This is a genomic window from Actinomadura violacea (assembly GCF_017573465.1).
Taxonomy (GTDB): domain Bacteria; phylum Actinomycetota; class Actinomycetes; order Streptosporangiales; family Streptosporangiaceae; genus Spirillospora; species Spirillospora violacea.
The window spans coordinates 1-55,969 of sequence record NZ_JAGEPF010000006.1; the positions used below are offsets into that span (position 1 = coordinate 1).

Consider the following 55,969-nt stretch of genomic DNA (forward strand, 5'->3'; position numbering starts at 1 on the left):
CCCGCCGCCCCTCGGCGGGGCGGCGCGCCGACCCCCGCGCTCGCCGCCGCCCCGCCGCGCCCACCGGGGTCACCGTCGGGCCGCTCGTCGGGGCTCCTCGCCGCTCGTGCCCCCGCCTGCCGTGCCGGTGCCGGGGCCGGTGCCGCCGCCGCGTCCGCCGCGGCCGAAGCCCGCGGCCAGGGCCCGGGGCGGCACGCCGACCAGCAGCGCCTGCCCGCCGCGGACCCGCACCTCCGCGCGGCGCGGGCCGCCGGCCAGCTCGCCCGCCGCGCCCGCGAGCCGCCCCGTCAGCTGGTGGATCCGCTGGTTGGCGCTGCCGCGCAGCCCCCGGTCGTCGTCGCGGGACCGCACGTACCGGCCGTCGATCAGGACGTCCACCTCGGCGAGCAGCGCCTCGGCGTCCTCCCGCCCCGCCAGCTCGGACCTGCGGAACCCGGTGAAGCAGATGACCGACACGTCGCGCTGCGCGCGCGCCGCCCGGACCATGGCCGCGAGCCCGTCCGCCTGCGCCATCGGCTCCCCGCCCGACAGCGTGAGGCCGGTGACGTCCGGGTCCGCCAGCAGCTCGTCCGCCAGCTCGTCCGGCGCCGCCCGGCGCGCCTCGCGGAACGGGATCCACTCCGGGGCGAGGCAGCCCCGGCAGCGGAACGGGCAGCCCTGCACCCACACCACCGACCGCAGCCCCGGGCCGAGCGCCCGCGTCCCGACGCACGTCTCCGCCACGTTGATCACCGGTTCCGGCCCTGCCGCCAGTTCGTCAGCGGCCCGAAGATCCGGTCCCGGTGCGACCGGCGCGTGCCGTCGTCCAAGAGGCCCTCGTAGCCGGACGGCCTGAGCCGCGGCTGCGGCGCGACGTCGGGGCCTTCGCCGCCGGCAAGGGGGTTGCCGTACGGGGCGGGGTCGCCGTACGGGGCGGGGCTGCCGTACGGGCCGGGGCTGCCGTACGGGGCCGCGTTGCCGTTCGCGCCGGCATTGCCGTTCGCGCCGCCGCCGTACCGCGGGTCGCCAGGCTGGCCGTTCACCACGCGGACGTTCGACGGCCCGCCACCCGCGAAACCGCCGTTCCCGGACGGCGCCGGACGGCCACCGTCGGGAAAGCCGCCATTGCCGGGGGCGGCGCCCCCGTGAACCGGCGGGTCGAACGCGACGCCGCCCGGGTTCGCGGGCGGCATCGGCGGGCCGAACGCCATGCCCCCCGGATTCCGCGGCGCCATCGGACGGTCGTAACCCGGCTCCGACCGGACGTACTGGTCGAGGTCGGCGGGGATACGCGCCATCTCGCGACGCTTCCACTCCTCCAACGCGGCCTCGCCGACCTCGCCCTCGGCCATCGCCGTCCGCTGCGCGAGGCTCTCCAGCATCGCGCGGCGCGCGTCGTACACCAGGCCCGCGTACTTGACGTCGTCGGCGGCGCGGACCCGTGCGACGTCCGCGTCGCGCCGCGCGAGGTGCGCGCCGGTCTCCCGGTTCTCCCGCTCGTGCGCCGCGACGAGGTCGTCGTACACGGTCGGCGGCCCGAGGATCTGCAGCATCTTCACCAGCACCGGCAGCAGCTCGATCGCGATGAACATCAGCGTGACGAACAGGTGCGCGGTGCCGATCGTGCCGTTCTTCTGCGACAGCCGGTTGAGGGCCTCCAGCCGCAGCGCCATCCCGTCGGAGTTGCGGGTGTCGGCGGCGTGCTGGGCCTGGAGCGCGGACTGCTGCTTCTTCAGCCGCGTCAGCTCGGCGTTCACGCCTTCGGCGCCGCCCTGCCCGGTCAGCTCGTTCTGCGCGTCCTGCACGCCCTTGGTCTTGAGCTGCGCCATGTAGTTCTTGAGCTGGGTGTCGGCGGTGTCGAAGTCGCGCTTGGTGTCGTCGTAGTCCTGGATGCGCTTGCGGGCCTCGGGGCCGAGGCCGGCGCGGCCCGTCCCGCACTTGCCGAGCTGCTCGCAGGTCAGCTTCTCGCGCCGCTGCTCGAGCTGCTTCTGCAGCTCGTCGCGCTTGTCCTGGAGCTGCTTGAGGGTGGGGTCGGCGTCCGGCGTGGCGGGCAGGCCGCCGGAGGTGACCTGCGCCTCGAGTTGCTGCTTGCGCTTCTCCAGCCAGTCGATGCGCTTGCCGACCTGGTCGCCCGCGGTCTGCGCCTGGTACTTGGACTCCGCCTCGGCGTGCAGGACGTTGACCTCCTGCGAGATCTCCGGCGCGAAGATCTGCAGGACGATCGGCATCGACAGCACGAAGCCGAACAGCAGCGCGAGCAGCAGCCGGGGCAGCGCCAGGAACAGCACGCCGGCCTTGCTGGCGGTGCGGGTCATCGAGGCGACCAGCCAGCGGTCCAGCGACAGGATGCCGAGGAACCAGCCGGCCGTCAGCAGCACGATCACCGGCCACGGCGCCTTCAGCGCGATGTGCAGCGCCGCCGCCATCGACACCCCGGCCAGCGCGGCGGTGAAGATGACGACGCTGCCGAGGCCCTGGAAGCGCGTCTTGTCGGTGGGGGACCGCCGCAGGATGTCGCGGTTGACGCCGGACGCCCACAGCAGCGGGGAGAACCGGGGCCCGTCGCGCCGGGGGGCGGGCGGCGGGGGCGGGGTGCTCGCTTCGGTCATGTGCTGGGCCCTCACTGGACGTTCGGTCGGGGGGACGGGCCCGGTCGGGGAGAGGGGCCCGCGCGAAGGAACAGGGGGGATCCGGTCCGCGGTGGGAGGGGGGTTCGGCCGCAGGAGCGCGCGCAGCCGGCCGGGCGCGCGGCGGCGGAGCACGCCGTCGCGCAGGGGCTCGGCGCGCTCGTCCAGGTCCTCGATGGGGCGGCCGGGTGCGCGGGCGCCGGCGGTGGGGGCGTGCGGCGGCAGGACCCGGGCGCGCGGCCGGGCCGCCCGCGGGCCCCGCTCGCCGGCTCGTTCCCACGCCATTCGCACCTCCGCCGTGGCGTTCGGCCACCACCGGTCCGCCGGACATCCGCCGGACGGCAGGGCGGACCCGCGATGCCACCGGCCTTCAGTTGTGACGCATCCCTTACCGAGAGAGTTCGTCAAATACTGGCAGTTATTGAGAGGACCTTGTGAGTCTCCTGACACACATGGGAGAAGTGACCGCAATTGGCCGTATATGGCCGGTTTCGGAATTCCGCAGGGGTTGCGCACCGGCGCCCCGCGCGCCGGTCCCGGCCGCAGACTGGACGGGCCCAGGCCGTGCGACGGAGAGGAACGGCACGCCCGATGAGACCGCTCCGGCCCACCGACCCCCGGCGGATCGGCCGGCTCGGCAGCGGTGGCAGCGGCCAGGTGTACCTGGCGCGCTCGCCCGGCGGCCGCCCGGTCGCCGTGAAGGTCGTGCACGGGCACCTGGCCGCGAGCGAGCGGTTCCGGACCCGGTTCGCGCGGGAGGCCGCGGCGGCGCGCCGGGTCGGCGGGTTCCACACCGCCCAGGTCGTCGACCTCGCCCCGGACGCGGACCCGCCGTGGCTGGTCACCGCGTACGTGCCGGGACCGTCGCTGCGCGACGCCGTCCAGGAGCACGGCCCGCTGCCGCCCGCGATGCTGACGGCGCTCGGCGCGGGCCTCGCGGAGGGGCCCGCGGCGGTGCACGCCGCGGGGCTGGTGCACCGCGACCTGAAGCCGGGCAACGTCGTCCTCGCGGCGGACGGCCCGCGCATCATCGACTTCGGGATCGCGCACGCGCTGGACGCGTCGGAGCTGACGGCGTCCGGCGCCGTGCTGGGGACGCCCGCGTACATGTCGCCCGAGCAGGCGCGCGCCGAAGCCGTCGGCCCGCTCCACCGAACCTGGCGGGCACGAGCCTTCCAAGCCCTCGCCCGCGCCGCCTAAGCCCGTGGAGAAGTGCCGCCCCTATGTGCCGGTCAAGCGCGCGGGCGGCCATCGGCCCGTGCATGCGCACGGCCCCGGAGTGTGCGGCCCCTATACCCACCTCCCGTCCAAGGCCGGGACCTACCACGTCGCCGCGAGCGCATCGGCCGTGGACGCCGCCCTCCCGCCCGAATGGCCGCCGCGCCGCGTCAGCCGGCGACGGCTGGGACAGCGGCGGGCTCCTCACCGCATGGACGGCCCGCTGGCGCGCCCTCGGCGACGCCCCGCCGGACGACGCGCCGCCCGACGACCTGCCGCCGGGCAACCTGCGGCCCGCGCTGACCAGGTTCGTCGGCCGCGAACGCGAGCTCGCCGAAGGCGCCGCGCTGCTCGCCGCCGGCCGGCTCGTCACCCTGACCGGCGTCGGCGGCGCCGGCAAGACCCGGCTCGCCCTCCGGCTCGTCTGGCCGGCCGAACTCGCCGGCCTCACCGAGCCCGGGATGGCCGCCCGCGCCGTCGCCGTCGCCGCCGCCGCCGCCCTCGGCGTCCAGGTCGACGCCGGCCGCGACCCCCTCGACGCGGTCGCCGAGACGCTCCGCGGCCGCCCCGCGCTGCTCGTCCTCGACAACTGCGAGCACCTGCTCGCCGAGGCCGCCGCGCTGACCCGCGCCCTGCTGCGCGCCGCCCCCGCCCTGCGCGTCCTCGCCACCGCCCGGGAACCGCTCGCCATCGCGGGCGAGCGGCTCCTCGCCGCCGGCCCCCTCCCGCTGCCGGACGGCGACGCCCGCTCCGCCGCCGTCGACCTGTTCACCGACCGCGCCACCGCCGCCGTCCCCGGGTTCCGGCTCACCGACGCCAACCGCGCCGCGGTCGTCCGGGTCTGCCGGATGCTGGAGGGGCTGCCGCTCGCCCTCGAACTCGCCGCGCCCCGGCTGCGCCTGCTCACCCTCGAGCGACGGTGCCCTCGACGGTCGCGACGAGATCGGCGGAGACGGCGCCCTCCGCCGTCGCGGCGAGGGTCTCCGCCTCGACGGGCCCGAGGATGGCCGCGGCCTCCGCGGAGTCCAGCGCGGCGCCCGCCACGTCGGACCCGCCGCCGGTCACGGGGGTCAGCAGGCCCGCGACGAGGCTGGTCAGGCCGACGGCGATGCCCGCCTCGGCGAGCTTGCGCTCCACCTCGGAATGCGCGTGGTCGATCACGCCGGCGAAGTGGTCGCATGCGGTGGCGATCTCCCGGCACAGCTCCGCCAGCCCGCCCAGGAGCGTGCGGCTGTTGCACGATCCGTAGATCCCGCTCCAGTAGTCGGAGATGGCGGGGGACTCCCGGCTGCGGTTGTCGGTGATGCCGTGGACGGTGGTGGACAGCCGCGTTCCGATGCCGTCCACGTCCGTCGCGGCGGTGCGCCAGGCGGAGGCGGCGGCGCGGAGCCTCTCCTGGTGGCCGTTGGGCCAGTACTTCGCGAGGACGTCCGGCAGGAACGAGTCGCCGGGGCCGACCGGGACGGTCGTTGCCCGCCATGCCGGCGGCGTGGTCCAGTGCCACCTGGAGCCGCATCCACGCCGTGCCGACGTCGCCCTGTGCCCGGGCGAACCGGCCGGCGGCGCCGATGACCTGCTCGGGCGTGATGTCGACGGTCGTCATTTCCCACGCCACATGCGCAGGTTGGCGTCCGTGGAGATGCCGAAGTCGCCGTGCGCGTGCCGGATCGCCGCATGGAAGGACGCGATGGCGTCGGCCATGCGCCGGGCGTCGGCCATCCAGCGGTCGTGAGCCTTCTCATAGGTCTCGCTGGCGTCGCCCGTCCACTCCGGAAGAGTGCCGCGCAAGCGGAGTGGCGGGGGTGTTGCGGGGGTGGGGTGGGTGGGGGTCGTATGGGGGTGTGGGCAGGTATTTGCGGGTCGAGGACGACGTGGTCGGGGCGCGGGTGCGCTTGACAATGAGTGGGTACTCACTCAGGCTAGGAATGAGCGCACACTCAGTCAGGGAGGCATCGATGTACCCGGAGCTCAACGGCAAGGTCGTCGTCATCACCGGCGGATCGCGCGGGATCGGCGCGGACACCGCACGGGCGTTCGCCGAGGAGGGCGCGCGGGTCGCGGTGCTCGGGCGGGACCGGGACGCGCTGGACCGCGTCGCGAAGGAGACCGGCGGCATCGGGATCGTCGCGGACGTGACGGACCTCGCCGCGATCGAGGACGCGCGCCGCCGCGTCGAGGCGGAGCTCGGGCCCGCGGACGTGGTCTGCGCGTTCGCGGGCGGCGGGATCGCGCGGCCCGGGCCGACCGCCGCCATGTCGGAGGAGGAGTGGCACTCGGTCGTCGACGGCAACCTCACCGCGACGTTCCTCACGCTGAAGAGCTTCCTGCCGGGCATGCAGGAGCGCCGCGCCGGGGCGATCGTCACGATGTCGTCGTCGGCGGGGCGGATGCCGTCCAACCTGCCGAGCGCGGGGGGACGGGAGATGGGCAACCCGTGGGGCGCGCCGGTCGCCTACGAGGCGGCGAAGGCCGGGATCCAGGCGCTGACCAGGCATGTCGCCGCGGAGGTCGGCGGCGACGGGGTGCGGGTGAACTGCGTCGCGCCGGCGGCGATCCGCACCGAGCGCACCGAGCGGTTCATGCCGCGGGAGGTGCAGGACTTCGTCGCCGCGTCCCACCCGCTCGGCCGCATGGGCGAGGCGCGCGACGTCGCGTCGGCCGCGATGTTCCTGGCCTCGGCGCAGTCGTCGTGGCTCACCGGCCTGACCCTGGACGTCGCCGGCGGCAAGATCATGCTGTGACCCCGGCGGGGGCGCCGGCGCGCGGCGCCCCCGGGGGGAGCGGCGTCAGTCGTCCTCGCCGCCGTCCTGCTTCCCGTCGTCCTTCTTGCCTTCGTCCTGCTTCTTGCCGTCGCCGTCCTTCTTGCCGTGGTCGTCGTGCTCGGCCTTGTTCTTGGTGACCGTGCCGGTGGCGCCGTCGACGAGCAGCTCGTGCTCGGTGCCGTCCTGCCCGGCGACCTCGACCTCCCACGCGGGCTTGTCGCCCTCGTGCTCCAGCTCCACGGAGGTGACCGCGCCGGAGGCGGACTTCAGCGCGGTCGCGGCGGCCTGCTGGGCGGTGACCTTGGTGTTCTTCAGGCCCTGCGCCTCGGCGGCGTCGGACTCCTTGCCGGTCTGGTCGGCGGTGACCTTGGCGTTCGAGGCGTCGATCTTCACCTCGTGCCAGGCGCCGTCGCCCGCGAGGACGTCGATCTCCCAGGCGCCGTCGTCGAGGTCGGCCTCGCCGACGGTGCCGGGGACGGCCTTGAGCGCCGCGCCCATCGCCTGGTCGGCGGTGACGGCGGGGGCCTTCTCGGGACGGTCGCCGTCGCCGTGCCCGCCGCCGGCGGCGAGGGCGGTGCCGGCGGTGCCCGCGGCGACGGCCGCGGCGGCGATGCCGGTGACCAGCAGGCGCTTGCCGGTCATGAACTTGCGCAGATCGGGCTTCATGCTTCTCCCCGTCGGATGGTCTGTCGGACGTCACCCACCATGCGGGTACGAGGCTGAAGGGACCCTGAAGCTTCCTGAAGGGCGCTTCAGGTGCGTTCTGGCAGGCTGGAGGGCATGAAGCTGCTGGTGGTCGAGGACGAGCGGCGGCTCGCGCGGTCCCTGGCCGCCGGGCTGTCCGCCGAGGGGTTCACGGTGGACGTCGCGCACGACGGCGTCACCGGGCTCCACCGGGCGGTGGAGGGGGAGTACGACCTGGTCGTCCTGGACATCATGCTGCCCGGCCTGAACGGCTACCGGGTGTGCGCGGAGCTGCGCGCCGCCGGGTCGGAGGTGCCGATCCTGATGCTGACGGCCAAGGACGGCGAGTACGACGAGGCGGAGGGGCTGGACACCGGCGCCGACGACTATCTGACCAAGCCGTTCTCGTACGTGGTGCTGCTGGCCCGGATCCGCGCGCTGCTGCGCCGCCGGACGCGCGGCGGCGCGCCGGAGATCGTGCTCGGGGACCTGCGGGTGGATCCGGCGTCCCGGACGGTCCGGCGCGGCGAGGAGGAGGTCGAGCTGACCGCGAAGGAGTTCGCCGTGCTGGAGCACCTGGCGGTCAACGCGGGCCGGGTGGTGCCGAAGACGGAGATCATCGAGAACGTGTGGGACTTCGCCTTCGACGGCGATCCGAACATCGTCGAGGTGTACGTCAGCGCGCTGCGCCGCAAGCTGGACGCGCCGTTCGGGCGCCGGTCGATCGCGACGGTGCGGGGCGCGGGCTACCGGCTGAGCACCGACGGCGGCTGACGTGCCGCGGGGAAGAAGGCCGTTCGCGTCCGTGCGGTCGCGGGCGGCGCTGGCGGCGACGGCGGTGGTCGCGGTCGCGCTGGTCGCGGCGGGGCTGACGGTGCTGCTGACGCTGCGGGGCAGCCTGGCGAGGCAGTCGGACCTGCAGGCGGAGATCATCGCGCGGGAGGTCGCGGCGCAGGTGGCGGTGGGGACGCCGGTGGCGCGGCTGGACCTGCCGGACTCTGAGGACCATCCGGTGCAGGTGGTGGACGAGCACGGCCGGGTCCTCGCGGTCACCAAGGACCTGGACGCGATCAGCGGCACGGGGTCGCGGTCGGTGACCCCGTCGGGGGCGCGCACCGGCAAGGACGACGACCACGGCGGCGACGACGATCCGCGCCGCGGCGAGGTCTCGACGGACGTCCGGTACAGCGGCGGCCGCGCGACCGTCGATCATGACGCGGCCGACTACCGGTTCGCGGCGGTGGAGGCGACGCCGCCGGCGGGCGGGACGGTCGTCGTGTACGCGGGGGCGCGGCTCGCGACGCAGGCCGTCGGGTCGGTGACCCAGGCGATGCTGCTGGGGCTGCCGCTGCTGCTGGTGGTGGTCGGCGGGGTGACGTGGCTGGTGACGCGGCGCGCGCTGCGTCCGGTGGAGGCGATCCGGGCGGAGATGGCGGCGATCACGTCGGCGGGCGACCTCGCGCGGCGGGTGCCGGTGCCGGGGTCGCGGGACGAGGTGGCGGGGCTGGCGGAGACGACGAACCAGACGCTCGGCGCGCTGGAGCGGTCGGTGGAGCGGCAGCGCCGGTTCGTCGCGGACGCCTCGCACGAGCTGCGCAGTCCGCTGGCGTCGCTGCGCACGCAGTTGGAGGTCGCCGCGGCGCACCCGCATCTGCTGGACGTGGACGGTGCCGTCCAGGACGTCGTGCGGCTGCAGGATCTGGCCGCCGGCCTGCTGCTTCTGGCCCGGCTGGACGCGGGGGAGCGGCCCCGGCACGACCGGGTGGATCTCGGTGAACTGGTCCGCGAGGAGGTGGCGCACCGCGCCGCGACCGGCCGGGTGCCGGTCGAGGTGTCGGGGACCGGCGCGTTCGAGGTGCTCGGCAGCGCCGCGCAGCTCGACCGGGTGCTGGTCAACCTGCTGGACAACGCGCAGCGGCACGCGGCGTCCGCGGTGCGGGTCGGGCTCGCCGCGGCCGGCGGGCGGGTGACGCTGCGGGTGACCGACGACGGCCCCGGCGTCCCGCCCGCCGACCGGGAGCGGATCTTCGAGCGGTTCGTCCGGCTGGACGACGCGCGCGCCCGCGACGAGGGCGGCGCAGGCCTCGGCCTCGCCATCGCCCGCGGCGTCGCCCGCGCGCACGGGGGCGACCTGACCGCGGGCGAGGCGCCCGGCGGCGGCTCCGCGTTCGAGCTGTGGCTGCCCGCCGGCTAGCTATATGGCGAGGTTGAGGGCGAGGACGAACGCCAGCCCGCAGACCGAGATCACCGTCTCCATCAGCGACCACGACTTGATCGTCTGCCCGACGCTCAGCCCGAAGTACTCCTTGACCAGCCAGAACCCGGCGTCGTTGACGTGCGAGAAGAACAGCGAGCCGCTGCCGACGGCGAGCACCAGCAGCGAGGTGTCGCCGGTGCTCAGCCCGGTGACGAGCGGCGCGAGGATGCCGGACGCGGTGACGGTCGCGACGGTCGCCGAGCCGGTCGCGAGCCGGATCAGCACGGCGACGAGCCAGCCGAGGACGAGCACGGACACGCCGCTGCCGTCCACCCAGTCCGCGATGGTCTTGCCGATGCCGGTGTCGACGAGCGTCTGCTTGAAGCCGCCGCCCGCCGCGACGATCAGCAGCACGCCCGCGATCGGCGGCAGCGACCTCTCCAGCGTCGTGGTGATCGTCCGGCGGTCCATGCCGGCGCCGCGGCCGAGCGTGAACATCGCGACGATCACCGCGATGAGCAGCGCGATCAGCGGCGTGCCGAGGTTGTCCAGGACGGTGTAGAGCTCGGAGCCCTCGTCCAGCACGATGTCGGCGAACGCCTTGAGCAGCATCAGCACGACCGGCAGCAGCACGGTCGCGAGCGTGAGCGCGAACGAGGGGCGGCGCTTGCCCTCCTCGTCCTCCTCCTGGTCGGTGGTGAACAGCTCGGGCGGCTGGACGTCGACCCAGCGCGCGGCGAACCGGGCGAGCAGCGGGCCGGCGATCGCGACGGTCGGGACGGCGACGAGCACGCCGAGGCCGAGGGTGACGCCGAGGTCGGCGTGCAGCGCGTCGATCGCGACGAGCGGCCCGGGGTGCGGCGGGACGAGCCCGTGCATCGCCGACAGCCCGGCGAGCGCGGGGACGCCGACCGCGATGATCGACTGCCCGGACCGGCGCGCCACCAGGTAGATCACCGGCATCAGCAGCACGAGCCCGATCTCGAAGAACATCGGCAGCCCGATCAGCGCGCCGACCAGCGCCATCGCCCAGGGCAGCGCGCGCCGCCCGGACCGTCCGACGATGGTGTCGACGATCTGGTCGGCGCCGCCGGAGTCGGCGAGCAGCTTGCCGAACATCGCGCCGAGCGCGATCAGCGCGCCCACGCCGGACGCGGTGTCGCCGAAGCCCTTGCCGAAGCTCTTCACGGTGTCGGCCATCGGCAGCCCGGCGATGGCCCCGACCAGCAGCGAGCCGAGGGTGAGGCTGAGGAAGGGGTGCACCTTCAGCCAGGTGATCAGTACGACGATCAGCGCGATGCCGGCCAGCGCGGCGGGCACGAGCCGCCCGCTGGACGCGTGCGGCGCCGCGGCCAGCACGATCGAGTGCATGTGCGGTCATCCTCCTCGGTGGCGGGCTGGGGGACCCCTGGGGGTGGGGGACGGGGTGCCACCTCCGCCGAGTGCACCTCATTAACCAGCCGTTATCAAGAGGTCGAGTCGAAAAAACATACCTTTGACATCTGGGTGTGCCTGCATCGAAGCAATCGTGTGATGATTGACGCCATGGGGCGAGACAACCGGGCCGGGTTGCACGGCAGCGTCGTCGACCGGCTCGGCGTGCAGATCACCGCGGGCGACGTCGCGGCCGGCGAGGTGCTGCGGATCGAGCAGCTGGAGGCCCGGTTCGGGGTCTCCCGCTCGGTCGTCCGCGAGGCGATCAGGGTGCTGGAGTCGATGGGGATGGTGACCAGCCGCCGCCGCGTCGGCATCACGGTCGCGCCCCGCGGCGGCTGGAACCTGTTCGACCCGCAGATCATCGCCTGGCGGCTGGACGGCCCCGGCCGCGACGAGCAGCTCCGCGAGCTCGGCGAGCTGCGCCGCGGCCTCGAACCGGTCGCCGCCCACCTGGCGGCGCTGCGCGCCACGCCCGCGCAGTGCGGCACGCTGACCGGCGCCGTCATGCAGATGGCGGTGCACGGCAAGTCCGGCGACCTGGAGTCCTACCTGGAGGCCGACGTCCAGTTCCACCGGACGCTGCTGGAGGCGTCCGGCAACGACATGATGGGCGCGCTCAGCGGGGTCGTCGCCGCCGTCCTCGCGGGCCGCACCCACCACGACCTGATGCCCGCGCACCCGGAGCCGGTGGCGATCCGCTGGCACGCGGAGGTGGCCCAGGCCGTCCAGGCGGGCGACGCCGCGGCCGCCGAGCGGGCGATGCGCGACATTGTCGACGAGGCGACCCGCGCCATGCTCGGCCCGCCGGACGTGCTCGACCCCTCCGACACGCTCGACCCCTCCGGCGCCTGACCGGCGCCCCCGCGGCCGATACTGGGATCATGACTCTTCCGCTGAGCCCGGACGAACTGCTGACCACCACCCGGACCGTGCGCAAGCGCCTCGACCTGGCCCGTCCCGTGCCGATGGACCTCGTCCGCGAGTGCCTGGAGATCGCCGTGCAGGCGCCGAGCGGGAGCAACCGGCAGGGCTGGCACTGGCTCGTCGTCACCGACACCGAGAAGCGCAAGGCGATCGGCGAGTACTACCGGCGCTCGTTCGCCGCGTACGCCGCGTCCGGCGGCACGTCCGCCGGTCAGTACCAGGACGACCCGGACCGTGCGGAGGTGCAGCGCCGGGTCGGCGACAGCGCCTCCTACCTGGCCGAACGCATGGGAGACGTGCCGGTGCTGGTGATCCCGTGCCTCCGGCTGCACGGCGGGAAGCTGCCGGACGGCAACCAGGCGGGGCTGTGGGGGTCGCTGCTCCCGGCGGTGTGGAACTACGCGCTGGCGGCGCGGGCGCGGGGCCTCGGCACCGCGTGGACGACGCTGCACCTGGCGTACGAGCAGGAGGTCGCGGACGTGCTCGGCCTGCCGGCGGACGTGCGGCAGGGCGCGCTCGTCCCGACCGCGTACTACACGGGCGACACGTTCCGCCCGGCGCCGCGCGTCCCGCTGGACGAGATCCTGCACGTCGACGGCTGGTGATCCGGCGCCCCGCGCGGGGCGAGCACCGGCGATCCCCCTCGGCCCGCCGGGAGTCTCGCCCCGCGGGTCGCGGGGCGCGTCGGAGCGGCGGCGGACGGACGCGCCGGACCCGCCGGAGGCGCCGCGCCGCCGGCGGTGTCAGCGGGCGGCGAGCCCGGCCGGGTCGCGGTCGCGCCTGCGGACGTCGGCGAAGATCGCCTCGGAGATGGCGGTGGCGGCCCGCTCGGGGTCGGCGGCCGGGCAGAACGGCTGGAACCAGCGGGCGACCGGGCGGCCGTCGCGGTCGCGGCGCGGCCGCTGCCAGTGCCAGTACAGGTCGCCGTCGGCGGCGGGCTCCCCGCCGGGCGGCGTCAGCAGCCAGACGGTGCGGCCGACGTACGGTTCGACCTGCACGCACTGCGCGGAGACGGCCATCACCGACGGCGCGCTCTCGTGCGGCGCGCGCCGCCCGGGGCCGTCCCACGGGCCGGAGGCGCGCAGGCCGAGGGCGTCGAGGCGGTTCATGAGCCGGCGGGCGTAGTCCACCAGGTCACCGGGGCCGCCGTCGCCGGGAGCGGTGTCGTCAGGGCCGGGAGCGGTGTCGTCGGGGCCGGTGCCGGGGGTGCCGCCGGGAGCGCCCGCGCGGCCGGTCGTCCCGGGCGGCGGGGGCTCGGCGAGGGTGGAGATCGTCATGCGGGCTCCCGGGACCGGTGGCGGTGTCTGACAGCCAGGTCGGGCGACGCTGACTCCCTGCGAAAGACGTTCCTACGCGTGCAGCAGTGTGTCAAGCGCTTCATGTCAATTTACATGGCGCAGGTCGCGGAATGATCATTTGCGCCGGATGAGGGCCGCGCGGCAAAAGCTGCATTATGCGGGTTGCATGGTGTGATGGCCGCGGTGTAGACACGGAGCATGACTCCCGGTGACGACGGGCCGGTGCTGTCGGGATGGCTGCTCGGCAACGCCCTCGCGAATGCCCGCAAGGCGTCCGGTGAGTCGGTGGCGTCCATCGCGCGGGATCTCGGCGTGCATCCGCAGACCGTGCGGCGATGGGAGAACGCCGAGGTCACACCCAGCGTTCTCGTTCTGCGCGGGCTCTGCACGCATTACGGAGTCGCGCCCGACAAACAGGACGAACTGGAAGAATTGCGTGAACGGGCGAGCCGGCCGGGCTGGTGGAACGGCAGCGGCGACTGGCCCGACGCCACGGCCGAACTGCTCGGCATGGAGATGGCGGCCGTCCGAATTCGCGCTTGGGACCTGACCGCAATTCCCGGGCTCTTGCAGACGCCCGAGTACGCCCGGCAGGTCATCCAGGCCGTCGACCCCAGCGTCTCGCCGCCCCGCGTCGACTCCGGCGTCGAGCTGCGGATGGGCCGCCAGGCCGAGGTGTTCGGCGGCGCCGTCCGCGAGGCCGTCTTCATGATCGACGAGAGCGCGCTGGCCCGGATGCCCGGCGGCCCCGCGCTGCGCCGCGCCCAGATCGCCCGGCTGCTGGTCCCGCCGCCCGCGGTGACCATCCAGGTGATGCCGTTCAGCGCCGGGCCGCACCCGGCGCTCGGCTCCTTCATGGCGTTCGACTTCGACTCCGAGGTCATCAGCGCGGGGGTGTTCGTCGAGGGCTCGGTGACCGGCCGCAGCCGTGTCGAGACCGGCGCGGCCGTCGCCCGCTACGAGCAGGTCTGGGCCTGGCTCCAGGCGAAGGCGCTGACCCCGAAACAGACGACGGAATTCCTCGAGAAGATGATGGAAGGGATAGCCCCGCAATGAAGAACCGTGATCTTATTGCTCCCGGAACCTGGCGGAAATCGTCGCGGTCGAACGCCGCGCAGGACGCGTGCGTGGAGATCGGCGGCGGCGAACGGGTCATCGGAGTCCGCGACACCAAGGACCGCGACGGCGGGACCCTGGTGTTCGGCGGCGAGACCTGGCGCGAATTCGCCGCGCAGGTGAAGGCGGGCCGTTTCGACCTGTGAGCGCCTGAAGGCGGACGAAGGGCGGCCGGTGGCCCTGCGCCGGGCGCCCTTCCCCCCTTTCCCCCGACCTCTGCCCAAGGAAGACGATGGACGATCACCCCCACCCCAAGGGCGCATTGAAGAGCGGACCCGGCGTCGCCTCCGCGGGCCGCATTTACGACTACTTCCTCAACGGCCGGCATCACACCCCGGCGGACGAGACCGCCGCCCGAAAACTCCAGGAGAAAGTCCCGGAACTGCACTACATGGCGCAGGCCAACCGCATTTTCCTGCAGCGCGCGGCGGCCGTCATCGCGCGCGCTGGCGTCGACCAGTTCATCGACCTCGGCTCCGGCATCCCGACCGCGTGGAACACCCACGAGGTCGTCCAGGTCGTCCACCCGCGCGCGAAGGTCGTCTACGTCGACAACGACCCCGTCGTCCTGGACATGTCGCGGGACATGCTGCGCCGCAACGGCGAGACCGACGTCGCCTACGTCGACGCCGACATCGCCGACCCGAAGTCGGTCATCGAGGACCCCGAGGTGCGGCGACTCATCGACTTCTCCCGGCCCGTCGGCTACATGCACGTCGCCATCTGGCACTTCGTGAACCCCGAGCAGGACCCCTGGTCGCTGCTGCGCCAGTACCTCGACGCGGTGCCGTCCGGCAGCTACCTCGCCCTCTCGCACGTCACCGCCGACGGGCAGCGGCCCGACAAGATCGAGCGGTTCAACGAGGTCTACAAGAACGTCACCGCGCGGCTGAACTTCCGGACGTTCGAGGAGATCGACCGGTTCTTCGACGGCTGGGAGTACCTCCCGCCGCACGAGGACGCCCCGGCCGGGCTGTCCTACGTCGACATCTGGGGCAGCAAGAACCCCGCCGAGGCCGACCCGTCGCACACCTGGATCCCCGCCGGCGTGGCCCGCAAGCCCTGACCGGCAAGGCCGCCCGGGCCGCGCGCCGGATCCGGCGGCGTCCGGTCAGAGGCCGAGTGACGCGGTCAGAGACCGAACGACACGGGCAGCACCATCAGCAGCGCGGGCAGCACGACGGCGGCGCCGACGGACCAGCCGAGCAGCCAGCGGAACACCCGCTTGTGGTCGCCGTCGTCCACGTTCGCCAGCACGAGGCCGCCGCCGAGGTGCAGCGGGCTGATCGCGACGCCGCCGATGGTGCCGCACACGGCGATGAGCAGCGCGGTGAACTGCGCGGACGTCTGGTGCGGCAGCACGGCGGCGGTCAGCGGCACCACGACGCCGAGCACCGCGACGGTCGAGGACTCCACGGTCGCGAACAGCGCCGCGACGTAGGCGATGGCGAGGGCCGCGACGACCGGCGCGCCGATGCCGCCGAGGTGCCCGGCGATCGTCTTCAGCGTGCCGGCCGCCTCGAGGTCGCCGACGTAGACGAGGATGCCGACCGTCAGCATGACGACGCCCCACGGGATGTCGGCGATCACCCGGCGGCCGTCCGGCCGGAACACCAGGTGCAGGACCAGGCCGACGGCGAACGCCGCGAACACGATGTTCAGGTCGAGGACGAGCACCGCCAGGACGAAGACGCCGAGGCCGGCGAGCGAACCGATCTCGTAGGGGGTGATGCGGGACGCCCCCTGCACGGCCTCGGCCGGACGGCCGCCCGCGCCGGTGCCGGCGGTGCTCCCGGCGGCGTCCCCTTCCGTGCGGCCGCGGCGGATCAGCGGCAGACCGCCGAGCGCGAAGAAGAAGACCGCGGTGCTCAGCACGTCGAATCCGGCGAGCCCGAGGAACAGCAGGTTCTCCGAGTAGTGCACCCCCGACTTCGCGGCGAGGTCCTTGACGATCGCGGCCCACGGGGACATCGGGGAGAAGCCGCCGGCGCCCGCGCCGTGCGCCGCGACGATCGCCATGAGCACCGGGTCGATGTTCCGGTTGCGGGCCACCCGCATCGCGACCGGCAGGACGATCGCGACGGTGGCGCTCGGCAGCGTGCCGATGCCGCTGAGGACGGCGCCGACCGCGAACAGGCTCCACGGCAGGACCCAGTCGCGGCCGCCGGAGACCCGGACGATGCCGTGCACCACCCGGTCGAACGCGCCGCTGCGCTGGGCGTGCCCGAACATGTACATGACGCCGACGATCAGCGCGACGATGCCGGCGGGGAAGCCGGCGAGGATCTGCTCCTTGGGGATGCCCGCGATCCCGCCGAGCAGGAACGCGGCGGGCATCGCGACGAGGCCCACGTTGACGTCGCGCCAGATGGCGAGCGCGAACACGGCCACCAGCAGGACCAGCGACAGGATCTCGGGACCGGACATGGTCAGCTCTCCCGGGGGTGGAGTTCGGCGAGGATCTCGGCGGTGTGCTCGCCGAGGGCGGGCGCGGGGCGGCGGAAGGTGGCGAGGCCGGCCCCGAACCGGGTCGGGAACCGGATCTGCGGCCGCCCGCCCGCGGCGTGGACGAGGCCGCGGGCGGCGACGTGCGGGTCGCCGAGCAGCTCGTCCGGCGTGCTGACGACGGGCGCCCAGGGCAGGTCGAGGCCGGTGAGGACGCGGTCCCACCAGGCGAGGTCGCGCGCGGCGAACGTCCCGGTGAGGATCTCGTGCACCTCGCGGCGGCGGGCGGTGCGGTCGGCGCGCCGGTCGAACGCGGCGGTGTCGAGCGCGGGGAACGCGGGGCCGAGCGCGGTGCGGAACGCGATCCAGAACTTGTCCTCGAACGTCGCGAACGACAGCCGGCGCCCGTCGGCGGTGGTGAAGACGTCGTTGTCGCCCATGACGAGCGCCCCGCCGCCGGGGGCGCCGGTTCCGGACGCGTCGCCGGGGGCGGCGAGCGCGGGGCCGCCGGCCCAGGCGGTGGCGGCGTCGTGCAGCGAGATGTCCAGGTGCTGGCCGGTGCCGGTGCGGCGGGCGCCGGTGACGGCGGCGGCGAGGGACAGCGCCGCGTACATCGCGCCGATGAGGTCGGCGGCGCGGACGCCGGGACGCGTCGCGGCGCCGTGCACGCCGGGCGGGAGCGCGAAGAAGCCGGACAGGCCGAGGAAGTTGAGGTCGTGGCCGGGCCGGCCGGAGTACGGGCCGTCCTGCCCGTAGCCGGTGAGCGAGCACAGCACGATGCGCGGGTTGGCGGCGCGCAGCCGCTGGTAGCCGATGCCGATCCGGTCCAGGACGCCGGGCCGGAAGCTCTCCACGACGGCGTCCGCGCGGGCGGCCAGCCGCAGGAACGTGTCGCGGCCGTCCGCCGTGCGCAGGTCCAGCGCGATCGACCGCTTGTTGCGGTTGGACGCGGCGAACCGGTCCGCGCCGAACGCGCGCAGCGGGTCGCCGCCGGACGGGTCCTCGACCTTGACGACGTCGGCGCCGAGGTCGGCCAGCAGCATCGTGGCGAACGGGCCGGGCAGCAGCCGCGACAGGTCCAGGACGCGCGTCCCGTCCAGCCCGGACCACGCGACGCCGGACCGGGCGGCCCGCGGGTCCGCGGGCGTGTCCTCCGCCATGGGCGCTCCTCTCAGTTAATGAACTACTTGTTCATTAACGTGCAAAGTGCCCGGTAATATACGTCACACCGGCAGGGGTGGCAAGAGGTGCGGCGAGGCGTCCGCAGGGACCGTGAGACCCGGTTCGCGGGCATGCCGAAGCCGGCCCCGCACCGGCGGGACCTGCGGAGACGTCGAAAGCCGCCCGCCGGCGGGCGGCCGGGCGGCCGGGCGGCCGGGCGGCTAGGCGGGCAGGCGGCTAGACGGGCAGGTCGAAGCCGCTGGCCCAGTAGCGGCCGTGGACGGCGAGGTCGAGCAGCATCCGGGTGACCTCCTCGGCGGGCATCGGCGGCACGTCGTGCTCGAGCCACCAGCGCAGCACCGCGATCTGCTCGCCGACCCACGCCCGCGCCAGCAGCTCGGGGTCGATGCGCGGCTCGACGCCGTTGCGCTCGGCGCGGTCGCGGAACTCACCGGTCGTGCGCCGGACGAACGCGTCGGTGAAGTCCCGCAGCGGCCGGCCGTCGCCCTCGCCGCGCAGGATGATCCGGTAGAGGTCGCGCTCGTCGAGGGCGTGCCGGAACAGCTCCAGGACGGGCTTGCCGGTGAACCCGACCGACGACCCGGCGACGACCGGGCTCAGCCGCGCCGACAGCTCGTCCAGCAGCTCGGTCGCGACCTGGGCGAACAGGTCCTCCTTGTCGCGGCAGTGGCTGTAGAAGGTGGCGCGCGCGATGTCGGCGCGGCCGGTGATGTCGTCCACCGTGAGGGCGGCGTAGCCGCGCTCCAGCACGAGGCTCACCAGGGCGTCGCGCAGTGCCCGCCTCGTCCGCCTCGTCCGCCTGTCCTCGGCCATCGCCCGCCTCCCGTCCGGAGCGTCCCAGCATAGGGAACCCTTGACAGTCTCTCAGTTAATGAACAATCTGTACGGAAACAGCCGGTAAGTTCGGCAGACATCGTTCGAGAACTCTTGGGGGCGGTCGATGAACCTCGGCATCTACCTCGCACGCAGCGCCCGGTACTGGCCGGACGAGCGCGCCGTCGTGTGCGGCGAGCACGTGTGGACGTTCCGGGAACTGGAGGCCGAGGCCGACCGGCTCGCCGCCGCGCTCGTCGCGCGCGGGCTGCGGCCCGGCGACGCGGTCGCGAGCCTGGCGTGGAACCGGGGCGAGCTGGTCGTCACCGAGTTCGCGCTCTACAAGGCCGGGCTGACCAGGGCGCCGATCAACGCGCGGCTCGGCCGGTCGGAGATCGGGCACATCCTCGGCTACGCGCCCGTGAAGGCGCTGCTGTTCGACGCGGCGCACCGCGAGGACGCGCTCGCCGCGCTGGAGGCCGCCGGCACCGGCTGCCTGGCCGTCCAGTACGACGGCGACGCGGGCGGCGCCCTCGGCTACCGGGACCTGCTCGCCGAGGGGAACGGCGGGCCCGTCCGCGTCGAGGTCGCCGACACCGACCCGGCCGTCCTGAACTTCACCTCCGGCTCGACCGGCGCGCTGAAGGCGGCGACGCAGACGTTCGGCAACCGGCTCGCGAACATGCGCAAGCAGCTGATGAGCGACGAGTCGCGGCCCCGGCCCGGCAGCCGCTACCTGGCCTGCGGCCCGATCACGCACGCCGCCGGGATGGGCCTGCTCGCCGGGGTGTTCGGCGGCGCGACCGCGCACATCCTGCCCGCGTGGGACGTCGAGGCGTTCCTCGACACCGTCGAGCGGGAGCGGATCACCGCGACGTTCGTCGTCCCGACGATGCTGAACCTGCTGATGGCGCATCCGGGGCTCGCCGAGCGCGACCTGTCCAGCCTGACGAGCCTGCGGATCGGCGGCGCGCCCGTGTCGCCGCGCAGGCTCCGCGAGGCCGTCGCGGTGTTCGGGCCGATCATCGCGCAGGGCTACGGGCTCGGCGAGACGACCAGCGTCGTCGCCGGCCTGAACAGCGCGGAGATCGCGAACGCCGTCGAGAACGACCCGGAGCTGCTCGCATCCTGCGGCCGCGCCGCCTACGACACCGAGATCCGGGTCGTGGACGAGGACGGCGGAGAGCTGCCGCCCCGCGAGGTCGGCGAGATCATCGTCCGCGGCCCGGACTGCGTCACCGAGTACTGGCGGGAGCCGGAGCTGTCGGCGCAGACGTTCCGCGACGGCTGGGTGCACACCGGCGACCTGGCCTGGATGCGCGAGGACGGCTACCTGTTCATCGTCGACCGCAAGAAGGACATGATCATCTCGGGCGGCTTCAACATCTACTCGACCGAGGTCGAGGCGGTGCTGTACGAGCACCCGGGCGTCCGCGAGGTCTGCGTCGTCGGCGTGCCGGACGAGCGGTGGGGCGAGGCCGTCAAGGCGGTCGTCGTGCCGTCCGCGCCCGGCGCCGTCACCGGCGACGAGCTGATCGCGTTCTGCGCCGAGCACCTCGACCGGTTCAAGAAGCCGCGGTCGGTCGACCTCGTCGACGCCCTCCCGCACAACCGCAACGGCAAGGTCGACCGCAAGGCGGTCCGCGCGCCGTTCTGGGCCGGCGCCGACCGGCACGTCAACTGATCGGTCTGGAGACCCCGATGACCTTCTCCCTGCGGCCGTCCTACGACGGCGACCCGGAACTCGCCGCGCTGGTCGGGCGGCTGCGCGGCTACCTCGACGGCGAGCTCGCCGACTACGAGCGCGAGCACGGCGTCGACCGGACGACCCCGATCAGCCGCGCGCTCCTCGAACCGGTGTGGCGGCGCAGCCGCGAACTCGGCTTCTACGGCATCCACCTGGCCCCGGAGTTCGGCGGCCAGGGCCTCACCCACACCCGGCTCGCCGCGCTGAAGGAGGAGGTCGCGGCGGCCGGGCGCGTCCTCGGGCACAGCGTCCTCGGCGAGATGGGCGGGCCGCTGCGCGCCGGCGACGTGTTCCGCACCGCGACCCCGCACCAGCTCGGCACCTACCTGCTGCCGGTCGCGCGGGGCGAGCGCGCCTGCTGCTTCTCGCTCACCGAGGCCGACGCGGGCTCCGACGTCCGCGCGATGAGCACGACGGCGGTCCGGGACGGCGACGGGTACCGGCTGACCGGCCACAAGGTGTTCAGCAGCGCCGGGCCCGTCGCCGACTTCGCCATCGTCATCGCCCGCATGGACGGCACCGAGAAGTCGTTCTCGGCGTTCATCGTCGACCTCGACAGCCCCGGCTGCGAGGTCGTGGACGGCGCGACGCCGATGTCCGGCGAGCACATCGAGAGCGACGTCATCCTGAAGGACTGCCTCGTCCCCGCCGCGAACCTCATCGGCGCCGAGGGCGACGGCATGAAGATCGGCCTCGGCCGCGTCACCGTGAACCGGCTGCTGCACTGCCCGACGCTGCTCGGCATGACGAGGCGCGCGCTCCAGCTCACCCTCGACCGGGCGCGGACCCGCGTCGTCCACGGCGGCCCGCTGATGCAGCTGCAGGCCATCCAGCACAAGCTCGCCAACATGGCCACCGGCTTCTACGCGGCCCGGTCGATGACGTACGCGGCGCTCGCCGACCTCGACGCGGGCACCCCGCCGCGGCTGGAGGCGTTCATGTGCAAGCTGTTCGTCGCCGAGACCGCCTTCGACATCCTCGACGAGGCCGTCCAGATCCACGGCAAGGAGGGCCTGACGCAGGGCAACGAGGTCGAGTACCTGTTCCGGAAGGTCCGGATGTTCCGGGTGCTGACCGGGACGTCCGAGATCCAGCGCAACGGCATCGCCAAGGGCCTCGCCATGCTGCCGTGAGCGGGAGGCGGCCCAGGTGGACGTAAGGTGAACGCGTGTCGGACTCATCGCCGCGCCGGCTGCCCAGAGGGCGCTCCGCGCTGTCACCGGAGGAAGTCGAACGCATCCAGCGGTCGCGGCTGTGCGCCGCGATCGCCGAGGTGATGGCCGAGAAGGGATATGTCGCCACCTCGGTGGCGGACGTGCTGCAGCGGTCGGGGGTGTCGCGGCAGAGCTTCTACCAGGTGTTCGACAGCAAGCTCGACTGCTTCATGGCCGCGTTCGACGTGGCGCGGGAGCTGCTGCTGCAGCATCTGATGGAGATGGTCGGCGGCGACGAGCACGGCCTCCTCGCCGACGCGGCGCGCGACCCGATGGACCGGTTCGAGCAGGCGTTCACCGCCTACCTCGAGGCGCTCGCCATCGAGCTGCCCTACACCCGACTGTTCCTCATCGAGGTGTACGCCGCGGGACCGGAGGCGATCCGGCGGCGCGCGAACCTGCAGGACACGATCATCGACGTGCTCGGCGACCTGCTCGGCGTCCGCGACGACGCGGGCCGCTTCACCTGCCGGATGGTCGTCGCCGCGACGAGCACGCTGGTGACGAACGCGGTCGCCGACAACGACCTGGACGCGCTGCGCGCGGTCGGCCCGCCGCTGGTCCGGAACGTGCGCACGCTCTGGGAGGCCGGGGCGTTCGGGAACCGGCCGGTCCCGGACCCCTCCGCCTGACCCGGACCCCTCCGCCTGACCCGGACGCGCCCGCCTGGCCCTGCCGCGTTCAGTCGTCGCCGGACGACTCGAGCGCGCGCTCCAGCTCGTCGACGTGCAGGAGGGCGCGGTCGACGTGGCCGGTGCGGTACGCGGCGCGCCCGACCAGGTGCGCCGCGACCGGGACGGTGATGATCTGCAGCAGCGCGACCAGCACCAGCGAGGTGAGCACCTCGATGGTCGGGAACCGGACTCCGACGCCGGCCAGGACCAGCAGCAGCCCGACGGCCTGCGACTTCGTCGCGGCGTGCATCCGGGTGAACAGGTCGGGCAGCCGCAGCAGGCCGAGCCCGGCGCTGAGCGAGGCGCCCGCGCCGAGCAGCAGGAACGCCGCCGTGAACGCCGTCCTCACGCGTCCGCCCCCTGGTCCGGTTCGTCGGGGCGGGGGACATGGTGGGTGAGGAACCGGGCGACCGCGACCGAGCCGACGAACGCGACCAGCGACAGGGCGAGCAGCGTCGGCATGACCCAGGTGACGCCGTCGGCGACCGCGGACGTGCCGAGCCCGGCCATGATCACGGCGAGCAGGACGTCCAGGGCCATGGCGCGGTCGAGCATCGACGGGCCGCGGACGATCCGGACGAGGGTGCACGCGGCGGCGAGGAACAGCACCGCCGTCACCGCGTCCAGCACGATGGTCATGACCGGTCCTCCCTGAGGGCGCGCAGGTCGGCGGGGGTGCCGAAGGCCCGGACCGTCCGGTGTTCGAGGGCCTGGACGTCCCGCCGGGCCTTCTCGACGGCGGCGTCGTCGGCGGCGCCGAGTACGTGCAGGAACAGCGTCGCGTCGGAGTGCCGGACGTCGAGCACGAGCGTGCCCGGCGTCGCCGACAGCGAGATCGCCATGATGGTGAGAATCAGGTCGGAGCGGGTGCGCAGCGGCACCGCGATGACCGAGTTCCGCTTGGCCCGGCCGCGCCCGCCGGCCGCCTGCCAGGCCAGCGGACCGGCGCTGTGCAGCAGGTCGGCGGCGGCGCGCAGCACGAAGACGATGAGGCCGGCGGGCCGGAGCCGCAGTTGCGGGCCGATCGGCGGGAGCGGGAACACCAGTTGCAGCAGCACGGCGAGCGCCAGCCCGGTGAGCAGGTTCGGGACGGACGGCCGGTCCCACAGCAGCATCCATACGAGCGTCAGCCAGACGACGGCGGGCAGCCGGATCGCGCGGCGGCGTCCGACCCGGATGGTGAACTCCCTCAAGTGGCGCCTCCCGACGGGAACACGGCCTGGACGTAGGTCTGCGGGGCGAGCAGTTCGGTGGCGGCGCGCTCGCACAGCGCGTAGAGCGGGCCTCCGGCGGCGGTATAGGCGAGGCTGAGGACGACCAGGGCGGCGCTTCCGGCGACCATCGCGATGGGCAGCCGCCCAGCGCGCGCGCCTTCGGGCATGTCTTCGGGCGGGGCGCTCCAGAACGCCTGGTTCCACACCTTCACCAGCGAGTACAGGGTGAGCAGGCTCGTCACGACGGCGCCCGCGACGAGGGCGTCCGCGAGCGGCCCGCCCTGCGCGAGCCCGGCCCGCAGCAGGCCGAGCTTGCCGAGGAACCCCGACAGCGGCGGGATCCCGCCGAGGTTCATCGCCGGGACGAAGAACAGCACGCCGACCAGCGGCGCGGTGCGCGCGAGCCCGCCGAGCCGGGCCAGGGACGTCGCGCCGCCGCGCCGGTCGATCAGCCCGGCGACCAGGAACAGCGTGGTCTGGATCGTGATGTGGTGCAGGACGTAGAAGACGGTCGCGGCGAGCCCCGCCGCCGAGTCCAGCCCCACCCCGAAGATCATGTAGCCGATGTGGCTGACCAGCGTGAACGACAGCAGCCGCCGGACGTCGATCTGCACCATCGCGCCGAGCACCCCGACGAGCATGCTGAGCAGCGCCGCGACCAGCAGCACCCGGCGCAGGTGCCCGCCGGGGAACAGCAGCGTCTCGGCGCGGATGACCCCGTACACGCCGATCTTGGTGAGCAGGCCCGCGAACACGGCGGTGACCGGGGTCGGCGCGGACGGGTAGGAGTCGGGCAGCCACATCGACAGCGGGAACACCGCCGCCTTCACCGCGAACGCGGTCAGCAGCGTCACCTCGGCGATGCGGGCGACGGGGCCGGGCAGCTCGGCGATCCGCCACGACAGCTGCGCCATGCTGACGGTGCCCGTCGCCGCGTACAGCACGGCGATCGCGACGAGGAACAGCATCGACGACAGCAGCGCGACGATGATGTAGGTCGTCCCGGCGCGGACGCGGGCCATGGTGCCGCCGAGCGTCACCAGCACGTAGCTGGCCATCAGCATCATCTCGAACCCGACGAACATGTTGAACAGGTCGCCGGCGAGGAACGCGTCGCAGACGCCGGCGGCGAGCAGCAGGTAGGTGGGGTGGAACACCGACATCGGCGTGTCCCGGTCGCGTTCGGCGGCGTCCTGCCCGAACGCGTACACCATCACGCACAGGGTGACGGCGGACGAGACGACGAGCATCACCGCGGACAGCCGGTCGGCGACGAGCGTGATGCCGACCGGCGCGGGCCATCCGCCGAGCTGCACCGCCTGCGGGCCGTCCCGGTCGGCGCGGACCAGCAGCGCGATCGCGACGCCGAGGACGGCGGCGAGCGCGGCGACGCTGATCGCGCGCTTGAGCAGCGGGTGCCGCGGCCCGATGACGATCTTGACGCCGGCGGCCAGGACGGGCAGCAGCACCGGCAGCGGGACCAGCGCGTTCACCGGCCGTCCCTCCGCGGCCGGCCGTCCCTCCGCGGCCGGCCGTCGCGGGGGACGCCGCCGGGGAAGTCGCTGTCGGGCTCCTCGCGGGCGCCGAGCTCGGACGGGTCGGCGACGGCGCGCCGCTCGCGCTCGGCGCGCAGCCCGACGTCGTCCTCGCTCTCGCGGCGGACCCGCAGGTCCTCGATGTCGTCGCGGACGTCGTCGTCGCCGCTGAGCCGGCCGCCGCGGTAGGCGATGGCGAGGGCGAACGCCGCCGACGCCAGCGAGATCACGATCGCGGTGAGGATCATCGCCTGCGGCAGCGGATCGCTCAGCGCGCGGTGCGGGCCACCGTGCGGGCCGCGGGAGGCGAGGATCGGCGCGGCGCCGGCCGGGCCGCCCGCCGTGAGGATCAGCAGGTTGACCCCGTTGCTGAGCACCAGCACCCCGACGACCAGCCGGGACAGGCTGCGCTCCAGCAGCAGGACGACACCGGCGGCGACGAGCGTCCCGCCGGTCGCGGCGAGCACCAGCGACGGGCTCACCCGGGCACCCCGCCGCCGGCCCGGTCCGCCTCGGTCTGCCGGTCGACCTCGGCGCCGAGCACGTTCAGCACCGTCAGGACGAGCCCGACGACGATCAGGTAGACGCCGATCTCGAACAGCAGCGACGTGACGAGGTGGACGTGCCCGAGCACCGGCACGTGCGCGCCCACCGACGTGCTCTGCAGCACCGCGTGCCCCCAGCCCAGGCCGCCGAGCGCGGTCCCGGCGGCGACGACCACGCCGCCGCCGAGCAGCGCGCCCGCCGGGACGGGCGCGGCCTCGCGCAGCTCGAACGGGCCGCCCGCGAGGTAGCGGACGGCGAGCGCGAGCCCCGCGACGATGCCGCCGGAGAACCCGCCGCCGGGCGCGGAGTGCGCGGTGAACAGCAGGAACAGCGAGTACAGCAGGACGGTGTGGAAGATCGTCCGGGCGACGACCTCGAACACGATGGAGCGCCGTTCGGCGGCCAGCGTGGACCCGGCGGCGAGCCACCCGCCGCCGGGCGGCGCCTCGTCCAGCGCGGTGATCTCGTCGACGCCCCAGACGGTGGTATCGGGGCCGGGCGGGGGCGGCGCCGACAGCGGCCGCCGCGCGAACACCATGCTGGTCACGCCGAGGGCGGCGAGGGCGATGACGACGCTCTCGCCGAGGGTGTCCCAGGCGCGCAGGTCGACCAGCGCGGTCGCGACGATGTTGCTCCCGCCCGCCTCCTTCGCGGCGCCGGGGTAGGCGGCGGAGACCGGCACGGTGCGGCGGGCCTGCGCGGCGAGCAGCGTGACGACGGTGGCCATGAGCCCGGTCAGCGCGCCCACCGCCAGGTGGACGGTGCGCTGCGCGGGGGAGCGCGTGGAGAACCGGGCGGGCAGCCGCCGCAGCACCAGCACGAAGACGATCAGGCTCGCGGTCTCGACGAGGAACTGCGTCAGCGCCAGGTCGGGGGCGCCTTGCAGGACGAACAGCGTGGACACCCCGAACCCGGACGCGCCGGACAGCACGACGGTCTGGCCCCGGTCGCGGGCCCGGATCGCCATGGCCGCCGCGACGACGGTGAGCAGCGCGACGAGCGCCTGCGCGGGGCCGTCCCAGATCCGTTCGCCGAGCGGGTCCGGCCACGGCAGGCCCGTCACGACGGCGCCGCCGGCGAGCCCGGCCGCGACGAGCAGGATGATCAGCAGGTAGTTGGGGAGGGATCCGCGCTGCACGGTCCCGGTGAGCTGCAGCGCGAACGTGTTGAGCCCGTGCATGAAGCGCAGGTAGACCTCTTCGGGCTCGAAGAACTGCGGCGCGCGCGCGATGCGCCGCCCGAGCACGAACAGGGCGACACCCACCGCCAGCGACACGGCGGTGAGCAGCAGCGGCAGGCCGAACCCGTGCCACGCCGACAGGTGGTAGCCGCCGTGGCCCTCCACGGGGAACGGCGCGGCCTCCCGCCCGATCGGCGCGTCCAGCCGCGCGGCGAGCAGCCCGACGACGACGCCCGCCGCGGCGAGCAGCACCACCGGCGCGAGCAGCAGCGCTCCGGGACGGTGCACCTCGCGCGGCGCGACGCCCTCCTTGCGAGCGAACGCGCCCCACAGGAACCGCAGGCTGTACGCGGCGGTCAGCGCGGACCCCACCGCGAGCAGCACCGCCAGTCCGACGTCGCCGCCGAGGAACGCCTCGTAGGCGGCCTCCTTCCCGGCGAACCCGAGCGTCGCCGGGACGCCCGCCATCGACGCCGCCGCCGCGATCGCCGCGCCGAACAGCACCGGCGTGCGGCGCCCGAGCCCGGACAGCTTGCGCAGGTCGCGCGTCCCCGTCGAATGGTCGACGACCCCGACCGCGAGGAACAGCGCCGACTTGAACAGCGCGTGCGCGAGCAGCACCGTGAACCCGGCCAGCGCCGCGACCCGGTTCCCGGCCCCGACCAGCACGAACATGAACCCGAGCTGGCTGACCGTCCCGTAGGCGAGCAGCAGCTTCAGATCGTGCTCGCGCAGCGCCCGCCACCCGGCGAGCAGCATCGTCGCGATCCCGCAGCCGAGCACGACGGGCCGCCACCCGGGCGTCCCGGCGAACGCGGGCGCGAGCCGCGCCACGAGGAACACGCCCGCTTTCACCATCGCGGCGGCGTGCAGGAACGCGCTGACCGGCGTCGGCGCCGCCATCGCGCCCGGCAGCCACAGCCCGAACGGGACGAGCGCCGACTTCGACAGCGCCCCGGCCAGGATGAGCGCGACCGCAGCCGTCACCGCGCCGCCGCCGGGCGGCGCCGCGAGGATCGCCGACAGCCGGTAGGTGCCCGCCGCCTGCCCGAGCAGCAGCAGCCCGACCAGCATCGCCAGCCCGCCGGACGTGGTGATGACGATCGCCTGCGTGGCCGCCCGCCGGGCGATGCCGCGCTCCGCGTCGTACCCGATGAGCAGGTACGACAGGACCGTCGTCAGCTCCCAGAACACGTACAGCAGGACGATGTCGTCGGACAGGACCAGCCCGAGCATCGCCGCGCCGAACCCGACCAGCTCCCCGGCGAACGCGCCGAGCTTCGGCTCGGAGCCGGTGAAGTAGCGGCCGCAGTACAGCACGATCAGCGCGCCGACGCCGCCGACGATGACCATCATCATCCAGGTCAGCGGGTCGGAGCGCAGGTACAGGTGCAGGCCGAGGCCGGAGATCCACGACCACGACTCCGTCCGCGGCGCGCCGCCGCGCAGCCACGGCCACGCCGCCCACCCGGCCGCCGCGGCGAGCACCGCCGCCAGCGGCGCGAACGCGGCCCGCCCCATGGCCCGCACCAGCACCGGCGCCGCCGCGGCGGCCGCGCAGTACGCGGCGAGCAACGGCAGCAATGAGGCCCCAGCAGAAGTGGACGGCGAACCGGCGGTCACGCATGGTGATCGGATCGTGCTGGTCCGTCACCCTAGTGCCGCGGGAAGGCGCCGCCACGCTCCCCGGCGCGCCCACACGATTGCTTTACCCGCGGGGTTCAGGCGCTCAGGCCGGGTGGCGGCCCGGCCGCCGGCCCCGACAGCGGGACGCGCGCGGCGAACGGCACGCTCACCAGCGCGAACGCGGCGGCCAGCCCGAACGCCGCCAGCCAGCCCGCGCGCCCGGAGCCGACCAGGATGAGGATCGCGGCGCTCGCCTGGCTGCCGAGGCCGCCGCCGACCCGCCGGACGGTGCTGTTCAGCGACGTCGACACGCCCGCGTGCTCCTCGTCCGCCTTCACGCTGACGAGCGTGCCGCTCGCGCTGATCGTCAGCCCGGCGCCGCAGCCGACGACGAACGCCGCCGCGAGGAACCCGGGCCGCGACGACCCGCCGATCGCGCCGCACGCCGCCGTCCCCGCCGCGAGCAGCGCCATCCCGGCCGCGAGCGGGCGGCGCGGCGTCCCGCCCTTCTGCAGCGTCCGCGCGGCGGGGCCGCCGAGGATCTGCCCGGCCGCGAGCGGCAGCAGGTACAGCCCGACCGTGCCGGTGCCCGCGCCGAAGCCCTCCTGCCCGTTCCCGACGAGCTGCGGGACCAGGTAGAACGTCCCGAACAGGGTGTAGCCGATCGCGAGCGTGACGCCGTTCGTCCACACCTGCGCGGGGGACCGGAGCGTCCGCAGGTCGATGAGCGGCTCGGCCACCCGGTTCTCGCGGCGGAACCAGACGGCTCCCGCCGCGAGCCCCGCGGCGATGAGCCCGCCGGGCAGCGCCCACGTCGCGCCCTTCGCCTCCGGCAGCAGCGTCAACCCGACCAGCACCAGCGCGAGGACGGCGCTGAGCAGCAGCGCGCCCGGCACGTCCAGCGCCCCGCGCGACGGCCCGGGCCGCGCCGGCACCCACCGCACCACCAGCGGCATCGCCAGCGCCACGACGGCGGCGCCGACCGCGAACACCAGATGCCACGACACCGCCTCGGTCAGCGCCCCGGACGTCGCGAAGCCGAGCGCCGTCCCGATCCCGAACGCGCCGGTCAGCACCCCCGTCGCGGACCCGACCCGGTCGCCCGGGAACTCCTCGCGGACGATCGACAGCGACAGCGGGAACACCGCGCCGCCGATGCCCTGCACCGCCCGCGCCGCGATCAGCACGACCGCATCCGGCGCGACCGCCGCCGCGACCGACCCGAGCAGGAACATGCCGAGGCCGAGCAGCAGCATCGCGCGCCGCCCGTGCCGGTCGGCGAGCCGTCCGAGCACCGGCGCCGCGACCGTCGCGACCAGCAGGTACCCGCTGAGCAGCCACGCGCCCCACGCCTGCGCGACGCCGAGCTCCTTCTCGATCACCGGGATCACCGGGACGACCGCCGTCTGCTGGTAGGCGAACGCGACGTCCGCCAGGACCAGCGCGGTGAGCGCCCTGCGGTGCCCGCCCAGGCCCCGCGCGGCGCCCGCGCGCTCCGAGGCGGCCCGGCGACCGGCTGCGAGACGTCCCATCCCCGCATACCTGCCCGCCGCCCCGCGATCAAACGGACCGCGCCAGGCCGTCCGCCGTGCCGGTTCGCGTTCCTGTCCGTCCGCGGCGTCTGAGTAGGTACCGCACCCCGAGATGAGTCGAAGCGCCCTGATCCCCGGCCGCCCGCGACGGCGATAGTGCTGCTCAGAGCCGAACGACGAGCAGCAGGAGGACACCGTGACGACGCAGCCGGCCTACGCGGCCCCGAACGACCACGTGCGGCCGGTCACGCCGTTCGTCCTGTCCGCCGCGATGCTCGTGAGCTGGGCGATGGCGCTGTTCAACCTCTTCGTGTCCGCGATGACGGAGGCCGGGCCCGACTCCTGCGGCGAGGTCTCCTGCCACGGCGACGGCAAGCTCGCCCTGGTGTTCCTGGCCGCCGCCGGCCTGGGCCCGCTCCTGACCACGGCCGCCTGGTTCTTCATGCGCCCGTCCCGCGCGGCGGTCCGCCACACCCTCGTCACCGCGGCCCTGGTCGTCCCGCTCCTGGTCGACGCGTTCTTCGTCCCCCTCGTCTGACCGCTCAGGACGGCGCCGCGTAGCGCGCGGCGATCGCGGCGGCGCGGTCGCGCAGGGCGTCGCGCAACCACTGCGGGGCCAGGGCCTCCGCGCCCGTGCCGAGCTGCCACAGCGCCCATTCGGCGTGCCTCCGGTCCTGGAAGGCCACCTCCAGCCGCAGCCGCCCGTCCGCGTCGGCCTCCTCGGCGAGGACGGCCAGCGCGGTGCCCGCCAGCTCCTCCCGCCGCCTCGGATCCAGCCGGACCAGCACGGTGACCTGGTCGCCGCCCGTCCGGAACCGCGTGCTGCGCTCCTGCCAGGCCCGGTCCAGGTCGACGCGGTCCGGCCGCTGCGCGGGCTCGTCGAGCTCCTCGGCGGCCAGGACGCGCGACAGCCGGTAGGTGCGGTCCTCGCCGGACCGCGTGGCCAGCAGATAGCCCTGGTCGCGCACGGTGACCAGGCCGATCGGGTCCACCGTCCGCCACTTCGGGTCCTGGCCGAAGGCCGCGTAGCGGATGCGCAGCCGGTGCCCGGCGAACACCGCCCGCCGCACCGCCGCCACGATGGCCTCCGGCACCTCCTCGGCGTCCGCCCGGCGCGAGAGGAGATCGGTCTCCGGGTCGATGAGCAGCCGCTCGACCGCGCCCGCCGCGGTGTCCCGATGCCCTTCGGGCAGCGCGTCGACCACCTTGAGCATGGCCGAGGCGAGCGCCGACCCGAGCCCGAACGCCTGCGCGCCGCGCCGCGACCCGGCGACCAGCAGCGCGAGCGCCTCCTCGTGGTTCAGCCCGGTCAGCTCCGTCCGGAACCCGGGCAGCAACGCGAAACCGCCGTGCCGGCCGCGTTCGGCGTAGACCGGGACACCGGCCGCGGACAGCGCCTCGATGTCGCGCAGCACCGTACGGGTGGACACCTCGAGTTCGCGCGCCAGCGTGGCCGCGGACAGCCGGCCGTGCCGGCGCAGCGGCAGCACCAGCGAGACCAGCCGGTCGGCGCGCATCCCGGAAACGTACCGAAATACACGACAAAGGGTGTCGTGATTCGTTGCCAGGCTCATCACCACGGCGCCGAGCCGATCGGCGCGCGGACCGAAGGGACTGATGAAGCCATGGAACGAACCGCGGTCAACCCGTGGGCGTGGTCGGTGGACATGGGATACGACCAGGGGACGCTCGTCTCCGGGCCCGCCCGCACCCTGTACTGCGCCGGCCAGGCCGCGATGAGCGGCGACGGCAAGCCCCTGCACGCCGGTGACATGGCGGCGCAGCTGGCGCTGAGCCTCGACAACCTGGAGGCCGTCCTCGGCGAGGCCGGCATGTCCCTCGCGAACCTCGTCCGGCTCAACGTCTACACCACCGACGTCGACCTGGTGTTCCAGCACTACGGCGTCCTGGCCGCACGCCTGGGCGCCGCCGGCGCGACCCCGTCCACCACCATGCTCGGCGTCACCCGCCTGGCGCTCCCCGACCTCATGGTCGAACTGGAAGGAACCGCCACCGCCTGAGACCGCGCTCGCGAAGGATTCCTCGTCGGCCGGTGCGGTCAGGACGGCGTCATCGCGCCGGTCTCCCTCTTGAGCCGTGGTGAAGTGCCGACCCCAGCGGTGGGCTGGGGTCGGCGTGTGGTCACCTCACGGGTGCCCGGTCTTCACACCGGGAGTGTGGGCAGGTACCTGGGCTGCTTGCGTGCCCGGGTCGCCTGCTCGAAGGTGTAGGCGAGCCCCAGGAGTTCCTCGTCGTGGTTCCTGCGGCCGATGAACGAGACGCCGAGCGGGAGCTCGGCGTCGGCGTAGCCGGCCGGGACCGTGATGCTCGGAAACCCGCCGATCGCCGGTGGGCTGTAGGAATGCACCCACGGGTGGTCGCCCGGGTCGAGGATCTCGTGGGCCCGGCCGTTGGAGGGAGCCATGATCGCGTCCAGCCGGTGCCGGTCGAAGACGCCATTGATGCTCCGGCGTGCCTCTCCGGTGATCCGCTCGCGTTCCGCCCGGTACTCCCGCGGCGAGCGGACGGTGTCCGAAAGCTGGGCCTGCTCGAACCTGGCCAGCCCGATGTCGGGCACCCGCTCGGCGGGATCGCCCCGGTGGAAGGCGATCAGCTCGGCGAGGTCGCGGGGGTGCTCGCCACCGGCCGAGTCCAGGTAGGCGTTGATGGCCTCCTTGAACTCGAAGGGGAGCGCCCCGTCCTGAGCGGGTACGGGCACGTCCACCTCGACGGTGGTCGCGCCCAGATCACGCAGCTTCGCCGTGGCTTCGGCGAGAACGCGATCCACCTCAGGGTGGCTTCCCTCTGTTCTGATCCCGCTCCACACACCGATCCTGGCGCCGGGCGGAAGGCCCGGTTCCAGGCGGACGGCGCGGCGCGGGACGGCGATCACCGCGAAGAGCGCGGCGGCGTCGGACACGTTCCGGGTGATCGGCCCGGCCGTGTCCTGCCACGGTGAGACCGGGACGAAACCGGTCCCGCCGACCCGCCCGTGGGACGGCTTGAAGCCGACGACGGCGTTCGTCGCGGCGGGCGAGATGATGGAGCCGGACGTCTCGGTCCCGATGGTCACCGGGGCCAGGCCCGCGGCCGCCGCGACCGCGGAACCGCTGGACGACCCCCGCGGAGTCCGATCCAGGACGTACGGGTTCCTGGTCTGACCGCCGACCGGGCTCCAGCCTCCCGGTGCTCCGTCGGCGCGGTAGTTGGCCCACTCCGACAGGTTCGTCTTGCCCAGGATGATGGCGCCGGCCCGGCGTAGCCGGGACACCAGTTCGGCGTCGCGGCGCGGGAAGGCGCGGCGTAGGGCCTCCGACCCCGCCGTCGTGGGCAGGCCGAGGGTGTCGATGTTGTCCTTCACCAGGATCGGGATTCCGGCGAGCGGTCCCACCGCGTTGCCCGAGGCCCGGAGGCGGTCGATCGCACGGGCCCGTTCCGGCGCGTGCGAATCCACCGCGATGACCGCGCAGAGCGCGGGGTTCAGCCGCTCGATGCGTGCCAGGCACCGGGCGGTGATCTGTGCTGAGGTCAGCTGACCGGTCGCCATCGCCTGAAGCAGGTCGCGAACGGTCATCTCCTCGGGAAAAGCCGATTCCATCGGCCCTCCTTGGTCTGGATTGGGTCCGCCGTGAGGCGGGGTCGCCTTCGGCGACCAGGGGGGACCGTCCGAGTAAGGCGCGGATTGTCCAGATGGACGATGGGAGCGGCCGGCGTCCAGGGGTCGTCGCGGGCGGTGGGGTGGACCGCGATGACGAAGGTGCCCCGTCCGCGCGAGGTGCCGGTGAGCCCGTCCCGCCGCAGAAGGCGCACGGCCGCGTCTGGGCCTACACGTCGTGGCGGCGCCCGGTCGCGGAGGCGGACAGCATCGGCGATGTCGTGACGGTGGTCAAGGCGCCCATGAATGGTGCAAGTAATTACTCATATGTGAGCATGAAGTCATGGAGAACGCCACGAGCGGAATTCGCGGCCGCCTTGGCGAGCTATGGCCGTTCCGGTATATCTCACGGCTCAAGCGGCATTAGAAAAGTAGATCGGGAAAGTCCAGGATATGGGCATCCGAACGACTCCCCTTCTACGGAGGCCACGCATCATGGGCGTTGCACGCAAGGTCATCACGGGCGGCCATGTGATCACGATGGATCCGGTGCTCGGCGACCTGCCGGACGGCGCCGTCCTGGTCGAAGGCGACCGGATCGCGGCGGTCGCGCGCGACGCCGGTGAGTTCGCCGGAACCGACGCCGAGGTCGTCGACGCGTCCGGCGGCATCGTCCTGCCGGGGATGATCGACAGCCACCGGCACACCTGGATGGCGCTGATGCGCGCCGTTTCCGCGGACGAGTCGCTGCCGCAGTTCCTCGCGGGCACCTTTTATGGAACCGGATCCTTTCTGGAGGCCGGCGACCTGGGTGCGGCGAGCCTGGTCGGCGCGCTGGAGGCGCTGGACGCGGGCGTCACCACGATCATGGACTGCAACGACTGCGTGAACACCCCCGAGCACGCCGACGCGAACGTCGACGCGCTCCAGGCCGCCGGAATCCGCGCCGTCTACAACTACGGAATGCAGGCGTACGAATTCCCGCGCGCGTTCGCCTCGCACGGCGACCGGCTCAAGGACGCGGCGCGGCTGCGCGGCGAGCGGCTGCCGTCCGACGACGCGCTGGTCACGATGGGGATGCTGTTCACCGACTTCGGGATCCTGCCGTTCGGGGAGATCGCCGAGGAGATCCGGCTGGCCCGCGAGCTGGGCGTGCTGCGCGCCTCGCACACCGCGGCGGCGACGACGTCGATCCTGCTCAAGGGGCTGCGCGAGCTCGCCGACCACGGCCTGCTGATCCCCGGGCACGTGCACATCCACTGCCCGGCGCTGAACGAGCAGGAATGGCGGCTGATGGCCGAGCATGACCAGCGGGTCACCATCGCGCCGGAGACCGAGATGCAGATGGGCATGGGGTTCCCGCCGTTCCGCGCGGCGATCGACCACGGCCTGCGGCCGGGCGTGTCCACCGACATCGTCTGCGTGGGGTCGGGCGACCTGTTCTCGCAGATGCGGCTGGGGCTCCAGACGCAGCGCATGCTCGACAACGCGAAGGTGCACGCGACCGGCACCATGCCCTGGACGATCGACCTGACCACCCGCGACGCCCTGGAATGGGCGACGGTCAACGGCGCCCACACGCTCGGCCTCCAGGACCGCATCGGGTCGCTGGCAGCCGGCAGGAAGGCCGACGTGATCGTGGTCAGGCCGAGAATGGACCTGGTGCGCCCGAGCCACATGACGGGCGCGGTGGTGCTCCAGTCGTCGGCGGCGGACGTCCACACCGTGCTGGTGGCCGGCGAGTTCCGCAAGAAGGACGGCCGGCTCGTCGGCCACGACCTCGCGGCGGTGCGGGAGCGGGCGAACGCCGCGCTCGACCGGATCCGCGAGGGGCACGCGAAGCTGCCGAAGCCGGGGCCGGAGGAGATCGCCGGCTGGTTCGGCGCCGCCGAGCGGATGGCGAGCCGCAACTTCAGCGACGCCTATGCCGACGGCATCCCGGGCTGACCAGGGAAGGCGCCGTGGCCGCGGGCCGGAGGGAGCCCGCGGCCACGGCGGCTCAAAACCGATCATTGATCGGTTTTCGTGTTAGCCTGCGGGCGGGCGGGGAGGGCTCGCTCTGCTCGTGGGAGGACGCGATGACCGCTGCGCCGTTGCTCGTTCGTCTGGCTCGTGGTGGGGATGCGGAGGAGGTTCGGCGGATTTATGAGATCTGCTTGCGGACCGCCGCGCTTGGGCGGGACGCGTCCGGGTTGGTGGGGGATCCTCGGTTGCTCGGTGACGTCTTCGCCGGGCCGTATCTGGCGCATTCGCCCGATCTCGCCTGGGTTCTCGCGGGTGAAGGGGGCGAGGCGGCCGGCTACATCCTCGCGGTTGCCGACACCGTGGCGTTCGAGCGGGAGCTCGATCGTGTGTGGTGGCCTCGGGTGCGTGCGCGGGTGGCGGGGCCGGTCGAACCGGGGAGCCCGGACGCCTGGTTGCGCTCTTACGTCGACGACCCGCCCCATACGCCGGAGAGCATCACCGGGCGGTATCCGGCGCACATGCACATCGACCTTCTGCCGGAGGCGCAGGGCGGCGGGAACGGGCGGCGGTTGTGCGTGACCGTGATCGAGGCGTTGAGGGAGCGTGGTGTGCCCGGTCTTCATCTCGGGGTCAATGCCCGGAACACGAATGCGCTGGGCTTCTATGAGCACTTGGGCTTTGAGGTGCTGGACGACGGGCCGGACACGAAGATCCTCGGCATGCGCATGACGCCGTGACCGCAGGGGTCCTGCGGTCACGGCGTCGCGGGGTCAGGCTTCGGCCGGGTTGGGGACGGCGGCGCGGGGGTCGGACGACGGGACGGACGCCCGCGAGCCGGCCCGGGTGAACAGGCAGAACGCGACGGTGACGGCGCTGACGACGGCGAGGAACGTCCACGCGGCGGTGTAGCCGGGGCCGTCGGTGATGAGGCCGAACGCCCACGGCAGGACGAACCCGCCGACGGCGGAGATGGTGAGCATGAGGCCGACGGCGGTGCCGATGTTCTCGGGGGCGAGGCCGCGGATGCCGCCCGGGACGGTCTGCCAGATCGCGAACACGAAGTTGAACATGAACCCGACGCCGAACGCGGGGATCCAGAAGGTGTGCGGCCCGGACAGCGGGACGCAGGCGAGGGACACCGCTTCGAGGATCGCGCCGGCGGCGAACAGCAGGCGGGGGCTGAGGTAGCGGTCGGCGAGCCATCCGGCGGCGATGCTGCCGGGCACGCCGGCGACGCCGATGAGGAAGGCGGCGGCGCCGACCTGGCCGCCGGGCAGGTGCCGGTCGTCGCCGTAGCCGGAGATCAGCTGGGACGCGCCGAGGTAGGAGCCGTAGGCGCCGAAGAACGCGAGGCCGTACAGCCAGATGTCCTTGTTGAACAGGGCCTGGCGGAGGCCGTCGCGGGTGATCTGGACGCCGGCGAGGGACCCGGCGCCGCGCGGCACCCGGAAGAACACGGCGCTGACGGCGGCGACGGCGAGGCACAGCACGCCGCCGGCGACGACGGACGTCCGCCAGGTGGTGGCGTCGGTGAGGTCGGCGAAGGCGTACAGGCCGAGGGCGGTGCCGACGCTGAACGCCGCCGACGAGATGCCGAGCGCCAGCGCGTGCCGGTGGTCGCGGAACCAGATGCTGACGGCGGCGATCCCGACGGCGGCGAACACGGACGCGCCGGCCCCCGCGACGGCGCGCCACACCACGAGCTGCGCGAACGAGGTGGAGGTGGCCGACAGCAGCGAGCCGGCCGCCTCGATCGCGAGCCCGAGCGCGAGGGTGCGGCGCAGCCCCCACTTGGTGGCGAGCAGGCCGCCGGGGATGTGCAGCACCCCGTACGCCGCGACGAAGATGGAGATGAGGAACGCGACGTCCGGGATCGCCTTGCCGTACTCCTTGCCGATGGCGTCGAAGCCGGTGGAGATGTCGAACCAGTTGACGGTCATCGCGACGAATCCGGCGGAGACGATCGCGAGCATGACCCACTTCGTCGCGGGCGGGTCGTCGGTTTCGGGCATGACGGGACCTGGATCGCGCATGGCGAACTCCTTGCAGGGGGTGGGGCTGCGTTGTGCGGACGTCCGCCGTGCGGGCTGCGGGTCAGCCGAGCCGGTCGCGGATCTCGGCGGCGACCTTGTCGGGGACGTCCAGGGTCGGGAAGTGCGTGGGGCCGCCGAGGGTGCGGTGGTCGAACCAGGGGTGCCCGGCGCGGAAGTCGATCTGGGCCTGCTCGTAGGCGGGGTCGGTGGGCTGCGAGAACAGGTGGGTGACGGGCCGCTGCTCGGTGAGGCCGGCCATCCGGTCGAGGGGGGAGCCGAACTCGGCGTACGCCTCGGCGATCACGCGGCAGGAGCGCGCCCACATCTCGAAGTCGAAGCCGGACATCTCCTCGTCGAGGTGGCGCTTGACGCGTTCGTGGTCCTGGCCGTTGAGCCACACGTCGTAGAGGCCCTGGCGGCCTTCGATCCAGGTGGCGGGGTCCTGGATGGCGGCGAGGCCGGCGGCGAACTCGGGGGCGGGCGGCGTCATCAGCCAGTCGACGACGATGAGCCGCGGCGCGCGCGCGGCGCCGACCCGTTCGGCGATCTCCAGGTTGGCCCAGCCGCCGTGCGAGTGCGACAGCGGCAGGAACCGGTCGACGCCGAGCTCGTCCAGGACGGCGATGGTGTCGGACGCCTGCTCGCGGTAGCCGAAGTCGGCGACGGGGGTGCGGTCCTCGCCGTGCCCGCGCCAGTCGATGCACAGGACGCGCAGGTCGCCGGCGAGGTATGGGACGAGCTGGTCGAACAGCCGGTGGTCGTGGCACCAGCCGCTCATCAGGACGACGGCGGGCGCGTCGCGCGGCCCGAGGTCCTGGTAGGTGATCGGGTTGCCGCCGATCCGGAGCGTCTTCAGGTCCGTCATGTCTTCCTCTCAGCGGGCGGACGCGCCGGCGAACCGCCCGGAGCCGGTCGGGGTCGTCAGGGCGGCGCGCAGCCGGGACGCGCCGAGCCGCGGCAGCCGGCCGCAGCCCTTCAGCAACGACGCGCGGGCGGCGTCGGGCACGTAGTTGAGCTGCCCGAGCCGGTGCGACCAGCGCTGGGTGTGCTCGATGGTGGGCCGCTCGGCGTACTCCCAGTCGCGCAGCCGCTGGTCGACGGGCGCGTCCGAGCCGCTGAGGGCGTCGGCGAGGCCGAGGGCGCTCATCATCGCGCAGCCGCCGCCCTGCCCGAGGTAGGGCGGCTGCGCGTGCGCGGCGTCGCCGAGGAACGCGAGCCGGCCCATGGACCAGCGGGTCAGGGTGAGGAACTGGAAGGTGTCCCAGCGGCCGGGGACGCCGGCGCACGCGCTCAGCAGCTTCTCCAGGTGCGGGAACGAGCGGATCCACGCGGCCGTGTCGACGGGGATGCGGCTCGCGGGCCGGTCGTCCTCGTCGGCGACGAGCGCGACGTAGAGGCTGGTCTCGCTGCTCGGCGTGTAGAGGACGCGGCGCCGGCCGCTGAAGTACTCGATGTACTTGCCCTGGTCCTGGGCGGGGACGAAGTCGGGCGAGCGGGGCACCGTCAGCCGGGTCGCGCCCTGCCGGGCGGGGGCGCGGTGCGCGACGACGTCGAACTGGCGGCGGATCCGGGAGTTCACGCCGTCCGCGGCGAGCACGACGTCGGCGCGGGACGTCTCGCCGGAGCGCAGGATGAGCCGCCCGTCGGGGCTCGCCTCGGTGACCTCCGAGCCGGTGCGGATGTCCACGCCGGCCTTCTCGGCGCCGCCGATCAGCGTGTTGATCAGGTGGTCCCGCATGATGGTGAGCACCCGCGCCTGGCCGGGGCCGTTGATCGGCACCTCTTCGACGACGCGGTCGCGGTGGTCGCGGGACTCCAGGACGGGGCCGACGTGCGCGCCGCGCGCGGCCTCCTCGTACAGGCCGAGCGCTTCGAGGGTGGCGAGGCCGTTGCCCCACACGTAGATCCCGGCGCCGATCGCGCGGATGTCGGAGTCGCGCTCGTGCAGGCGGACCGTCCAGCCCCGCTGGGCCAGCGCGGTGGCGGCGGTGAGCCCGGCCAGCCCGGCTCCGATCACCTCCGCGGTCTTGCTCGGCGCCACGGTCGTTCCTCTCGGTCGCGTCGGGTGGTGCGTCGTTCCGGCTACAGGGGCCGTGCGACCATCTTGTGACCTGCACCCATACCTGGCTAATGCTTGTTCCGACGGAGGTGATAACTAGTTGGTTATAGCCCTGCCGGGGTCGGGGCGGAGGGCGGCGCCGGCGGACGCGGCGCAGACGCAGCCGATCGCGAGCCACTGCGTCCAGGCGAGGTGCTCGCCGAGCAGGACGAGGCCGGCGACGGCGCCCGCGGCGGGTTCGAGGCTGACCATGACGGCGACCGTCCGCTCCGGCAGGCGCCGCAGCGCGGCCTGGTCGAGCGACCACGGCACGGCCGCGGACAGGACGGCGAGGCCGAGCCCCGCCGCGAGGACGCCCGGGCTGAGCAGCGCGCCGCCCGCGGCCGGGGCGAGCGGCAGGACGAGCCCCGCGGCGATGACGACGCCCCAGGTCAGCGTCGATCCGGGCCGGGCGCCGGCGCGCTTGTTGAGCACCAGGTAGGCCGCCATGCAGGCGCCCGACGCCACCGCGAGGACGACCCCGGACGGCGAGACGTGCGCGCCGCCCGGGCCGTCCATCAGGAACACGCCGGTCCCGGCGAGCGCCGCCCACAGCAGGTCGGCGGGCCGCCGCGCCGTGACCAGCGCGAGCGTGAGCGGGCCGAGGAACTGGAACGCGGACGCGACGCCCACCGGCAGCCGCTGCATCGCCGGATAGATCAGGTGCATGCCCGCCATCGCCGCGCCCAGCGCGAACGCGAGCCCCGCCGACCCGCGCGGGAGCGGCGGGCGCCGCAGGACCAGCAGGACGGCCGCCGCGAACCCGAGCCGCAGGACGACCACGCCCGCGGTGCCGGCGACCGCGAACATGCCCTTGCCGCACGCCTGGCCTGCCTGGATGGTGACGACGCTGCCGAGGATCAGCAGCGGCGCGGGGACGGCGGCGGACCGTCCGGCGCGTTCGGTTCCGGTGGCCATGCGGCCAGTCTGCGATCACCGCTATGTGCGGGTCCATCGAAAGATTCCGTTTAGAACCGTGTTGAATGGCCGAATGATCGATCCCCGGTTGCGGACCCTCCGGGTGCTGCGGGAGCGCGGCACCGTCACCGCCGCCGCGCAGGCGCTGCACCTGACGCCGTCCACGGTGTCGCAGCAGCTCAGGCAGCTCGCCCGCGATCTCGGCGTCGAGCTGCTGGAGGCGGAGGGGCGCCGGGTTCGGCTCACCCCGGCCGCGCGCACCGTGCTGCGGCACGCCGACGTCCTGGACGCCCAGTGGGAGCGGGCCCGCGCCGACCTCGCCGAGCACCGGTCCGGGACGTCCGGCCAGGTGCGGTTCTGCAGCGTGTCCAGCGCCCTCGCGGCGCTCGTCGCCCCCGCCGCGGCGCTGCTGCGCGCCGAGCATCCCGGGCTCGCCGTCCACATGTCCGAGAAGGACAGCGAGGACGCCGCGCACCTGCTCCTGTCGCACCGCGCCGACATCGCCGTGGTGATCCCCAGCGAGCAGGTCCCCGGTCCCGACGACGCCCGGTTCACCCGGACCACGCTGCTCGACGAGCCGCAGGACCTGCTCGTCCCGGCCGGTCACCCGCTCGCGTCCGCCGGGACGGCGCGGCTCGCCGACGCGGCGGGGGAGTCGTGGATCGGCTGCCCCGACCGGCCCGACCAGCACCAGCTGCTCCTCGCCGCCTGCGCCGCCGCCGGGTACGTGCCGCGCATCGCGCACGAGGCGAACGAATGGTTCGCGGTGTCGTCGCTGGTCGCGAACGGATTCGGGGTCGCGCTCGTGCCCCGGCTGGCGCCGCTGCCGCCGGAGGACGAGGCGGTCCGGGTCCCGCTGCGCGGCGGCGCGGTGCCGAAGCGCCGCCTCATCGCGTTCGTCCGGCGCGGCAGCGAGCGCCAGCCGCCGATCGCCCGCGGCCTGGACGCCCTCCGCCGCGCCTCCGGTCGACGGTGACGCGGCAGGCGAACAACGACAATTACGACAAAAGTGAAATAAACCCTTTTAGTGGATCAAAAGGGTAATGTAAATCGAATACATTGATCAGCGCCAAAGCCTGTGCCACTCTTTCCCGGGTGCCCCTCCCGGCAGAGGGCCGCGGCCCCGCGCTCGCGGGGCCCGCGCGCCGCTGCCGCGCCGTCCGGTGCCGAGACTTAGGTGAAGAAGGCTGCTTTGACGAAACGCCGTGTGTCCTGCGGCGCACACCCGCAGGCGGCGGAGACCGGAGCACGCCGGTGAAGTGGCGGAGGCGTACCCAGCAGCCCCCGCATCCGCCGGCGCCGCAACCCTCACCCATGTACCCGCAGCCCACGGCTCAGCCAGAGGCCGCGTACCGCCAGGCCGCCGCGCAGCAGCAGGCCGCCGCGCAGCAGCAGGCCGCCGCGCAGCAGCAGGCCCAGCACCCGCAGGCGCAGCACCCGGCGGCCATGCAGCCGCATCCGCAGGCCGCGGCTCCGAGGGACGCCGCGTACCGGCAGCCCGCCGAGCAGATGCAGGACGGCGCGCGGTCGCAGGCCCCGCACTCGCAGGCCGGGCCTCAAGCGCAGGTCGGGCAGCCGCAGGCTCAATACCGGCAGCCCGCTGCGCAGCCGCAGGCCCAGCACCCTGCCGCCATGCAGCCGCACACCGCGGCTCAGCCGGAGGCCGTCTTCCACCAGGCCGCCGCCCAGCCGCAGACCCAGTACCCCGCGTCCATGCAGCCGCAAGCGCAGCAGCGGGCCCAGCAGGCGCCCGCGCAGCAGCAGGCCGCCGGGCAGGGGCGGCAGGCGGCGGCCGGCGCGCAGGCGGCGCCCGGGCCCGCGGGAGTGGCCGATCCGGACGTGTGGCCGGACCTGTGCGAGCGGTTCTGCCTGCAGTTCCTCGTCCTCGCGGAGAAGATGCGCCCCGCGATGGACCTGCTGGAGCGGCAGGAGGAGGACCCGGACCGGCTGGAGGCCCTCTACGAGATCGACCACGGGGTGACGCGCATGCGGCGGGCCGCTCGCGATCTGCGGGTCCTCGCGGGACGGGACGGCGAGGAGGCGTCCGGCGCCGACACCTCGCTGCTGGACGTGATCCGGATGGCGGAGTCGTCCATCGAGCAGTACCGGCACGTGACGATCCTGCGCGTCGTGGAGCTCGCGGTGCCCGCGTACGCGGCCGAGGACCTGGCGTCCCTGGTCGCGGCGCTGCTGGACAACGCGACCCGGTACTCGCCGTCGCGGGTGACCGTGAGCGCCCACCTGCTGGACAACGGCGCGGTGATGCTGCGGATCGAGGACGCGGGCATCGGCATGTCGGCCACGCAGCTGGACGGGCTGAACACGGCGCTGGCGGGGCCGGTGCCGCCGATGACGGACGAGACGTCGCGGCAGACGGGCTTCCCCGTCGTGCACCGGCTGGCCCGCCGGCACGGCATCGGCGTCCGGCTCGCCGGGCGGACGGGCGGGACGGTCGCGATGGTGACGGTCCCGCCGGCGCTGCTCTGCGAGATCCCCCCGGACGAGCCGCACACGGTCGGGGCGGGCGAGATGCCGTCCGGCATGGCGCATCTGGCGATGGCGCGGCGGGTGGAGCGCCCGTCCGGGGGCCCGGCGGAACGTTCCGAAGGGCGTCCCGCGCGGCCCGCGGCGGGCGGCGACCCCGACCTCGGCGGGCTGCCGCGCCGGGAGCGGGCCAGCCTGCGCCCGGTCGCCGCGCCCGCACCGGACGCGCCGTCCGACACCGACACCGATACGGGCACCGGCGCCGGCACGGACACGGGTGCGGACGCCGGGAGCGGCGGCGGGTCGTCGTTCGCCGCCGACCTGGACGCCTTCACCGCCGGAGCGCGCCTCGCCGATCCCGCGCCGGAGGCCGATCCCGCGCCGGGCGCCGAAGCCGCGTCGCACGACCCGGAGGAAGGACGGCAGTGAACAACGCCTCCACGGGCCCGAGCGGCCCCCAGGAGTTCGGGTGGCTGCTCCGGCAGTTCGCCTCGTCCACCCCCGGCGTGACGTTCGCGCTGATCGTGTCGTCGGACGGGCTGGCGCTCGTCGAGTCGGGCCCGATGCCGTCGGAGTTCACCGACCCGATGGCGGCGCTGACCAGCGGGATGATCAGCCTCGGCAACAACATCGCCAAGCACGTCGGGGCCGGCGGCTGCGACCAGGTGATGCTGAAGTTCGCGTCCGGGCACCTGCTGTTCATGGGCATCGGGCAGCTCGCCGGGCTGGTGGTGCTGGTCGGCGAGGGCGCGAACCTCGGCGCGGTGGCGCACGAGATGACGAAGTTCGTGCACGGCGCCGGGCACGTCCTGACCCCGCAGATGCGCGACGACCTGCGCCGCATGACCGAACAGGCGATGCCGTGAGCGGCCGCCCGGTCCGGCCCGGGCCGCGAGGAGGAGGGACATGACGGCCAATCCGTGGGTGCGGCCGTACGTGCTGACCGGCGGGCGGACCCGGGGCAGGCGGCACCTGTTCGTGCACACCGTGGTGACCGGCGCCGGGTACGACGCGGCGTTCGCCGAGCGGCTGCTGCCCGAGGCGAGGGCGCTGTACGAGCGCGCGCACGCCGCCGCCGAGTCGGTCGCCGAACTGTCCGCGCACTGCGGGGTGTCGCTCGGCGTCACCCGCGTCCTGCTCGCCGACCTGGCCGCGGGCGACCGGATCGCGATCGCCGCGGAGGGCGCCTCGCCGTACGACCCGCACGTCCTGGAGAGAGTGATCGATGGTCTACGCGAGCTCGCCTGACCGGGGGCCGGGGGCGGGCACGGGGCGTCCCGCGGCGCCGCGCACCTCGGTCAAGATCGTCGTCGCGGGCGGGTTCGGGGTCGGCAAGACCACGCTGGTCGAGGCGATCTCGGAGATCCCGGCGGTGAACACCGAGGCGTGGATGACGCAGGCCGCCCGGACCGTCGACCCGCTCGCGGACGCCGGCGGCAAGACGACCACGACCGTCGCGATGGACTTCGGCCGCGTCACCCTGGCCTCCGACCTGGTGCTGTACCTGTTCGGGACGCCGGGCCAGCCGCGGTTCTGGCCGATGTGGGACGACCTGTGCCGGGGCGCGAGCGGCGCGGTGGTCCTGGTGGACACGCGCCGGCTGGACGTGTCGTTCGCGGCCGTCAACTACTTCGAGAACGACTCCGACGTCCCGTTCATCGTGGCGGTGAACCTGTTCGACGGGCGGCGCACGCACCCGCTCGACCAGGTCGCGGAGGCGCTCCGGCTGGATCCGGGCGTCCCGGTCGTGGCGTGCGACGCCCGCGACCGCGGATCGGTGGTGCAGACGCTGACCGCGACGCTCGGCCACACCCTCGACCGGACCGCGGGCCGCGGGAGCGTCGCGGCCCGCTGACCCCGGGAGCCCCCCGCCGCCCCAAGAACGCCCTGCACAAGGAGGAAGCGTTGCGAAGGATCCTGATCGTCGGAGCGGGGCAGGCCGGCCTGCAGCTGGCCCTCAGCCTCCAGTCGGCGGGCTACGAGGTCACCGTCATGTCGGCGCGGACGCCGGAGGAGATCCGCACCGGCCGGATCATGTCGACGCAGTGCGTGTTCTGGCCGCAGCTGCAGATCGAGCGGGACCACGGGCTGAACCTGTGGGAGGACCGGACGCCGCAGATCGTCGCGCAGCGGGTGACGGTGGCGGGGCCGCCCGGCAACCGCGCGTTCCAGACCCTCGGCCGCTGGGACCGCTACGCGCAGTCGGTGGACCAGCGGGTGAAGATGTCGGGCTGGCTGGAGCTGTTCGAGGAGCGCGGCGGCAACGTCGTCTACCACAGCGTGATGACGTCCGACCTCGAAGGGCTGAGCGCGCTGTACGACCTGACGGTGATCGCCGCGGGCAAGGGCGAGCTGGTGGAGCTGTTCGACCGGGACGCGAGCCGGTCGCCATACGACCGTCCGCAGCGCAAGCTGTCGTGCATCTACCTGCACGGGATGACGCCGTGGCCGGACCACCCGGAGCCGCATGTGCGGATCACCGCGACGCCCGGGGTCGGTGAGCTGTTCTTCATGCCGGGCTACACCAGCACCGGGCACTGCGACATCATCCTGTGGGAGGCGGTGCCGGGCGGCCCGTTCGACGTCTGGGACGACCGTCCGGACCCCGCCGGGCACCTCGCCCGGACGCTGGAGATGATGCGGCAGTACGCGCCGTGGGAGTACGAGCGGGCGGTCGGCGCCGAGCCCACCGACGCGCGCTGCACGCTGTACGGGGGGTACGCGCCGGTCGTGCGGCATCCGGTGGGGCGGCTGTCGGAGTCGGCGCTCGTGCTCGGGATGGGCGACGTGGTGGTCGCCAACGACCCGGTGACGGGCCAGGGGTCCAACAACGCGACGCGCTGCGCGGAGATCTACTACCAGGAGATCCTGCGGCACGGCGACCGCCCGTTCGACGCGGACTGGATGCAGCGGACGTTCGAGGCGTACTGGGAGTACGCGAAGCACCCGACGGCGTACACGAACATGATGCTGGGGCCGCTGCCGGAGCACGTCCAGAAGGTGCTGGCGATCGCGGCGGAGAACGAGGCGGTGGCGTACCGGTTCGCCTACGGCTACGCCAATCCGGGCGACTTCTCGAACTGGCTGCTCGACCCGGTGAAGACCGAGGAGTACCTGGCCACGGTCACCGGCTGATCCCGCCGCCGGGGCGGCCCGCGCGCGGCGCCGTGCGCTGAATCACCATCCCCCGTCTTGCATGACCATGCATTGGGGTGCATACTTCTACTCATGTCCAAGGTGCTCACCTCTCTGCCTGTCGGCCAGCGCGTCGGGATCGCCTTCTCCGGCGGACTCGACACCTCGGTAGCGGTCGCGTGGATGCGCGAGAAGGGCGCCGTGCCCTGCACCTACACCGCCGACATCGGCCAGTACGACGAGCCCGACATCGCCTCGGTGCCGGGCCGCGCCACCGCCTACGGCGCGGAGGTCGCCCGGCTCGTCGACTGCCGTGAGGCGCTGGTGGAGGAGGGGCTCGCGGCGCTCGCGTGCGGAGCGTTCCACATCCGCTCGGCCGGCCGCGCCTACTTCAACACCACCCCCCTCGGCCGCGCCGTCACCGGCACCCTGCTGGTCCGCGCGATGCTCGAGGACGACGTGCAGATCTGGGGCGACGGCTCCACCTACAAGGGCAACGACATCGAGCGGTTCTACCGCTACGGCCTGCTCGCCAACCCGTCCCTGCGGATCTACAAGCCGTGGCTGGACGCCGACTTCGTCGGCGAGCTCGGCGGCCGGACCGAGATGTCGCAGTGGCTGCTCGAACGCGGCCTGCCCTACCGCGACAGCACCGAGAAGGCCTACTCCACCGACGCCAACATCTGGGGCGCGACCCACGAGGCCAAGGCCCTGGAGCACCTCGACGCGGGCATCGAGATCGTCGACCCGATCATGGGCGTCCGGTTCTGGGACCCCGAGGTCGAGATCCTCACCGAGGACGTCACGATCGGCTTCGCGCAGGGCCGCCCGGTGACGATCAACGGCAAGGAGTTCGCCACCGCCGTCGACCTGGTGCTGGAGGCCAACGCCATCGGCGGGCGGCACGGCATGGGCATGTCCGACCAGATCGAGAACCGGGTCATCGAGGCCAAGAGCCGCGGCATCTACGAGGCGCCCGGCATGGCGCTGCTGCACGCCGCCTACGAGCGGCTCGTCAACGCCATCCACAACGAGGACACCCTCGCCACCTACCACAGCGAGGGCCGCCGCCTCGGCCGGCTGATGTACGAGGGCCGCTGGCTCGACCCGCAGGCGCTGATGCTGCGCGAGTCGCTGCAGCGCTGGGTCGGCACCGCCGTCACCGGCGAGGTGACGCTGCGGCTGCGGCGCGGCGAGGACTACTCGATCCTCGGCACGTCCGGCGCGGCGTTCAGCTACCACCCGGACAAGCTGTCCATGGAGCGCACCGAGGACTCCGCGTTCGGGCCGGTCGACCGGATCGGCCAGCTCACCATGCGCAACCTCGACATCGCCGACTCGCGCGCCCGCCTGGAGCAGTACGCGGGGCTCGGCATGGTCGGCGACGCCGCGCACCCGGCGCTGATCGGCGCCGCGCAGGCCGCCTCGACCGGGCTGATCGGCGCGATGGCCGCCGGCGGCGCGCAGGCGATCGCCTCGCGCGGCGAGACCACCACCGGCGAGGAGCTCCTCGACGCCGCCGCCATGGAGTCCGGCACCGACTGACCCGCCCACGCGCACACGTTGACTTGCGGCGTGTCGTCCTTAAAAAGGCTTGCTTAAGGACGACACGCCGCAACTCAACGAGGAGGCGTCAGGACCGGGCCTTCGCGGTCTTCCGGTTGTTGGCCTTCTCGATGGCCTTCACCAGCTGCTTCTTGTTCATGGTGGAGCGGCCCGAGACGTCCAGCCGCTTGGCGACGTCGTACAGGTGCTGCTTCGAGGCGTTGGCGTCCACCCCGCCCGCGGTCTTGCGCGAGGTGTTCACACCGCCCGCGGCCTGCCGGTCGGACGGGCCCTTCGCGCCCTTCGCCTTCGGCTCCCAGTGGTCGCCGACCTTCTCGTGCGTGTGCTTGAGCGCGGAGTAGGCGACGCGGTGCGCCCGCTGCCCCTCCCCGTACTCGTCGACGGCCGAGTCGTGGGCCTTGGCGAAGGTGCGCTGCGCCTTGGCGTCCGAGCGCTGGACGGGGCCGGGAAGCTCCTCCTTCTTGACCTTGCCCCTGCTGGTTGTCATCGGCATGGTGCTGCTCCTCCGTACGCGTATCGCGTCCTTACGGACGGCGTACCCACCCAGAACGGACATCCACATCGTCCGGGCGCCGTCCGCCGGGACCCCTGCCGCACCGAAGCGGGACCCCTCCCGCGCCCGCGCGGTTAGCGTGGCCCCGAGGACGCGGCGCGGAAAGGGACAGGGGACATGACGGTGACTGCGCACAGGCCCGCGAGCAAGGTGCAGATCCTGCCCAGGGAGCTCGGGAGCCTCGCGGCGGGGCTCCCGCCGGCCGAGCCCGGCACCCTGTTCGTCATGGGCCCGAAGGGCGGGATGCGCGTCGCGCCCGACGCGGGGTTCGAGCTGGTGTTCGGCCGCTGCGAGCCGGACGTGCACGTCTGCGTCGGCGGCGCCGACGGCCACGTCAGCCGGCTGCACGGCCGCATCGCCCGGGAGAACTCGCGCTGGATGCTCTACAACTCCGGGCGGCTCGCGATCCGGCTGCGCGGCGCGCCGCTGCTGCTCGGCGGGCACCGGACGGAGCTGCCGCCCACCTACACGGCGCTGTTCATCGTCGCGCCGAAGCAGGAGCACCTGCTGGAGGTGCGGATCGCCGCCGGGCCCGGATCCGGGTACGGCCGGTACGAGGACCCGACGGTGGACCCCGGCCTGTACGGGCTGGACGAGCGGCAGAGGCTGGTGCTGACCTGCCTCGGCCAGCGCTACCTGCGCCAGGAGCCCTGGCCGCAGCCCCTCACCTGGGACCAGGTGGCCGACGAGCTGCGCGCGCTGCGCCCGCGCGAGGGCTGGAACGCCCGGCGCGCCGCCCGCCTCGTCGGGAAGCTGCGCGAGGAGCTCAACCCGGCCGTGGGCGGCGGGCTCATGGAGGAGGACGTGCCGAAGCCGCTCGGCAACACGATCAACCACAACCTCGTCACGGCGCTGCTGCTCAGCGCCACCCTGACCGTCGAGGACCTGGCGCTGCTGGACGGCCCGCCCCGCTGACCCGCCGATGCGGCCGCGGGCGGGCGCCGGGCCCGGTCACGTGCGCAGGGCGGCCGCCGCCGCGCCGGCGAGGGTCGTCCCGAGCGAGCAGAGGCGCCGCACGGGCAGGTCGCCGTTGACCTCCAGGTGCAGCAGCTCGGCGATCTTCCCGTCCGGGCCGCGGTAGGTCCGGGCGACGACCTGCACGGTGCACGTCCGGTCCGAGCCCTGCCCCTCGTCCGCCTGGACGAAGGCCGGGTGGCCGGCGAGCCGGGTGGGCCGCCCGGCGTGCGCGTCGAGCGGCTGGCCCTGGTCGAACCGCAGGGTCGCGCCGAGGCTCTGGGTGGTGCTGTCCCAACCGCACTCCCACCGGCCGAACCCGGTCTCCGGGGACGTGGCGTTGACGCCCGGGATGTCGTCGAGCGCCTGCGGGGACAGCATCTGGCAGGCGTCGCGCTGCGCGATCGACGCGGCGGGCAGCGGCGGGTTGCGGCGCGGCACCGGCCCGCGGTGCAGGATGCCGGCGGCGCTCGTGGCCGCGGTCCCGGCCATCGTGCACAGCGGCGCCTTCCCGCCGTCGGACTTGGCGGTGACCTCGATGGCGGTGGCCTGGTCCGGGGCCGGGAGCAGCACCTTGCGGGAGCACGACTCGGCGTCCTCGCCCGCGGGGACGACCCCGAACCCTCGCACGTACGTCACCGGGCCGGCCGTGCCGGGATCCGGCGCGGGGATGAGCTGCGTCTCCACGTCGATGTAGTCGTCCGGCCCGCCCCGCGTCACGAGGACGTCGCACCGGTTGAAGTTCCCGTAGTGCGCGTCGGTCTGGGGGTCGCCGAACGCGCGGAGCGCGGCGGGGTCGGTCAGCGCGCAGGGCTCCAGGGTCCGCTGGTCGCCGATGAGGGACACCGGGGCGTCATGCGAGGGCGGCGCGGGCCGGTGCCCGTGGTCTCCCCACGGCGGCCTGATGATCGCAAGCGCCACGGCCGCGGCCAGCACCACCCCGCCCACCGCGGCCGTCGGCCCGCGGTGCGCCCGGACGAAGGCCCGCGGCCCCCCGGCCCGGGAGCCGCCGGAACGCACCCCGCCCACCCCCGGGTCGGGGAGCTCGTCCTCGTCTCCCGCCGCGCCCGGGGCCGGGGCCGCCTCGGGACCGCCGAGCGTCGCGTCGCGGAAGCCGGGCGTCTCGATCCGTCCCGGGTCGGCCGCCGCGTCCAGCAGCCGCCGCACCTCCGCGGGCGCGGGACGGGCCGCCGGGTCGTGCTGGAGCATCGAGGCGAGGAGATCGCGCAGCGGGCCGGTCTCCGGGGCCGGGACCTCCCCGGTCCCGTCGGCCGGCGCCAGACCGGTGATCAGCTTGTGCAGGGTGGCGCCGAGCGAGTACACGTCCGACGCGGGCTCCGGCCGCCCGGCCTCGACCTCCGGGGCGGCGTAGCCGGGGGTGCGCCGGATGCCGCCCGGGCACGGTTCCGGCGGCAGGTCCGCCGGCCGCACCGCCGCGCCGAAGTCGGCGAGCTTCGCGGTCCCCTCCGCGGTGACGACGATGTTGCCCGGCTTGACGTCGTTGTGCACGATCCCCTCGGCGTGCAGCGCCTCCAGCGCGGCGGCGATGTCCGCGCCGATCCGGGCGGCCTGCCCTGGCCGGACAGGAGGGCGGTTCGCCAGGCTCCCGCCCGGGACGTACTCCATCACCAGCCAGTGCGCGACCCGCAGGAACCTGCGCTGCGCCACCCGGTCGTGCAGCACGACGACGTGCGGATGGTTGAACGACGCCTGCGCGAGCGACTCGGCATGGACGAGGGCGGACGCCGCGGCGCCGCGCCGGTCCGCCGGCACCCCCTTGAGCACGACCCTTCGGTGCTTGAGGCGGGTGTCCTCGGCGAGCCAGACCTCGCCCATCCCGCCGTGCGCCGGCCCGCCGATCAGCAGGTAGCGCCCGGCGATCTTCTCTCCCTCGTGCACCCGTGCCGTCCTTCCGCGCCCGGCGACCGACGTCGCGCGGACGAACCTACTGCTGTGACCTGACGGTCACACACCGTTTCCCGGACGCCCGGACGGCGCTGCACCGAACCTCTTCGCATACCGCGACGTAACGGCGCGAATACGCGCCCGTGGCCACATGCGGCCCCCTCGCACGGGTCTCGACCCGCCGGGGCGCGCGTGCCAGGATGGGCGCGAGTCCGGAGACGCCGTCAGGGCGCTTCGAGATGAGCGAGGAGAACCGTCGTCATGACGCGTATTTCGCATGCCCGCACGCAGGACCGGCCGTCCCTCTACGGGGGCGAGTTCTCCCGGCGGGTCACCGTCCGGGACATCGCCGCCGCCAAGGCGGACGGCGAGAGATGGCCGATGCTCACCGCCTACGACGCGATGACCGCGTCCGTCTTCGACCAGGCCGGCATCCCGGTGATCCTGGTCGGCGACACGATGGGCGCCTGCCACCTCGGCTACGACTCGACCGTCCCCGTCACCCTGGAGGAGATCCTCGTCCTGTCGGCCGCAGTGGTCCGCGGCACGTCCCGGGCCCTGATCGTCGGGGACCTGCCGTTCGGCACCTACCAGGCGGGCCCGGAGCAGGCGCTGCGCAGCGCGACCCGGCTGGTCAAGGAGGCCGGGGTCGGCGCGGTGAAGCTGGAGGGCGGCGAGCGCAGCGCCCGCCAGATCGCGATGATGGTGTCCGCCGGGATCCCGGTCATGGGCCACCTCGGGCTGACCCCGCAGTCGGTGAACGCGTTCGGCGGCAACCTGGTGCAGGGCCGCGGCGAGACGGCGGCGCGGCGGCTGCTGCAGGACGCCCGCGCCGTGCAGGACGCGGGCGCGTTCGCGGTCGTCCTCGAAGCCGTCCCGGAGCGGCTGGCCACCGAGATCACCGCCGCCCTCGACGTCCCGACCGTCGGCATCGGCGCGGGCCCGGACTGCGACGCGCAGGTCCTGGTCTGGACGGACGCGATGGGCCTCACCCCGGGGCGCCTCCCGCGCTTCGTCAAGAAGTACTCGGCCCTCCGCGACACCCTCGACGAGGCCGCCCGCACCTTCGCCGACGAGGTCGTGACCGGCGCCTTCCCGGCCGCCGAACACGCCTACCGGTAGACGCCGGCGAGCCGCGGGCCCTTGGGCGGCGGGGGCGTCGTCCAGGCCGACCTGTGCGAGCCCGCGGAGGTGCTGGACGATCCCGCGGTGCGCGGGCTGATCGGCTCCGGGCGGCCCGTGTGCGTGCTGTTCGTCGCCGTCCTGCACTTCGTCCCGGACGAGCGGGACCCGGCGGGGATCGTCCGGCGGTACGCCGAGGCGCTGCCGGCCGGGAGCCACGTGATCGTGTCGCATGCGGCGGCGGAGGAGCGGCGCAACCAGGGCGTCGGCGCGGCGTACCGGGCGCGGTCGGCGGACGCGTCGCTGATCGCGCGGACCCGCGAGGAGGTCGCCGGGCTGCTGGACGGCCTGACGCTCCTGGAGCCGGGCGTCGTCCCGCTGCACGGGTGGCGGCCGGACGGCGGCGAGTACGTCACCGGCGCCGGCTGGACGGCCGTCGCCCGCAAGGACCGCTGGCGGCTAGCGCGCCGACTCCAGGCGCGGCAGCTGGCCGCTAGGGCCGGAGACGAACGGCGCCATGCTCATCGTGTCGGCGCCCTGGCCGCCGATCCGGCCGGGGCCGATGCTCACGTCCCCGGTGGGGCCGGACGACACCTGCTGCAGGCTCGCCGACAGGTCCGCCTCCACGCCGCCGGGGAGCTTGAGGCGGACCAGGAGCGGCAGCACGAACCCCAGGGCCACCAGGCCGACCAGCACCGGAGTGAGCGTGGCGAGCACCGTCGAGCTGATCCGGTGCGACTGGAAGAACCCGATCCACAGGGCGGCCAGCAGCGCCGTCGCGATCGACATGAGGATCACGCTGCCCGCGGCGCCGCCGCGGGCGGTCCGCGCGCTCTCCTCGGCGAGCAGCAGCAGCCGCCGCCCCTCCACGTGCCCCGCGTCGCGGCGGACGCATTCCTTGAGGTAGCGGACGGCGCGGTGCCGGTAGAACGGGCGGGCCCGCACCTCCGCGCCCGCCGCGGCGGTCTTGTACGTGGCGACGCCCGCCACGAAGTAGGCGTCCGCGTCCCCCGCCGCCCGCTCGATGGCCTCCTGCGCCGTGGTCACCGCCTCCCGGTACAGCTCGGGACGCTGCGTCGCGTCGCCCCGCTCGATCAGCAGCCGGGCCAGCGCGAGCAGCAGCTTCGGACGCGACGGGCCGTTCCCCGCGCGGTCCACCGCGTCCCGCAGCACGCGCTCGGCGGCGAGCAGGTCCCCGGGGACCCGGGCGAGCCCGATCGCCAGCCCGATCGCGGCGGGGCCGCTCGCCGGGCTGAGCGTCAGCGCCTGCCGGAAGTGCCGGACGGCCCGCCGGGCCCGCACGTCGGCCTCCGCCTCGTCCGCCTCGCACTGCAGGCACAGGTTGCCGTACTCGATGTGCGCCTGCGCGTCGTAGCCGTCGCGCTGCAGGGCTTTGCCGAGCATCTCCTCGGCGTCCTCGAAACGGCCCAGGCGCACGTACAGCGAGCCGAGGTCGACGTAGCCGCCGTCGTACGGGTCGAGGTCGATCGTCCGCTTCAGGTGGTGCTCGGCGGCCGCGTACTCCTCGCGCCGGAAGTACAGCACGCCCAGGCAGGTGTGGGCCATCAGGTTCCCCGGGCGCCTGCGCAGAAGGTCCAGGCAGAGCCGCTCGGCCTCGTCCCAGCGGTCCCGGTCGCCTTGGCCGACGAGCGTCCAGGCCAGGCCGACCTGCCAGTCGCCGGGGCCCTCGTCCGCCTCGCCGGCGGCGCGGAAGTGCCGCTCCGCCGCGGCGTGGTCGTCGTCGGTGAACGCGGTCCAGCCCAGGCCGGCGCACGCCTCGGCGCGGCGGCCCGGACTCGTCGCCTCGTCGCGCAGGCCCTCGAACACCCGTCGCGCCTCCGCGCCGCGGCCCTGGTCGCGGTGGATCCAGCCGAGCTCCATGCGCAGCCAGGTGTGGTGCGGGTAGCGCTCGACGGCGGCCGAGACGAGCCGCTCGGCTTCGGAGAAGCGCCGCAGCGATCGCAGCGTGGACGACTTGGCGATGACGGCGACGTTGAAGAGGGGGAGCAGCTCCAGCGCGCGGTCGAAGTCCTCCAGGGCCTCGACGTACTCGTTCCGGTCGTCGAAGACCCTGCCTCGTGCGAGGGCCAGGACCGCCATCCCCGGCATGCGCGCCAGGGCCTCGTTCGCGGCCGCCTCCGCCTCGTTCGGCTTCTGCTGGAGCCGCAGGATCCTGATCCGCGTCTCGTGAGCCCGGGCATAGAACGGGCCCAAGTCGATGGCCTGCTCCGCGGCCGTGAGCGCCTCGCCGTACCGCCCCAGGTCCTCGTAGACGTCCGCCAGCTCCACCCATGTCTGGGCGTAGTTCGGACGGACCGCGGTCTCCGCCCGGAGCAGGGACACCGCCTCTTCATGGCGGTTCAGCCTGCACAGCGCGGCCGCGCGCCCGTAGCAGGCGTCGCGGGTGGGCTCCATCGCCGACGCCTGCCCGAATTCGGCGAGCGCGTCACCGTACTTGCCCTGGTCGTAGAGCAACCAGCCCAGTTGCCAGTGGAGCCGCCCGTTCCCCGGGTGCAGAGGCATCGCGTCCCGGAGCATCCTTGCCGCCTCGTCCTGCCGGTCGAGGTCGTCGAGGACGTCGGTGTGCTGAACCAGGAAAGCCACGGACCGGGGGAAGGACGCCAGCAGGCGTTGCGATTCGAAGAGTGCGTCCTCGTATCTTCCGAGCCACTGGTAGAGGCCGAGCAACGCCTGAAGGACGCCGGGGTCTTCGGGGAAGCGGCGCAGAGCGTCCCGCAGCACGCCTTCGGCCTCCACATGGCGGCCCCGGTCCGAATGGACCTGCGCGAGTTCGAGGCGGTGCCGCACGATGTCGGGCCGCCGTTCCACCGCGTCGAGCGCGAGCGCCTCGGCCTCTTCGAACCGCCTCGCCGACCGGAGCGTGGAGATGCGCAGGTCGGTGATGTCCGTGACGTCACCGTGGTCCGCCCTGGTCAGCTCCTCGTAGGCCGCGTCGTGGCGGCACTGGGCCGTCAGGACGCCGGCGAGCGCCTGCGTCAGCTGCACACTGTCGGGTCTCTTGCGCAGCGCGTCACGCAGGAACGACTCCGCCTCACGGAACCGGCTGAGCCAGAGCAGCGCATTGCCCACGTCGACCTGGTAGTACGGGTCGACGGGGCTCAGCTCGACCGCCTTGCGGAACGCCTGCAGCGCCTGCTCGTCCATGTCCCTCGACGCGTGGACGTGGCCGAGCTCGCGTCGCAGCAGAGGATCGTCCGGGAACCGGGAGATCGCCTGTCCGGCGGCCTCCTCGGCCTCGTCGAGCCGTTCCGACCGCCGCAGGCAATCGATGATCAGCGCGTGCGCCCAGGCCTCGGTGGGATCGAGTTCGAGCGCGCGCTGGAAATCCGCCAGAGCCTCCGGATACCGCTCCTGGTCCTCGTGCAGTCTTCCCCGTTCGAGGAAGTTGCCCGCCGAGGGGACCCGCTCGAGTGCGGTTCGCGCCGCCTCCTCCGCCTCCTCGTAGCGGCGCAGGTAGCGCAACTCGGTCACCCGCCGGCGCAGCGCGAAGTCATCGAGGGGGTCCGCCTCCAGAGCCTTCTCGAACTGCTCCAGCGCCCCGGCGTACCGCTCCTGCTCGTCCAGGAGCAGCCCCCATTCATTGCGGAGCCGGGATGAGAAGGGCACAAGCGCGACGGCTCCGGCGATGGCGGCCTCCGCCTCCGGGAAGCGGCGCAGGTCCCGCAGGGCG

General features: G+C 73.9%; 52 protein-coding genes and 1 pseudogene (1 of these 53 cut by a window edge). 26 read left to right on the top strand and 27 right to left on the bottom strand.

What is annotated here, in order from left to right:
- Positions 1-69: 69 nt before the first annotated feature.
- Positions 70-732, bottom strand: coding sequence for a 4Fe-4S single cluster domain-containing protein (locus J4709_RS09730; RefSeq protein WP_208239342.1), 663 nt, complete (start codon positions 730-732; stop codon positions 70-72).
- A complete protein-coding gene (locus tag J4709_RS09735) occupies positions 729-2,891 on the bottom strand; it encodes a DUF4407 domain-containing protein (RefSeq protein WP_208239344.1) in 2,163 nt (720 codons plus the stop codon). The genes J4709_RS09730 and J4709_RS09735 overlap by 4 nt, the downstream gene beginning before the upstream one ends.
- 306 nt (positions 2,892-3,197) lie before the next feature.
- Here J4709_RS09735 and J4709_RS09740 point away from each other — a divergent pair, with 306 nt between their 5' ends.
- A complete protein-coding gene (locus J4709_RS09740; protein WP_208239346.1) occupies positions 3,198-3,806 on the top strand; it encodes a serine/threonine-protein kinase in 609 nt (202 codons plus the stop codon).
- A gap of 188 nt (positions 3,807-3,994) precedes the next feature.
- Here the strand turns inward: J4709_RS09740 and J4709_RS09745 are convergent, their stop codons facing one another.
- On the bottom strand, positions 3,995-4,423 hold the full coding sequence (locus J4709_RS09745; protein WP_208239349.1) for a hypothetical protein: 429 nt from the start codon (positions 4,421-4,423) through the stop codon (positions 3,995-3,997).
- 304 nt (positions 4,424-4,727) lie between these two features.
- Positions 4,728-5,261, bottom strand: a complete 534-nt coding sequence (locus J4709_RS09750; protein ID WP_443608317.1) for a WXG100-like domain-containing protein — start codon at positions 5,259-5,261, stop codon at positions 4,728-4,730.
- Positions 5,262-5,779: 518 nt separating this feature from the next.
- Between J4709_RS09750 and J4709_RS09755 the strand changes: the two genes are divergently transcribed.
- Positions 5,780-6,565, top strand: a complete 786-nt coding sequence (locus J4709_RS09755) for an SDR family NAD(P)-dependent oxidoreductase (protein WP_232383270.1) — start codon at positions 5,780-5,782, stop codon at positions 6,563-6,565.
- Between the two features lie 45 nt (positions 6,566-6,610).
- Here the strand turns inward: J4709_RS09755 and J4709_RS09760 are convergent, their stop codons facing one another.
- Positions 6,611-7,252, bottom strand: a complete 642-nt coding sequence (locus J4709_RS09760; protein WP_208239354.1) for a PepSY domain-containing protein — start codon at positions 7,250-7,252, stop codon at positions 6,611-6,613.
- Between the two features lie 114 nt (positions 7,253-7,366).
- On the opposite strand from J4709_RS09760, the gene J4709_RS09765 reads away from it, so the two are divergent.
- Together J4709_RS09765 and J4709_RS09770 are read left to right on the top strand one after the other, a co-directional pair.
- A complete protein-coding gene (locus J4709_RS09765) occupies positions 7,367-8,044 on the top strand; it encodes a response regulator transcription factor (RefSeq protein ID WP_208239356.1) in 678 nt (225 codons plus the stop codon).
- 31 nt (positions 8,045-8,075) lie between these two features.
- Positions 8,076-9,464 carry a sensor histidine kinase gene (locus J4709_RS09770; RefSeq protein ID WP_307801115.1) on the top strand — a complete coding sequence of 463 codons (1,389 nt, stop codon included), beginning with the start codon at positions 8,076-8,078 and terminating at the stop codon, positions 9,462-9,464.
- Here J4709_RS09770 and J4709_RS09775 read toward each other — a convergent pair whose 3' ends face one another.
- Positions 9,465-10,838, bottom strand: a complete 1,374-nt coding sequence (locus J4709_RS09775) for a GntP family permease (RefSeq protein ID WP_208239360.1) — start codon at positions 10,836-10,838, stop codon at positions 9,465-9,467.
- 174 nt (positions 10,839-11,012) lie between these two features.
- Between J4709_RS09775 and J4709_RS09780 the strand changes: the two genes are divergently transcribed.
- Positions 11,013-11,756 carry a FadR/GntR family transcriptional regulator gene (locus J4709_RS09780; protein ID WP_208239362.1) on the top strand — a complete coding sequence of 248 codons (744 nt, stop codon included), beginning with the start codon at positions 11,013-11,015 and terminating at the stop codon, positions 11,754-11,756.
- Between the two features lie 29 nt (positions 11,757-11,785).
- Positions 11,786-12,433 carry a nitroreductase family protein gene (locus tag J4709_RS09785; protein ID WP_208239364.1) on the top strand — a complete coding sequence of 216 codons (648 nt, stop codon included), beginning with the start codon at positions 11,786-11,788 and terminating at the stop codon, positions 12,431-12,433.
- 138 nt (positions 12,434-12,571) lie between these two features.
- Here J4709_RS09785 and J4709_RS09790 read toward each other — a convergent pair whose 3' ends face one another.
- Complete coding sequence (locus J4709_RS09790; RefSeq protein ID WP_208239366.1) at positions 12,572-13,105, bottom strand: hypothetical protein; 534 nt, start codon at positions 13,103-13,105, stop codon at positions 12,572-12,574.
- A gap of 219 nt (positions 13,106-13,324) precedes the next feature.
- Here J4709_RS09790 and J4709_RS09795 point away from each other — a divergent pair, with 219 nt between their 5' ends.
- The 3 genes from J4709_RS09795 to J4709_RS09805 all read left to right on the top strand — a co-directional run bounded on the left by J4709_RS09795 (position 13,325) and on the right by J4709_RS09805 (position 15,308).
- Positions 13,325-14,182 carry a helix-turn-helix domain-containing protein gene (locus J4709_RS09795; protein ID WP_208239368.1) on the top strand — a complete coding sequence of 286 codons (858 nt, stop codon included), beginning with the start codon at positions 13,325-13,327 and terminating at the stop codon, positions 14,180-14,182.
- Positions 14,179-14,388: a DUF397 domain-containing protein gene (locus J4709_RS09800; protein ID WP_208239370.1), complete on the top strand. Its 210-nt coding sequence runs from the start codon at positions 14,179-14,181 to the stop codon at positions 14,386-14,388. The genes J4709_RS09795 and J4709_RS09800 overlap by 4 nt, the downstream gene beginning before the upstream one ends.
- Positions 14,389-14,474: 86 nt before the next feature.
- Positions 14,475-15,308: an SAM-dependent methyltransferase gene (locus J4709_RS09805; RefSeq protein ID WP_208239372.1), complete on the top strand. Its 834-nt coding sequence runs from the start codon at positions 14,475-14,477 to the stop codon at positions 15,306-15,308.
- A gap of 65 nt (positions 15,309-15,373) precedes the next feature.
- Here the strand turns inward: J4709_RS09805 and J4709_RS09810 are convergent, their stop codons facing one another.
- The 3 genes from J4709_RS09810 to J4709_RS09820 all read right to left on the bottom strand — a co-directional run bounded on the left by J4709_RS09810 (position 15,374) and on the right by J4709_RS09820 (position 18,682).
- Positions 15,374-16,669 carry an SLC13 family permease gene (locus J4709_RS09810; protein ID WP_208239373.1) on the bottom strand — a complete coding sequence of 432 codons (1,296 nt, stop codon included), beginning with the start codon at positions 16,667-16,669 and terminating at the stop codon, positions 15,374-15,376.
- A 2-nt stretch (positions 16,670-16,671) separates the two neighbouring features.
- Positions 16,672-17,847, bottom strand: a complete 1,176-nt coding sequence (locus J4709_RS09815; RefSeq protein WP_208239375.1) for a CaiB/BaiF CoA transferase family protein — start codon at positions 17,845-17,847, stop codon at positions 16,672-16,674.
- A 238-nt stretch (positions 17,848-18,085) separates the two neighbouring features.
- Complete coding sequence (locus J4709_RS09820; RefSeq protein WP_208239377.1) at positions 18,086-18,682, bottom strand: TetR/AcrR family transcriptional regulator; 597 nt, start codon at positions 18,680-18,682, stop codon at positions 18,086-18,088.
- A 127-nt stretch (positions 18,683-18,809) separates the two neighbouring features.
- Here J4709_RS09820 and J4709_RS09825 point away from each other — a divergent pair, with 127 nt between their 5' ends.
- From J4709_RS09825 to J4709_RS09835, 3 genes are read left to right on the top strand one after another with little or no spacing between them, the layout of a single operon-like run.
- Positions 18,810-20,366 carry a class I adenylate-forming enzyme family protein gene (locus tag J4709_RS09825; protein ID WP_208239379.1) on the top strand — a complete coding sequence of 519 codons (1,557 nt, stop codon included), beginning with the start codon at positions 18,810-18,812 and terminating at the stop codon, positions 20,364-20,366.
- Between the two features lie 17 nt (positions 20,367-20,383).
- Complete coding sequence (locus tag J4709_RS09830; RefSeq protein ID WP_208239381.1) at positions 20,384-21,562, top strand: acyl-CoA dehydrogenase family protein; 1,179 nt, start codon at positions 20,384-20,386, stop codon at positions 21,560-21,562.
- Positions 21,563-21,597: 35 nt separating this feature from the next.
- Positions 21,598-22,275, top strand: coding sequence for a TetR/AcrR family transcriptional regulator (locus tag J4709_RS09835; RefSeq protein WP_208239383.1), 678 nt, complete (start codon positions 21,598-21,600; stop codon positions 22,273-22,275).
- Between the two features lie 49 nt (positions 22,276-22,324).
- Here the strand turns inward: J4709_RS09835 and mnhG are convergent, their stop codons facing one another.
- From mnhG to J4709_RS09870, 7 genes are all read right to left on the bottom strand, one after another.
- On the bottom strand, positions 22,325-22,666 hold the full coding sequence (gene mnhG, locus J4709_RS09840) for a monovalent cation/H(+) antiporter subunit G (RefSeq protein ID WP_173098204.1): 342 nt from the start codon (positions 22,664-22,666) through the stop codon (positions 22,325-22,327).
- Positions 22,663-22,956 (bottom strand): MrpF/PhaF family protein, encoded by a 294-nt coding sequence (locus J4709_RS09845; RefSeq protein WP_208239385.1) that lies wholly within the window; start codon positions 22,954-22,956, stop codon positions 22,663-22,665. The genes mnhG and J4709_RS09845 overlap by 4 nt, the downstream gene beginning before the upstream one ends.
- Positions 22,953-23,510, bottom strand: coding sequence for a Na+/H+ antiporter subunit E (locus J4709_RS09850; protein ID WP_208239387.1), 558 nt, complete (start codon positions 23,508-23,510; stop codon positions 22,953-22,955). Before J4709_RS09850 ends, J4709_RS09845 begins: the two co-directional genes overlap by 4 nt.
- On the bottom strand, positions 23,507-25,024 hold the full coding sequence (locus tag J4709_RS09855; RefSeq protein WP_208239389.1) for a Na+/H+ antiporter subunit D: 1,518 nt from the start codon (positions 25,022-25,024) through the stop codon (positions 23,507-23,509). The genes J4709_RS09850 and J4709_RS09855 overlap by 4 nt, the downstream gene beginning before the upstream one ends.
- Positions 25,021-25,548, bottom strand: coding sequence for a Na(+)/H(+) antiporter subunit C (locus J4709_RS09860; RefSeq protein WP_208239390.1), 528 nt, complete (start codon positions 25,546-25,548; stop codon positions 25,021-25,023). Before J4709_RS09860 ends, J4709_RS09855 begins: the two co-directional genes overlap by 4 nt.
- Positions 25,545-28,415 (bottom strand): Na+/H+ antiporter subunit A, encoded by a 2,871-nt coding sequence (locus J4709_RS09865; RefSeq protein ID WP_307801116.1) that lies wholly within the window; start codon positions 28,413-28,415, stop codon positions 25,545-25,547. Before J4709_RS09865 ends, J4709_RS09860 begins: the two co-directional genes overlap by 4 nt.
- A 98-nt stretch (positions 28,416-28,513) precedes the next feature.
- The gene (locus J4709_RS09870; protein WP_208239391.1) at positions 28,514-29,950 is read right to left on the bottom strand and encodes an MFS transporter; all 1,437 of its coding nucleotides are present in this window, start codon (positions 29,948-29,950) and stop codon (positions 28,514-28,516) included.
- A 196-nt stretch (positions 29,951-30,146) separates the two neighbouring features.
- Between J4709_RS09870 and J4709_RS09875 the strand changes: the two genes are divergently transcribed.
- Entirely contained in the window at positions 30,147-30,488 is a 342-nt protein-coding gene (locus J4709_RS09875; RefSeq protein WP_208239392.1) for a hypothetical protein, read from the top strand.
- A gap of 4 nt (positions 30,489-30,492) precedes the next feature.
- Here J4709_RS09875 and J4709_RS09880 read toward each other — a convergent pair whose 3' ends face one another.
- Positions 30,493-31,467 (bottom strand): helix-turn-helix transcriptional regulator, encoded by a 975-nt coding sequence (locus J4709_RS09880; RefSeq protein ID WP_208239393.1) that lies wholly within the window; start codon positions 31,465-31,467, stop codon positions 30,493-30,495.
- 108 nt (positions 31,468-31,575) lie between these two features.
- Here J4709_RS09880 and J4709_RS09885 point away from each other — a divergent pair, with 108 nt between their 5' ends.
- Positions 31,576-31,971 (top strand): RidA family protein, encoded by a 396-nt coding sequence (locus J4709_RS09885; protein ID WP_208239394.1) that lies wholly within the window; start codon positions 31,576-31,578, stop codon positions 31,969-31,971.
- 143 nt (positions 31,972-32,114) lie between these two features.
- Here J4709_RS09885 and J4709_RS09890 read toward each other — a convergent pair whose 3' ends face one another.
- Positions 32,115-33,548: an amidase family protein gene (locus J4709_RS09890; RefSeq protein WP_208239395.1), complete on the bottom strand. Its 1,434-nt coding sequence runs from the start codon at positions 33,546-33,548 to the stop codon at positions 32,115-32,117.
- A gap of 492 nt (positions 33,549-34,040) precedes the next feature.
- Between J4709_RS09890 and J4709_RS09895 the strand changes: the two genes are divergently transcribed.
- Complete coding sequence (locus J4709_RS09895; protein ID WP_208239402.1) at positions 34,041-35,492, top strand: amidohydrolase family protein; 1,452 nt, start codon at positions 34,041-34,043, stop codon at positions 35,490-35,492.
- A gap of 131 nt (positions 35,493-35,623) precedes the next feature.
- Entirely contained in the window at positions 35,624-36,247 is a 624-nt protein-coding gene (locus tag J4709_RS09900; protein WP_208239404.1) for a GNAT family N-acetyltransferase, read from the top strand.
- Positions 36,248-36,280: 33 nt separating this feature from the next.
- Here the strand turns inward: J4709_RS09900 and J4709_RS09905 are convergent, their stop codons facing one another.
- From J4709_RS09905 to J4709_RS09920, 4 genes are all read right to left on the bottom strand, one after another.
- Positions 36,281-37,543, bottom strand: a complete 1,263-nt coding sequence (locus J4709_RS09905; RefSeq protein ID WP_208239406.1) for an MFS transporter — start codon at positions 37,541-37,543, stop codon at positions 36,281-36,283.
- Between the two features lie 61 nt (positions 37,544-37,604).
- A complete protein-coding gene (locus J4709_RS09910) occupies positions 37,605-38,408 on the bottom strand; it encodes an alpha/beta fold hydrolase (RefSeq protein WP_208239408.1) in 804 nt (267 codons plus the stop codon).
- A 9-nt stretch (positions 38,409-38,417) separates the two neighbouring features.
- A complete protein-coding gene (locus J4709_RS09915) occupies positions 38,418-39,584 on the bottom strand; it encodes an FAD-dependent oxidoreductase (RefSeq protein WP_307801119.1) in 1,167 nt (388 codons plus the stop codon).
- A 114-nt stretch (positions 39,585-39,698) separates the two neighbouring features.
- A complete protein-coding gene (locus tag J4709_RS09920) occupies positions 39,699-40,559 on the bottom strand; it encodes an EamA family transporter (RefSeq protein WP_208239410.1) in 861 nt (286 codons plus the stop codon).
- A gap of 73 nt (positions 40,560-40,632) precedes the next feature.
- Between J4709_RS09920 and J4709_RS09925 the strand changes: the two genes are divergently transcribed.
- Positions 40,633-41,535: a LysR family transcriptional regulator gene (locus tag J4709_RS09925; protein ID WP_208239412.1), complete on the top strand. Its 903-nt coding sequence runs from the start codon at positions 40,633-40,635 to the stop codon at positions 41,533-41,535.
- Positions 41,536-41,867: 332 nt separating this feature from the next.
- Here J4709_RS09925 and J4709_RS09930 read toward each other — a convergent pair whose 3' ends face one another.
- Complete coding sequence (locus J4709_RS09930) at positions 41,868-42,203, bottom strand: hypothetical protein (protein WP_208239413.1); 336 nt, start codon at positions 42,201-42,203, stop codon at positions 41,868-41,870.
- Between J4709_RS09930 and J4709_RS09935 the strand changes: the two genes are divergently transcribed.
- From J4709_RS09935 to argG, 6 genes are all read left to right on the top strand, one after another.
- A complete protein-coding gene (locus J4709_RS09935) occupies positions 42,192-43,472 on the top strand; it encodes a sensor histidine kinase (RefSeq protein ID WP_208239415.1) in 1,281 nt (426 codons plus the stop codon). The genes J4709_RS09930 and J4709_RS09935 overlap by 12 nt on opposite strands.
- On the top strand, positions 43,469-43,909 hold the full coding sequence (locus tag J4709_RS09940) for a roadblock/LC7 domain-containing protein (protein WP_208239417.1): 441 nt from the start codon (positions 43,469-43,471) through the stop codon (positions 43,907-43,909). The genes J4709_RS09935 and J4709_RS09940 overlap by 4 nt, the downstream gene beginning before the upstream one ends.
- A gap of 40 nt (positions 43,910-43,949) precedes the next feature.
- Positions 43,950-44,291 (top strand): DUF742 domain-containing protein, encoded by a 342-nt coding sequence (locus J4709_RS09945; RefSeq protein WP_173098218.1) that lies wholly within the window; start codon positions 43,950-43,952, stop codon positions 44,289-44,291.
- Complete coding sequence (locus J4709_RS09950; RefSeq protein WP_208239419.1) at positions 44,269-44,898, top strand: GTP-binding protein; 630 nt, start codon at positions 44,269-44,271, stop codon at positions 44,896-44,898. Before J4709_RS09945 ends, J4709_RS09950 begins: the two co-directional genes overlap by 23 nt.
- A 50-nt stretch (positions 44,899-44,948) precedes the next feature.
- Complete coding sequence (locus tag J4709_RS09955) at positions 44,949-46,178, top strand: styrene monooxygenase/indole monooxygenase family protein (RefSeq protein ID WP_208239421.1); 1,230 nt, start codon at positions 44,949-44,951, stop codon at positions 46,176-46,178.
- Positions 46,179-46,271: 93 nt separating this feature from the next.
- Positions 46,272-47,723: an argininosuccinate synthase gene (gene argG / locus J4709_RS09960; RefSeq protein ID WP_208239423.1), complete on the top strand. Its 1,452-nt coding sequence runs from the start codon at positions 46,272-46,274 to the stop codon at positions 47,721-47,723.
- Positions 47,724-47,811: 88 nt separating this feature from the next.
- Here argG and J4709_RS09965 read toward each other — a convergent pair whose 3' ends face one another.
- On the bottom strand, positions 47,812-48,237 hold the full coding sequence (locus tag J4709_RS09965; RefSeq protein WP_173098222.1) for a ChaB family protein: 426 nt from the start codon (positions 48,235-48,237) through the stop codon (positions 47,812-47,814).
- 177 nt (positions 48,238-48,414) lie between these two features.
- On the opposite strand from J4709_RS09965, the gene J4709_RS09970 reads away from it, so the two are divergent.
- Complete coding sequence (locus J4709_RS09970; RefSeq protein WP_208239425.1) at positions 48,415-49,212, top strand: FHA domain-containing protein; 798 nt, start codon at positions 48,415-48,417, stop codon at positions 49,210-49,212.
- 36 nt (positions 49,213-49,248) lie between these two features.
- Here the strand turns inward: J4709_RS09970 and J4709_RS09975 are convergent, their stop codons facing one another.
- On the bottom strand, positions 49,249-51,150 hold the full coding sequence (locus J4709_RS09975) for a serine/threonine-protein kinase (RefSeq protein WP_208239427.1): 1,902 nt from the start codon (positions 51,148-51,150) through the stop codon (positions 49,249-49,251).
- Between the two features lie 267 nt (positions 51,151-51,417).
- Here J4709_RS09975 and panB point away from each other — a divergent pair, with 267 nt between their 5' ends.
- Positions 51,418-52,278, top strand: a complete 861-nt coding sequence (panB, locus tag J4709_RS09980) for a 3-methyl-2-oxobutanoate hydroxymethyltransferase (RefSeq protein ID WP_208239429.1) — start codon at positions 51,418-51,420, stop codon at positions 52,276-52,278.
- A 69-nt stretch (positions 52,279-52,347) separates the two neighbouring features.
- Positions 52,348-52,629: pseudogene (locus J4709_RS56100) on the top strand (SAM-dependent methyltransferase); the annotation flags it as partial.
- 108 nt (positions 52,630-52,737) lie between these two features.
- Here J4709_RS56100 and J4709_RS09990 read toward each other — a convergent pair.
- On the bottom strand, positions 52,738-55,969 hold the 3' portion of the coding sequence (locus J4709_RS09990; RefSeq protein ID WP_208239431.1) for a tetratricopeptide repeat protein. 1,055 nt of this gene lie beyond the right edge of the window; only the last 3,232 of its 4,287 coding nucleotides appear in the window; its start codon lies off the right edge, out of view; the stop codon is at positions 52,738-52,740.

What these genes read in the sequence shown, in the direction of transcription:
- J4709_RS09735 (WP_208239344.1), bottom strand. Translation starts at nt 2,891, where the DNA reads ATGGCGTGGGAACGAGCCGGCGAGCGGGGCCCGCGGGCGGCCCGGCCG.
- J4709_RS09740 (WP_208239346.1), top strand. Translation starts at nt 3,198, where the DNA reads ATGAGACCGCTCCGGCCCACCGACCCCCGGCGGATCGGCCGGCTCGGC.
- J4709_RS09755 (WP_232383270.1), top strand. Translation starts at nt 5,780, where the DNA reads ATGTACCCGGAGCTCAACGGCAAGGTCGTCGTCATCACCGGCGGATCG.
- J4709_RS09760 (WP_208239354.1), bottom strand. Translation starts at nt 7,252, where the DNA reads ATGAAGCCCGATCTGCGCAAGTTCATGACCGGCAAGCGCCTGCTGGTC.
- J4709_RS09765 (WP_208239356.1), top strand. Translation starts at nt 7,367, where the DNA reads ATGAAGCTGCTGGTGGTCGAGGACGAGCGGCGGCTCGCGCGGTCCCTG.
- J4709_RS09775 (WP_208239360.1), bottom strand. Translation starts at nt 10,838, where the DNA reads ATGCACTCGATCGTGCTGGCCGCGGCGCCGCACGCGTCCAGCGGGCGG.
- J4709_RS09780 (WP_208239362.1), top strand. Translation starts at nt 11,013, where the DNA reads ATGGGGCGAGACAACCGGGCCGGGTTGCACGGCAGCGTCGTCGACCGG.
- J4709_RS09785 (WP_208239364.1), top strand. Translation starts at nt 11,786, where the DNA reads ATGACTCTTCCGCTGAGCCCGGACGAACTGCTGACCACCACCCGGACC.
- J4709_RS09790 (WP_208239366.1), bottom strand. Translation starts at nt 13,105, where the DNA reads ATGACGATCTCCACCCTCGCCGAGCCCCCGCCGCCCGGGACGACCGGC.
- J4709_RS09795 (WP_208239368.1), top strand. Translation starts at nt 13,325, where the DNA reads ATGACTCCCGGTGACGACGGGCCGGTGCTGTCGGGATGGCTGCTCGGC.
- J4709_RS09800 (WP_208239370.1), top strand. Translation starts at nt 14,179, where the DNA reads ATGAAGAACCGTGATCTTATTGCTCCCGGAACCTGGCGGAAATCGTCG.
- J4709_RS09805 (WP_208239372.1), top strand. Translation starts at nt 14,475, where the DNA reads ATGGACGATCACCCCCACCCCAAGGGCGCATTGAAGAGCGGACCCGGC.
- J4709_RS09810 (WP_208239373.1), bottom strand. Translation starts at nt 16,669, where the DNA reads ATGTCCGGTCCCGAGATCCTGTCGCTGGTCCTGCTGGTGGCCGTGTTC.
- J4709_RS09815 (WP_208239375.1), bottom strand. Translation starts at nt 17,847, where the DNA reads ATGGCGGAGGACACGCCCGCGGACCCGCGGGCCGCCCGGTCCGGCGTC.
- J4709_RS09820 (WP_208239377.1), bottom strand. Translation starts at nt 18,682, where the DNA reads ATGGCCGAGGACAGGCGGACGAGGCGGACGAGGCGGGCACTGCGCGAC.
- J4709_RS09825 (WP_208239379.1), top strand. Translation starts at nt 18,810, where the DNA reads ATGAACCTCGGCATCTACCTCGCACGCAGCGCCCGGTACTGGCCGGAC.
- J4709_RS09830 (WP_208239381.1), top strand. Translation starts at nt 20,384, where the DNA reads ATGACCTTCTCCCTGCGGCCGTCCTACGACGGCGACCCGGAACTCGCC.
- J4709_RS09845 (WP_208239385.1), bottom strand. Translation starts at nt 22,956, where the DNA reads ATGACCATCGTGCTGGACGCGGTGACGGCGGTGCTGTTCCTCGCCGCC.
- J4709_RS09870 (WP_208239391.1), bottom strand. Translation starts at nt 29,950, where the DNA reads ATGGGACGTCTCGCAGCCGGTCGCCGGGCCGCCTCGGAGCGCGCGGGC.
- J4709_RS09880 (WP_208239393.1), bottom strand. Translation starts at nt 31,467, where the DNA reads ATGCGCGCCGACCGGCTGGTCTCGCTGGTGCTGCCGCTGCGCCGGCAC.
- J4709_RS09885 (WP_208239394.1), top strand. Translation starts at nt 31,576, where the DNA reads ATGGAACGAACCGCGGTCAACCCGTGGGCGTGGTCGGTGGACATGGGA.
- J4709_RS09890 (WP_208239395.1), bottom strand. Translation starts at nt 33,548, where the DNA reads ATGGAATCGGCTTTTCCCGAGGAGATGACCGTTCGCGACCTGCTTCAG.
- J4709_RS09895 (WP_208239402.1), top strand. Translation starts at nt 34,041, where the DNA reads ATGGGCGTTGCACGCAAGGTCATCACGGGCGGCCATGTGATCACGATG.
- J4709_RS09900 (WP_208239404.1), top strand. Translation starts at nt 35,624, where the DNA reads ATGACCGCTGCGCCGTTGCTCGTTCGTCTGGCTCGTGGTGGGGATGCG.
- J4709_RS09905 (WP_208239406.1), bottom strand. Translation starts at nt 37,543, where the DNA reads ATGCGCGATCCAGGTCCCGTCATGCCCGAAACCGACGACCCGCCCGCG.
- J4709_RS09910 (WP_208239408.1), bottom strand. Translation starts at nt 38,408, where the DNA reads ATGACGGACCTGAAGACGCTCCGGATCGGCGGCAACCCGATCACCTAC.
- J4709_RS09920 (WP_208239410.1), bottom strand. Translation starts at nt 40,559, where the DNA reads ATGGCCACCGGAACCGAACGCGCCGGACGGTCCGCCGCCGTCCCCGCG.
- J4709_RS09925 (WP_208239412.1), top strand. Translation starts at nt 40,633, where the DNA reads ATGATCGATCCCCGGTTGCGGACCCTCCGGGTGCTGCGGGAGCGCGGC.
- J4709_RS09935 (WP_208239415.1), top strand. Translation starts at nt 42,192, where the DNA reads ATGCAGCCGCACACCGCGGCTCAGCCGGAGGCCGTCTTCCACCAGGCC.
- J4709_RS09945 (WP_173098218.1), top strand. Translation starts at nt 43,950, where the DNA reads ATGACGGCCAATCCGTGGGTGCGGCCGTACGTGCTGACCGGCGGGCGG.
- J4709_RS09950 (WP_208239419.1), top strand. Translation starts at nt 44,269, where the DNA reads ATGGTCTACGCGAGCTCGCCTGACCGGGGGCCGGGGGCGGGCACGGGG.
- argG (WP_208239423.1), top strand. Translation starts at nt 46,272, where the DNA reads ATGTCCAAGGTGCTCACCTCTCTGCCTGTCGGCCAGCGCGTCGGGATC.
- J4709_RS09965 (WP_173098222.1), bottom strand. Translation starts at nt 48,237, where the DNA reads ATGCCGATGACAACCAGCAGGGGCAAGGTCAAGAAGGAGGAGCTTCCC.
- J4709_RS09970 (WP_208239425.1), top strand. Translation starts at nt 48,415, where the DNA reads ATGACGGTGACTGCGCACAGGCCCGCGAGCAAGGTGCAGATCCTGCCC.
- panB (WP_208239429.1), top strand. Translation starts at nt 51,418, where the DNA reads ATGACGCGTATTTCGCATGCCCGCACGCAGGACCGGCCGTCCCTCTAC.